Below are 55,782 nucleotides of genomic sequence, written 5' to 3'. Positions count from 1 at the left end.
GTTTCGAGCGCGCCGGCGCAGCAGTCTAGGAAGGACTTCGCCACCCGTGTCCTGGAAGTCCGACACCTCCACCCCCGCCCGCACCGAGGGCTACCCGGGTCTCGGCTACCCACCGGAGGAGGCCGCCGCGCGACCGCTGTTCGCCGAGGCGGAGCCGGGCGACTGGCGGCTGCCGGCGCCGCGCGGGCCGCAGCCCGACTCGGCTCCGCTCGGCGCCTCGGCCGCGCTGCACGCCGTGTTCGACTCCGCTCCGGGCGCCGTGGCCGTGGTCGAGGGCGCCGACTACGTGCTCGACTACGCGAACCCGGCCTTCCGGACCGGCTTCGGCCTCGTACACCCGCGCGGCCAGGGCCGCGGACTCACCGGCGTTCCGCTCGCCGAGGCGGTCCCGGTGCTCGCCCACCTCGGCCTGCTCGACGCGCTCGCCCTGGTGCACGCCACCGGGACCGTCTTCACCGCGCCCGAGGTCCGGGTGCCCGCATACGGACCCTCCGGCCGCCCGGCCGTGCTGCGGGTCACCTGCTCGCCGGTGCGCGCCGCGGAGAGCGAGCCGATCGAGGGCGTCCTGCTGCACCTGATCGACACCACCGACCAGGCCGCCGAGCTGCGCAGGCTGCAGCGCGCGGAGCGGCGGCAGCGCAACGCGGCCGTCGCCCTGCAGCGCGCTCTGCTGCCGCAACGGCTCTCCCAGCCCGACGAACTGCGCATCGCGGGCTGCTACCTGCCCGCGGCCGGCGAACTCGACCCGCTCGGCGAGACGCTGCGCCCCGGCGGCCCAGAGGCCTTCTCCGCGCCGAAGCGTCCCGCCGCCAACGAATTCCAGGTCGGCGGCGACTGGTACGACGTGATCCCGCTCGGCGCCGGGCGCACCGCGTTCGTGATGGGCGACGTGATGGGGCGCGGGGTGCACGCCGCCGCGATCATGGGACAGCTGCGGGCCGCCGTGCGGGCGTACGCCGCCGCCAACCTGCCGCCCGGCGAGCTGCTCCTGCACCTCGACCGGCACGCCGCCGAGCTCGAGGGCGTCGCCTACACCGCCGGGTCGGCCAGGGCGGGACTCTGCGACCTCGGCGCGCTGGCCTCCTGCGTGTACGCGGTCTACGACCCGGACGACAAGACCCTGTCGTACGCCTCCGCCGGACACCCGGCCCCGCTGCTGCGCCACCCTGACGGCCGCGTGACCGAGCTCGACGCCGCCGTCGGCCCGCCGCTCGGCACCGGCGAATGGACCTGGCAGGAGGCCATGATCCCGGTTCCGGCGGACGCGTATCTGGCCTTTTACACCGACGGCCTGGTCGAGCGGCGCGGCTTCGACCTGGACGGCCAGCTCGCCCAGCTGCGCGGGGTGTTCAGCCGCGCACCGCTGGCCGAGCCCGCCGGGGGCGACGACACGGCGCTGGACCGCAGCTCCAACGGGATCACCCTCGGCGGGGTGTCCGGTCGCCGCGGCGGACCGGTCGACCAGGTGCGCGACGAGCTGCTGACCGGGATGCAGCTGCCGCTCGACCACGACGACGACGTGGCCCTGCTCGTCGTGCACGTGCCGCAGTGGCACGGCGAGCGGGCCCAGCTGTTCCGCTCGGCCGCGGTCGACCTCGTCGGCGGCACCGAGATCGCCGCGCACGCCCGGGCCTTCGCCTCCGGTGTGCTGCGCAGCTGGCAGCTCGGCGAGGACCTGTGCGACATGGGCGTGCTCGCGGTCAGCGAACTCGTCGCCAACGCGGCGATCCACGGCCGCCCCCCGGTGCGGCTGCGGCTGCGGCGCACCGACCGGCGGCTGATCGTCGACGTCTGCGACGGCGACGACCACCTGCCGCGACGCCGGCTCGCCGAGGACACCGACGAGGACGGCCGCGGCATCGGCATCGTCGCCTCGCTCGCCGCCTCCTGGGGCTGTCGGCAGCTCGCCGAGGGCAAGTCGGTGTGGTGCGAGTTCACGCTGGGTTGAGGAGGCATCGTCGGCTGTGGCGATCGCCGCCTCCTGGGGCTGTCGGGAGCTCGCCGAGGGCAAGTCGGTGTGGTGCGAGTTCACGCTGGGTTGAGGCATCGTCGGCTGTGGCGATCGCCGCCTCCTGGGGCTGCCGCCAGTTGGCCGAGGGCAAGTCCGTCTGGTGCGAGTTCATGTTGGGCTGATCCGGGCCTGAAGGCGGCGAGGCTCTGTTACACGGTCACAGCGCCGCAGGTTGGCGCTCTATCGTGCTGCCGGGGGTCATCAAGACGTCCGTCCCCCGGCCACCCGAACGGTCGCACTCCTTTGTTCACCTTCCGAAACCATCATGGAACGCCCGGACCGGTCGCGATAAGCCCCTGGCCAGCGCTTCCGTGACCGATTCTTTATATCTTCTAGAGCAATGTCTTGGGGCCGTTAACCTCCGGTTCACCTGCTCAGGTCCGCTCATTCACCGCGTCTGCCTACGTTCGGGTGGTCAGCGATTTATCGGCATTGACCTCCGGCGGTGCCCCGCCGGTCCCAGGACGAAAGGGACTTCCCCCGTGAAGTTTCAGCGATACGGCGCTGTGGCCGGCGTGGCTGTGGCCGCGGCTCTTGCGCTCAGCGCGTGTGGTTCGGACAACAACTCCACGACGTCGACCTCGACGTCGAGCGCGGGCAGCACCGGCTCCTCGGCGTCCTCCTGCCCCTCGGGCACGCTGAACGCGGCCGGCTCGACCGCGCAGACGAACGCGATCTCGCAGTTCACCAAGGACTACCAGACCAAGTGCACCGGCGTGACGGTGAACTACAACAGCAACGGCTCCGGCGCGGGTGTCACCTCCTTCATCCAGAGGCAGGCCGACTTCGCCGGTTCCGACTACGCCCTCAGCAGCACCCAGGCTGCCCAGGTCACGTCCTCCGGCCGTTGCGGCACCGGTAGCGCCGTGGACATCCCGGCCGTCGGTGGCGCCATCGCCGTGATCTACAACATCCCGAACGTGACCACCTCGCTGAACCTCTCGGCGAAGAACCTGGCCGCGATCTTCGACGGCACGATCACCACGTGGAACGACGCGGCGATCACCAAGGACAACCCGGGCGTCACGCTGCCCAGCACGAAGATCCAGCCGTTCTTCCGCTCTGACACGTCGGGCACCTCGTACAACTTCTCGAACTACCTGAACAACCTGGGCGGCTTCGCCGCGCCCAACAAGCAGTGGCCGGGCAAGGCGGGCCAGGGCGTCGCCAAGTCCAGCGGCGTCGCGGCCAAGGTCAAGGCCACCGCGGGCGGCATCGGCTACGCCGAGTACTCCTACGCGACCCAGGACAGCCTGACCTTCGCGAACGTCTCGAACGCGGCCGGCTCCTTCATCAAGCTGACCCAGACCAACGCGTCGAACTTCATCGCGAAGGCCAAGGTCGCGCAGACCGGTGCGGACACCAAGCTGGCGTTCGACTACCAGTACTCGGCCGCGGACGCCTACCCGAACGTCCTGGCGACCTACGAGATCGCCTGTGGCACCGGCAACGACTCGACCGCGCTGCCGCTGATCAAGGGCTTCCTGGGCTACGTCGTGTCGAACACCGCGCAGAGCGAGCTGACCAACCTCGGCTACGTCCCGCTGCCCGCCTCGGTGCAGGCGGCCGACGCCTCCGCCATCAGCTCCCTGTCCTAGTCGCCCCTAGTCTCCGGTAGGAGGTGAGGAAGTTCCCATGAGCAGCGACACCCCACCGGCGGTCGCCGAGCCGGCGGACCAGGCCCCCAAGCCCGGGCCCGCCCGCTCGGGGCTGACCGCGAAGGCCGGTCTCGGCGACCGGATCTTCGGCGGCAGCGCCCGCGGCGCCGCCGTGTTCATCCTCGTTCTGATGGCCGCGATCGCCGGATTCCTGATCTATCAGGCGGTGAACGCGATCAGCGAGGACAAGGTCAACTTCCTCACCTCCTTCACCTGGGACCCGGACGGCAACAACACCAACGGCGTGCCGACCTTCGGCATCGCCGCGATCGCCTGGGGCACGCTGGTCACCTCGTTGATCGGCGTGCTCATCGGCGCGCCGATCGCGATCGCCGTCGCCCTGTTCATCACGCAGTACGTGCCGCGCACGCTCGGCTCGATCTTCGGCTACGTCGTCGACCTGCTCGCCGCGGTGCCCTCGGTGGTCTACGGCCTCTGGGGCCTGCTGGTGCTCGACCAGCACATGGGCGGCGTCTCGCGGCTGATCGAGGACGTGCTCGGCTGGATCCCGCTGTTCAAGACCAACGGGACCTACGGCAGTTCGATGTTCACCGCCGGAGTCGTGCTCGCGATCATGATCCTGCCGATCATCGCCGCGATCGCCCGGGAGATCTACAAGCAGACCCCGCGGGAGCAGGTCGAGGCGGCCTACGCGCTCGGCGCCACCAAGTGGGAGATGATCCGGCTGGCGGTGCTGCCCTACGGCCGCAACGGAGTCACCAGCGCGATCATCCTCGGCTTCGGCCGCGCGCTCGGCGAGACGATCGCCGTCGCGATGGTGCTCACCACCGTGCCAGGACTGGTCACCCGGATCCTGCAGCCCGGCGGCAACACCATCGCCGCGAACATCGCGACGCAGTTCGCCGACGCCTTCACCACCGGCCGGCAGGCGCTGATCGCCTCCGGCCTGGTGCTGTTCCTGATGACGCTGCTCGTCAACTACGCCGCCCGCGCCGTCATCCGGCGTTCCGCCAAGAAGGCCGGTGCCTGATGTCGCTCTCGCACCCCAGTCCCGTCCGCAAGGCCAAGAACTCCATCGCCGTGGTCGTGATGGGCCTCGCCTTCGTGGTCGCCTGCATCCCGCTGGTCTCGATCCTGTGGACCGTGGTCGCCAAGGGCGCCAAGGACTTCGACGTCTATTTCCTGTTCCACTCGATGCGCAACGTCGCCGAGCAGCAGTCCAACGGCGGCGCGTACCACGCGATTCTCGGCACGCTCGAGCAGGTCGGCATCGCCGCGGTGATCACCATCCCGCTGTCCCTGCTCGTGGCGATCTACCTGGTCGAGTACGGCCGCGGCCGGCTGGCCAAGTCCGTGACCTTCTTCGTCGACGTCATGATGGGCCTGCCCTCGATCGTCGCCGGCCTGTTCATCCTGTCCTTCTGGATCCTCGGCCTCGGCTTCAAGGCCTCCGGCTTCGCCGCCTCGCTGGCGCTGCTGATCCTGATGATGCCGATCGCCATCCGGTCCACCGAGGAGATGCTGCGCCTGGTCTCCCCGGCGCTGCGCGAGGCCTCGTACGCGCTCGGCGTGTCGAAGTGGCGGACGATTGTCAAGGTGGTGCTTCCGACCGCATTGCCCGGTATCGTCACCGGCATGATGCTCGGCGTCGCGCGCATCATGGGCGAGACGGCTCCGGTTCTGCTGCTGGTGGGTGTGTCGGAATCGATCAACCCGAACCCGTTCAACCAGCCGCAGGGCTCGCTGCCGCTGTTCGTGTTCAGCGAGTCGCAGAACAGCCTGCAGACCGCCATCGACCGGGGCTGGGCCGCCGCGCTCACGCTGATCATCCTGGTCATGCTGCTCAACCTGATAGCCCGTCTGATCGCCTGGTGGAAGGCACCGGCGGCCGCCCGGTAGCCCTCCGAAGCTGAAGAAAGAAGACTTGAGAACCATGGCCAAGCGAATCGACGTCTCCGGACTGTCGGCGTACTACGGCTCGGTGCGGGCGATCGAGGACATCAGCCTGACCGTGGAGCCGCGCACGGTGACCGCCTTCATCGGCCCGTCCGGGTGCGGCAAGTCCACCGTGCTGCGGACGCTCAATCGGATGCACGAGGTCATCCCCGGGACCCGGGTCGAGGGCAAGGTCATGCTCGACGACGTGGACCTGTACGGCGCGGGCATCGACCCGGTCGCGGTGCGCCGCACCGTCGGCATGGTCTTCCAGCGGCCGAACCCGTTCCCGACCATGTCGATCTACGAGAACGTGGCGGCGGGCCTGCGGCTCAACGGCGTGCGCGGCAAGAACGACCTGGACGGCATCGTCGAGCAGTCGCTCAAGGGCGCGAACCTGTGGAACGAGGTCCAGGACCGGCTGAACAAGCCGGGCATGGGCCTGTCCGGCGGTCAGCAGCAGCGGCTGTGCATCGCCCGGGCGATCGCCGTCTCTCCGGACGTGCTGCTGATGGACGAGCCCTGCTCCTCGCTCGACCCGATCTCCACCCTCGCCATCGAGGACCTGATCGCGCAACTGAAGAACGAGTACACGATCGTCATCGTGACGCACAACATGCAGCAGGCCGCGCGCGTGTCGGACCGCACCGCCTTCTTCAACATCGAGGGCACCGGCAAGCCGGGCAAGCTGGTCGAGATCGACGACACCCCGCGGATCTTCGCGAACCCCTCGCAGCGAGCGACGGAAGATTACATTACCGGCCGCTTCGGCTGAACGGGCAAGACGAACGCCCCCGCGGACGAGTTCCGCGGGGGCGTTGTTCGTATCAGCCGAAGATCGCGTGTGTCGGGTAGTAGAAGATCGCCGCGCAGCAGGCGGCGGCCGGCATCGTCAGCAGCCAGGCGATGACGATGTTCTGCGCCACGCCCCAGCGCACCGCCGAGCGCCGCTTCGTCGCGCCGACGCCCATGATCGAACCGGTGATGATGTGCGTGGTGGACACCGGCGCCGGATAGATGAACGCGGTGAAGTAGAGCACGAGCGATGCGACGGTCTCCGCCGCGAAGCCGCGCGGCGGGTCGAGCTCGATGACCTTGCGTCCCAGGGTCCGCATGATCCGCCAGCCGCCCGCGCAGGTGCCGGCCGAGATGGCCAGCGCAGCGGCCCACAGCACCCACCAGGGCACCGCCGACTTGCTGGTGGCGTGGCCGCCCGCGATCAGCGCGAGCATGACCACGCCCATCGACTTCTGCGCGTCCTGGATGCCGTGGCCGAGCGCCATGCCGGCGGCCGAGACCGTCTGCGCCATCCGGAAGTTCCGGGTCACCCGGCCGGGACGCGCCCGGCGGCAGGCCCAGAGGATGCCGATCATCAGCGCGAAGGCCAGCGCGAAGCCGACCAGCGGGGAGATCAGCATCGGCAGGACGACCTTCTCCCAGACCCCGGACCAGTTCACCCGCAGCCCCGAGGCCAGGCCCACGCCGACCATCCCGCCGACCAGCGCGTGCGTGCTGGACGAGGGCAGGCCGTAGTACCAAGTGGCCAGGTTCCACGTGATCGCGCCGGCCAGCAGCGCGAAGACGATCACCAGGCCGCGCGAGCCGTCCGGCGGCACGCCGATGATCCCGCTGGTCACGGCCTTGGCCACGCCGCCGCCGAGCTGCAGGCCGAGCCACGCGCCGAGCAGGTTCATCACGCCGGCCATCAGCAGCGCGATCCGGGGGGTCAGCGCCCGGGTGGAGACCGAGGTGGCGATCGCGTTCGCGGAGTCGTGGAAGCCGTTCGTATAAGCGAAGCCCAGGGCCACCAGGATGACCACGATGAGCCAGAAGTTCAGCACGGCGGCTCAGGACTCCTTGACGGCGATCGTCTCGATCGTGTTCGCCACGTGCTCGAAACCGTCCGCGGCCTGCTCCAGGGTCTCCACGACCTCCTTGAGCTTGAGCACGGTCATCGCGTCGAACTCGCCGGAGAACAGGTACGCCAGCAGCCTGCGGTAGACCTGGTCGGCCTGGTTCTCCAGACGGTTGATCTCGATCCAGTACTCCCGCAGGTCCTTCATGGTGCGCAGCCGGGGCATCGCCTCTGAGGTGAGGTCGGCCGCCCGGACCAGCACGTCGACCTGGTCGGCCACCCCGTCCGGCAGCGCGTCGATCTGGTAGAGCGAGACCAGGTCGGCCGCGGCGTCCATCGCGTCCATCACGTCGTCCAGCAGGCTCGCGAGCGCGTAGATGTCCTCGCGGTCGAAGGGCGTGATGAAGGAGGAGTTGAGCTGCTGGTAGATCTCGTGGGTGATCTCGTCCGAGACGTGCTCCGCGTCGCGCATCCGGTCGGCGATCTCGGCCCGGCCCGCCTTGTCGGCGCCGAGCAGCTCGGTCAGCAGGCCGGCCCCGACGACAAGGTTGTCCGCCGCCTTGGCGAACAGGGCGTAGAAGCTCGTCTCCTTCGGAGTCAGACGCAGGCGCACGGGGCTCTCCGGCTTGTGGTTGGGGACCAGGATGAAGACAATCAGTGGATCTTGGTCCGGGAAGTCCAGTGTTCCATGACCACAAGGATGGTAGACGCTACGTCGCGCAGGCGCGCCGAGGAGCCCATTCGGACCCGCGCGTGACCGGGGCTACCCGAGGGTCGTCCGACAGGCCCGTACGGGCCGCGGGAGGCGGCGACTGACGCCTCGTCAGCAGAATCTGGTTGAGAGATAAATCACGTAACCCGGCGTTCATCGGGGGTTCATCTGCTCGCGCGCTACCTGCGGGGCACCGCGCTCAGGCGCGGACCGTCAGCCCCAGGATGCGGTCGATGTCCGCCTGGGAGAGCGGCTCGTCGCTGCGCTCGGCCGCGATGATCAGCTCCGCGTATAGCTCGATCTCGTCCAGGGCCACCCTGTCGTGCACGGCGCGATAGCGCGGTCCCGGGGACGGCGCGCTCGGGCGTGCGGCGCGCGAAGCCCGCTGCCCCGAGGCCCCCGACGCCCCGGCTTTGGACGAAGTCACAGACGCCGTCGTGTCAGTACGCACCCAGACCACCTCCTCGCGGCTCGCGGACCGAAGTGACAGTCGGCTCCCTCGTATTCAAGGTTAGGGGCGCCTTAATGTGACCGCCATGGCCCGACTGGGCCATCCACGCGTGGTCCGGACCACCTTTTCGGCACCGCCCGGTTCGCCGCGCGGTGCCCACCCGACCGGTCAGTTCGCCGCGAGCACGTCGGCGGCGGCCGGTGCGGCCACGGTCACCTTCTTGCCCAGGTCGTACAGGTCGGTGCTGGAGACGATCGTCACCGAGCCCTTCGCCGGGGCCGGCGCCGGGAACTCGAAGTGCGCCACGAAGCGCCGCACCCGGCCGTCGGCGTCGAGGTAGACGTCGAAGGGGACCGCCTGCTTGGTGAAGGAGCCCCCGGCGGCGGCGAGCGCGGCGTTCTCCGGGGCCGGTGCGGCCTTCGCGGCGGCGAGCAGGTTGAGCGTGCCGGCGTAGTGCGCGACCGGGATGTCGTACACCTTGTCCTGGCCGACGTACTTGACCGCGCCGCCGGACGCGCCCGCGCCGGTGAGCATCGCGAAGGCCAGGATCGGACTGGTGTACCCGGCGCTGATCAGGTCGCCGTCGGCAAGCCGCTGCGAGTCCACCTGCACCCACTTGCCGGTGCTGCCGGTCGGCCGCATGTAGAGCACGGTCGGGGTGACCACCTCGTCCAGCGTGCTGTGCGTGCTCACGTCCGGCGGCACGGTGAGGGTGATCGAGCCGAGTTGCCTGGCGAAGTCGAAGGCGCCGGTGCCGGAGAACTCGTCGGTCCTGCCCTGCGCGGTCATCGACACCGAGGTCGCCACCTCGGCGCTGCCGATCTTCAGCGAGGCGGTCCCGGCCGAGCGCACCGCGGCCACCGGGTCGGCCGCCACGGACACCCCGGTCGGGGCGGCCGCGCAGGATGACGCCGCCAGCGCGCAGCCGAGTCCCGCCGCCGCGAGCCCGGCGCGTTCCAGGAACCGCATGCGCTTTCCGGTCGCCGTCTCCACCGTGACACACCTCCAGTGCGACGCCGTGCGCCGCCGTCCGTTTCGAGAAAAGTGGCTGTGAACTTGTATGGATGTCAGATTTCCGGTGAAACCGGGAGCAAGAGGGGCGCGAAGTACGGCAGACTGTCCCCGGTGGCCGCGCCCGGACTCCACAACGAGCCGAATGGGTGCGGGTTACGCGGGTAGTGGACTTGAGCGGGCCCTCGAAGGGCCCTGAGTTCGTTCGAGGAGAGGACAGGATGCGGGTATTCGTCGCGGGAGCCACCGGGGTGCTGGGCACCTCGGCCGTGCGGAATCTGGTCGCCGGGGGCCACAAGGTCACCGGTGTCGCACGGAGCCAGGCGAAGCGGGACACCCTCGCCGCCCTCGGGGCGACCCCGGTGGAGGCCGACCTGTTCGACCCCGTCGCGCTGCGCCACGCCGTCGCCGGCCACGATGTCGTCGTCAATCTGGCCACCCGCATTCCCTCGGGCACGGCCGGACTGCGCGCGAAGAACTGGCGGGAGAACGACCGAATCCGCACCGAGGCGAGCAAGAACCTCGCGGACGCCGCCGCGGCCGAGGGCGTACTGCGCCTCGTGCAGGAGGCGATCTCGTTCGTGTACGAGAACGGTGGCGCAGAGTGGATCACCGAACGTCACGCCGTACGCTCGAACGCCCTGACGCAATCCTCGGTCACCGCCACCAAGCACGCCATGGACTTCGCCGACGCCTACCGCTTCGCGGTGGTGCTGCGCTTCGGCCTGCTCTACGGCGACGAGCCCGCGACCCGCTGGCAGGTGGATCGGGTGCGCAAGGGCAAGCCGGCCGTCATGGGTGATCCCGACAGCTACATGTCCCCGATCACGGTGCAGGACGCGGCGGCCGCGGTCGTCGCCTCCCTCGCCGCGCCCTCCGGCGTCTACAACGTCTCCGGCGTGCCCCTCACCCGCGCCCAGTGGGCCGCCGAACTCGGCTCCGCCGCGGGCGTCGGCGGTCCCGCGAGGTTTCTCTCCCCGCTGACCCTGCGTCTGATCGCCAAGCGCGTCGATCCGCTCATCCGCTCGCAGCGCATCTCGTCCGACGCCTTCCACAACGCCACCGGCTGGCGCGCCCGCACCCCCGTGTCCGACGGCCTTGCCGCGGCGGCCCGCTGACGCCGCGTCGGATCAGGGAGAGGCCGTCGCCGAGGGCGTCGCGAGGCCGGTCGCCACGGGCCAGGACGGGACCGTGGAGTAGGGACGGACGGCCCCGATGTACTGCGGATTGAACCCGTCGATCGGGTCGAAGCGGATGAACGCCCCGGTGTGCGGGGCATCGATCATCGCGCCGCCGCCGACGTATATCCCGACGTGCTCGATCGTGCTGGGATCGTTGACGTTCGTGGCGAAGAAGACGAGGTCGCCCGGCTGCAACTGGTCCCTCGGCACGTGCACGCCCGAGTACCACTGGTCGGCGGCGACTCGGGGGAGCGTCACGCCGGCGCTGGCGTACGCGGCCTGGGTCAGGCCGGAGCAGTCGAACTGGCCGTTCTCGGCGGCGGTTCCGGTGCCCCCGTAGAGATACGGCGTGCCGAGGCGGTCGTAGGCGAACTTGATGGCCTGCACGGCGACGCTGCTCGCGGCGATGGTCGTCGTGGTCGGCTTCGCGAAGGCCTTCTCCAGCGCCTCGATGTTCTTGACGTAGTTCTCGGTCTGCGAGATGTGCGGGATGCCGTCGGCCTGGATCACGGCGCCGGCGCCCGCGTTGTAGCCCGCGAGCATGTTGCCCACGGCGTCGCCCGGCACCTTCGAGAGCTGACTCGCCAGCGCGCAGTCGAAGCGGGCCGCGGCGGGGATCTCGTCCGCCGGGTTGAACGGATTCTCCTTGCCGTCGCCGTCGTTCGGCGAGGCCCAGGTCGTCCAGGTGTACGGCTCGAACTGGGTGATGCCCTCGGCGCCGGTGTTCGAGACCGCGTTCGGGTTGAAGCCGGACTCCTGGTAGAACTGCGCGGCCAGCAGCGGCGCGCTGAGCGTGGGGCAGGTCGTCGCGGCCTGCTGGATCAGGCCGGCGTAGGCGCTCGGGACGGTGCCCGGCTGCAGCGACTCCTGCACCTGGACCGTCTCGGAGGAGGAGATTCCCAGTGCCACGACCGTGACGCCGGCCACGATCAGGAAGGGGACGAGCAGCGCGCCGATCCCGACCCAGATCCATTTGTTGGTCAGGCGAAGTGCGGGGGGCGGAGCCGGGCGCAGCAAGGTTCCCCCTTTCGTGCCGCTCTAGCCTCACCTGGGTGGAAAATGGTTTCCCCGCTGTGCCTTAGGACCAATCATGGTTGGGCTCGGTCTCCGACGGGAAAACTAGTCGGCGCGGGCTCGGCGCCGGGCTGCCCGCGAGCCCTATGATAAGGGCAGGATGACGCCGCGTCAGCAGCCGTCTGCACTGCGGAATCCCCGTTCCGCGCGGCGACGACGGCCGGATGCGGCGTGTTCAGCAGCATGCTCCACAATGCTTCCAGGATGCTTCAAGCAGCGCGACACAGATTGGGGGCCGCCAGATGGCCTTGGCGACGGTCCTTGCCGCAGGCAACGGAAACATCGGCAACATCATCAACGGGATCGCCCCCAACTGGGGTCCGTTCGGCTCGGTGGGTCAGCAGGCGAAGGTGCTGATCGAGGTCATCATGGCGGCGGCGATCCTGCTCTGCCTCGGCATCGCGATCTGGGGCGCCGCGAAGCAGCGCATCGGCGCCACGGCGCTGCGCGACTCGTTCAGCGCGGAGCAGGGCAAGGGCCTGATCATCGCCGGGCTCACCGGCGTGTTCATCATCGGCAGCCTCAGTACGCTCTTCACCATTGTCTACGGTATGGCGATCTGATCATTGTGGGTGCTGATTCGCCGGGGTGCGCGGCGGGTAGACCGCCGTCGGCGATATCGAAACCGGTTTCCATATCCATCGGGAGCCGGCCTCGGTACTCGCACACACAACGCATCGTTGGACCGTGCGGCGGCCTGAAGTGAGCCGGCCGCGCCGCACCGATCGGGGTTCCACCGTGGAAGCTGGGCCGACCCGCCGGCCGCCGGCCGCCGGCGACTCCGGCGGCGTGCGCACCCGGATCAAGCTGCCCGCCGACCCGTACTCCGAGAACGTGCCCCGCCGCTCGCTGCGCGGGCCGCTGATCATCGGCGGCGTGGTCGTCGCGCTGTTCGCCGTCATCGCTCTGGTCAACCAGGGCGGCAAGGGCGGCGGTTCGCCGAGCGCGGCAGCGGCCACGGCCACCACCGCCCCGGCGACGGCGAGCGCGACCCCCAGCAGTTCGGCCACCTCGCTCACCACCGCGTACGACGCGGGTCAGGCCTCGGACACCGCGGACGGCGTCCCGGTCGGCTACCCGCACACCAGTTCCGGCGCACAGGCCGCCGCGGCGAACTACGTGGTCGCGTTCAACTCGGCCGACATGGTCCGTTCCTCGGTCCGCTCCCGCCTGGTGAACGCGATCGCCGACCCGGCCATAGCGTCCTCGCTCGAGGGCCAGTTCGACGCGGCCTACGCGCAGATCGACAACACCTACGGCCTGTCGAGCTCCGGCGCGGCCCCCGCGGGCCAGACGTACGTGGAGCGGGCCGCTCCGGTCGGCGTCTCGCTGGTGAGCGACTCCGGGGACACCGCCACCGTCTCGGTGTGGGTGGTGACCCTCGCGGGGCTCGCCGGAACCAACACGCAGCACGCCGTCTCCGAGGACTGGGCGACCGTCACCGTGACGCTGAACTGGACCCACGGGGACTGGAAGTGGTTCTCCTTCCAGTCCGCCGACGGTCCGGCACCCCTGGGAGGCTTGCAGACACCGGCCGCCGGGTCGACGCTGCAAGCAGCCGTCTCGAAGTTCGGGGGTCTGCGCTATGGCCGGTAGTGGATTCTTCGCCGCCGCGGATCCGTGCGCCGCGCTCTTCGGCAGTGTGAAGCAGGCGTGTGAGAACACGGGCAAACTCGTCAACGGCACCACATCGGGCAGCACCTCGGCGAGCTCGATGCTGACCGATCCACTGGGTTCCATCGCGAAATCCTGCGCGCAGGCGGCGGCCTGGGTCATCGACCAGGTGTCCGGCGCGGTCGGCGGCAACAGCGGTGTGGACTTCACCAACTCGGGCTTCTTGAAGCAGTACGCGATCGTCTTCGCCGCATCGAGCATTCTCACCGTCGTGTTGTGGATGCTCGCGGTGATCAAGCGGGCCGTGCGCGGGGACGCGGTCGTCACGGCCGTGACCGAGGCGACGGGCTTCCTGTGGCTGGCGGTCGGCGCCTCCGCGTTCACGCCGGTGATCCTCTACGGCATGGTCACGCTGACCGACTCGGTGACCGACGCGATCGGCTCGACGACGAATTCGGGCACGAACAACTTCCTCAGCTCCTTCGCCAACACCCTCAGCCCGACCAACGGCTCCAACTCGACCATCGGCGGCGGGCCGATCCTGCTCATCTTCATCTCGCTGGTCGCGATGATCGCGGCTGCGGTGCTCTGGCTCGAGCTGCTGATCCGGGCCGCGATGCTGTACGTCGGCGCGGCGCTCGCCGGCGCGGTGTACGCGGGGCTCGTGGACAAGGACCTGTGGCCGCACGTACGCCGCTGGGCGGGCCTGATGATCGCGGTGGACATGGTGAAACCGGTGATCGTCATCGTGCTCGGACTCGCCACGGCGATCTCCTCCGGGACCACGCCGAGCTCCGCGTTCGCCTCGGTGCTCTCCGGGCTGGCCATCATGGTGCTGTCGATCTTCGCCTCGGGGCTGATCTACCGCTTCGTGCCGAACTTCGGCGACGACATGCTGCGCATCGCCCAGTCGCGCTCCGGCGACGCCCCGGCGCAGGTGCAGCAGGGCGCGATGGACGGCCCGGCGACGCGCATGCAGCAGGGCATCGCGGCGCACGGCGAGCGTGCAGGCAACCCGGTCGCGGCGCCCGCCATGGCGGCGCTCGGCGCCGGGGCCGGGCTGGCGGCGCAGGGGCTCAAGGCCTCCGCGCGACTGGCCCTGCAGCGTCCCGATCCGCAGGTCGGCACGATCGGCCCGGGCGCGGGCGGTCCCGGCGCGGGGATGCCGCCGCAGGGTCCGACGATGCCCTCGGCCAACGCGGGACGCGGCGCGTCGGACGGCCGTGGCGCGTCGGTCCCGGGCGCCGGAACCGAAGGGGCGAACGCGTGAGCCGGATTGAACGCTGCGGCTACGAGCGTCGCCGCCGCTCCGTGATCGGCGAGGGGGTCACGCGATGAGCGGTACCGAGGGCTATGAGCGTCGCCGGGCCTTCCTGATCGGCAAGGCCAAGCCGAACGCGATCGTCGGGCGCAACCGGGACAGCGGCGAACTCGCCGTGCTCGCCGTCGGCTGCCTGCTCGCGATGGTCTGCGGCTTCGCCGTGCCCACGCTGCCGCTGAAGATCCTCACCATCGTCGGCTGTCCCGTGCTCGCCGGCGCGATCGTGTTCGCGCCGTACCGCAAGCGCACCTACTACAAGTGGTTCGAGATCGAACGCACCTACCGGCGGTTGCTGCGCAGCCGCGCCGCGTTCTACGCCTCCAACGCCGACATCGCGGGCACCACGCTCGGCGGCAAGGAACTCGCGGTGCAGACGCCTCCGGGCATCGGCCAGGTGCGCTGGATCACCGCGCGCTTCGGGCCGGACGAACTCGCGGTCCTGATGCACCTGGACCGCGGCACCATCACGTGCACCATCGAGATCGAGGGCCCCGGTGTCGGCTCGCGGGACGCCGAGGACCAAGAGGCGCTCGTCGACCGATACGGCACGCTGCTGCGGCATGTGGCCAACGGCGACGGGTTCGTGACCCGGCTTCAGATGCTCGCCCGCACGCTGCCCGCGGACCCGGACGCGCACGCCAAGGACGTGGCGCGGCGCGGCGATCCGAACTCCCCGGCCTGGATCCGCGACTCGTACGCGCAACTGCTGTCGATGGTCTCCACCTCCAGCGAGCAGCACCGCACCTACGTGAGCGCCTGCATGGCCTACACGCGCGAGCTGGCCACCGAGGCGCGCGTGATGTCCGGCGGCATCGACCTGGACCACGGCATCTGCGTCATCATGGTGCGCGAGCTGACCGACATCTGCGCCCGGCTCGCCGACGCCGACATAAAGGTCCGCAGGCCGCTGGACGTGCCAGCGCTCGCCTCGCTCGTGCACTCCATGTACGACCCCGAACACCCCATCGACCACACCGACGGCATGGACGAACGCGACGCGTGGCCGGCCGAGTTCGACGCCGCCGCGCCGATGTTCCTGCGCGCCAAGACCCGGGAGTCGCTCACCGCGGACCCGTGGTGCCACGCGACCGCCTGGATCCGCGAGTGGCCGCTGACGCCGGTGGCGGTCAACTTCCTGGCTCCGCTGCTGGTGCACACCCCGGATGTGATCCGCACGGTGGCCGTGGCGATGGACCTGGAGCCGACCGAGGTGGCGATCGAGCGGATGCTGACCGAGCGGGTCAACGTGGACGCCGAGGCCTCCCGGCAGGCCAAGCTCGGCCGCGTCGACGACCCGCGCGAGCGCGCCCACTCCAGCCGCGTCGACCTGCGCGGCGAGGACCTGGCGGCGGGCGCGTCGGGGGTGAACCTGGCCGGGTACATCACGGTCTCCTCCCGCTCGCCGGAGGCGCTGGCCCGGGACAAGCGGACCATCCGCGCCTCGGCGGGCAAGAGCTTCCTCAAGCTGGACTGGTGCGACCGCGAGCACCACCGCGCCTTCGTCAACACCCTGCCGTTCGCCACCGGCGTGCGGCGGTAAGGAGCAACGCATGGCCACCAGGGGCGGCATCGGCGACCTGATCACCGAGGGTTTCGCGACGGCCCTGTTCGGCCGGCGGGAGACGACGCGGATCCCGGTGCGCACGTCAAGCAACCAGGCCGAGGCGATCTACCTGCCGACCGCCGCGCCCGGCCTCGGCGACTCCGGCGTGATCATCGGCCGCGAGGTCTACAGCGGCAAGGGCTACGTCTACGACCCCTTCCAGCTCTACGGCCAGCAGCTGCCCGCCCCGCACTGGCTGGTGCTCGGCGAGTCCGGCAACGGCAAGTCGGCGCTGGAGAAGACCTACGTGCTGCGGCAGCTGCGCTTCCGCGACCGGCAGGTCGTGGTGCTCGACGCGCAGGGCGAGGACGGCGTCGGCGAGTGGAACCTGATCGCGGAGGCCTTGGGGGTCAAGCCGATCCGGCTCGACCCGCACGCGCGCGGCGGCCAGGGCATCCGGCTCAACCCGCTGGATCCGGCGATCACCAGCACCGGCCAGCTGGCGCTGCTGCGCACCATCGTCGAGGTCGCGCTCGGCCGCTCGCTGGACGAGCGTTCCGGCTACGCGCTCAAGGCCGCGCACACCACCGTGCACGCCGACGCGCAGCTGACCGGCGAGCAGGCGATCCTGCACGACGTCGTGGAGGCCCTGCGCGAACCGCGCCCGGAGGCCGCGGAGGAGATGAACATCGGGCTCGAGGACGTGCGCGAGTGGGGCCTCGACGTCGCCCTCGTGCTCGACCGGCTCGTGGACGGCGACCTGAAGGGCATGTTCGACGGCCCGACCACCGACGGCATCGACCTCGACTCGCCGCTGATCGTCTTCGACCTGTCCACGATCGACCGCAACTCGATCGCGATGCCGATCCTGATGGCCATCGTCGGGGTCTGGCTCGAGCACACCTGGCTGCGGCCGGACCGGCGCAAGCGCATCCTGCTGGTCGAAGAGGCCTGGCACATCATCAACTCGCCCTCGGTGGCGCAGCTGTTCCAGCGGCTGCTCAAGTTCGGCCGACGGCTCGGCCTGTCCTTCGTCGCCGTGGTGCACCACCTGTCCGACGTGATAGACGGCGCGGCGGCCAAGGAGGCGGCGGCGATCCTCAAGATGGCCTCCACCCGGACGATCTACATGCAGAAGTCCGACGAGGCGCGGGCGACGGGCCGGGTGCTCGGCCTGCCGCGCTGGGCCGTGGAGATCATCCCGACGCTGTCGCCCGGCATCGCGGTCTGGGACGTGAACGGCGACGTGCAGGTGGTCAAGCACATCATCACCGAGGTCGAGAAGCCGCTGGTGTACACCGACCGCGCGATGACCGAGAGTTCGCCGCGCGAGGGCTTGGACGCCCCGCCGATCGCGCCCGCCGCGCTGCCCCCGGTGATGCCGGTGCTGGAACCGCTGATCCCGTCCGTCGCCCGCGCCCTGCCGCCGACGCGCGCCGTCGTCGCGGTGCCGCAGCCGCAGCAGCCGGTGGCCCTGCCGGTCACCTCGGCGGCGGCTAAGCAGCAGCAGGCGCAGCCACCGCAGCAAGCGCGATCGCAGCAGCCGGGCAGCGCGGGGTCCGAGATCCACGAGCCGGAGATCGAGGACGTCCCCGAGGACTCTCCGGTCCCTGGCCTGCGTCCGGTGGCCCCGCCGACGCTCTCCGCCGCCTCGAAGCCGAGCATGGACGACCCCGAGCTGACCGCCCTCGCGGCGGCCCTCTTCGGCCCGCGCGCGCAGACCCCGAGCCACCCCCGGCAGCAGGGTGACGCGGACTCAGCCCGCTGAGTCCGCCGAGGGCCGGCACGGCCAGAGGTTCCCGCACAGGCAGTAGTCCGGACCGTTCGCGATGGCGACGAGTCCGTGCACCTCGTGCCGGAAGTCGCGGGTGTGGGTCTGCGGAACGTCCTGCCGTGTAGTGCTGTTCACAGTGACTCCTCACAGCGAGCTGATGGGCTCTCACTCATTGCAACGAGCGTCCACTGTTCTAGTCACGATGCCATCAAACGATTGTCGGAAGTTACGACCGGAGCGCGGCACCGCATGGCGCCGGGTGGCACTACATGGTGCCATGCGGTGCCACTGCCGCATAGCGATGGCACCACTCGCGACCTGTCAAGACGCCATCCTGAGCCAATATGGCTTGCACTGGTGCCAAAGTGGTGCCATATTTGAGCCATGGAACTCACCCAGTACGTCGAAAACCTCCGCCGCGAGCTGACGACCGCGGCCGAGGTCGGCGGCGAGGACGCCCGCGCGCTCGCCGACCGGCTGCTCGCGCCGCTCGACGCGGCGGTGCGGCTCACCCTGCTGGAGGCCCTGTCCGCCGCGGCCGAGGAGATCACCGCCGAGCTCGCGCCCGGCTCCGTCGATGTCCGGCTGCGCGGCGGGACGGCCGGATTCGTGGTGACGCCGCCGGCGCCCGCCGCTCCGGCCGCCGCCGACGTCGCGCCAGGACCCGTCGAGGTGCGGCTGCCCTTCGCCGAGGGCGACGACTCGACGATGGTCCGGATCAACCTGCGGCTGCCCGCTAATCTCAAGGCCCTGATCGAGGACGCCGCCGCCGGCGGCGGGCTCTCCGTCAACGCCTGGATCGTCCGGGCCGCCGCGGCCGGGCTGGCCAACGAGGGTCGGCGCGGCACCCGACCGGCTTCCACGTCCAGGTCGGACCGCGTCGTCGGCGAGGGCTTCACCGGCTGGGCCCGCTGACCATGAATAACCCACCACCGAGAAACCGTTCCGAGCAAAGGATTCCCGAGATGTCCGTCTCGACCTTCAACACCCCGTCCCCCGTCACCGCGACCCTCGACCTGTACGTCGCCGACGTCCGCTTCGCCGTCACCGACCGCACCGACACGATCGTCGAGGTCCGGCCGAGCGACCCGAACAAGTCCGCCGACGTCAAGGCCGCCGAGAACACCCGCGTCGAGTACGACGAGGCCACCCGGACGCTGAGCATCGCGTCCAGGAAGCCCCGCACCCGCTTCGTGAACTTCAGCAGCAAGCGCCCCGAGTCGATCGACGTCCTCATCCAGCTGCCCAGCGACTCCGACGTCCGGGGCGAGGCCGAGATCGGCGACTTCCGGTCCGACGGCGTGCTCGGCACCGTCGATCTCAAGACCAACCTCGGCGCGGTCCTGCTCGCCGAGACCGGACCGCTGAACGTGCGCGGCGGCGTCGGCCAGATCACCGTCGAGGGGGTCAGCGGCTCCGCCCACGTGACCAGCAGCTCCAGCAACATCCGGATCGGCTCGGTGGACGGCTCCGCCGATGTCTCGACCAGCAACGGGAAGGTGCGGGTCGGCGTCATCACCGGTCCCGCGAACGTCAAGGCCGCCAACGGCGCGGTGTCCGTCGACCGCGCGCTGTCCGACATCACCGCCGCCAGCTCCAACGGCGAGGTGCAGATCGGCGAGGTCGTGCGCGGCAAGGTGTCCGCCACGTCCAAGAACGGCAGCGTCGAGGTCGGGATCCGCGAGGGCAGCGCCGCCTGGCTGGAGCTGAACACCGGCGTCGGCCGCGTCTACAACGAGCTCACCTCCACCGACGCCCCCGAGGCCGGCGAGCCGGTCGACAAGGTCGAGGTGCACGCCGACACCAAGCTCGGCGACGTCACCATCCGCCGCGCCCCCCGTCTCGACCAGGAGGTCTGACACCGTGATACCCGCCACCGGCACGACGAGCACCACCGGCCCGCGCGCCGTCGCCGCGATCTCGGCGCGCGGCCTGCGCAAGTCCTTCGGCGAGAGGACCGTGCTCGACGGCATCGACCTGACGGTCCAGCAGGGCACGATCCTCGCCCTGCTGGGCCCGAACGGGGCCGGCAAGACCACCGCGGTCCACCTGCTGACCACCTACCTCCGTCCCGATGCCGGCGAGATCCGCGTCGCCGGCCGGGATCCCGCCGAGCAGCCGCAGGCGGTGCGCCGCGCGATCGGCGTCACCGGCCAGTTCTCCGCGGTCGACGGCTATCTCACCGGCCGCGAGAACCTGATGCTGATGGCCGACCTGCACCTGCTGCCGAAGGACCTCGGCCGCCGCCGGTCCGCCGAGCTGCTCGAGCGGTTCGAGCTGACCGAGGCCGCGGACAAGGCGGCGTCGACCTACTCCGGCGGCATGAAGCGCAAGCTCGACCTGGCGATGACCCTGGTCGGCAACCCGAAGGTGATCTTCCTCGACGAGCCGACCACGGGCCTGGACCCGCGCAGCCGGCGCACGATGTGGGACATCATCCGCGGGCTGGTCGCGGAGGGGACGACCATCCTGCTCACCACCCAGTACCTGGAGGAGGCCGACCAGCTCGCGCATCGCGTCGCGGTGCTGGACGGCGGCCGGATCGTCGCCGAGGGAACGCCCGCCGAGCTCAAGGCGCGCATCCCCGGTGGGCACATCGAGCTCGCCTTCGCCGACCGCGCCGAACTGGACTCCGCCGCGCTGGTACTCGACCCGACCGGGCGCGACGACGAGGCGCTCACGCTTCAGCTCGCCGGCGACGGCAGCGTCAGCACCCTGCGGACGTTGCTGAGGCGGCTGGACGACGCGGACGTCGACGTCGAGTCGCTTTCCGTGCACACCCCCGATCTCGACGACGTCTTCCTCGCACTCACCGGCAAGAAGGGAGCCTGACCATGAGCACCATGACGATGGCCGACACCGGCCTCGACACCGCCGACACCCGTTCCCACGCGCTCGTCCACGCGCGGGTCATGCTGCGCCGCAACCTGCGGCACCTGCAGCGCTATCCCTCGCTGACCCTGATGGTCACCCTGATGCCGCTGGTCTTCCTGCTCCTGTTCGTCTACGTCTTCGGCGGGACGCTGGGCTCGGGGCTCGGCAGCGGAATGCCGGCCGGCCTGCACGGCGGCCGGTCCGCGTACGCGAACTACGTCGCCCCGGCGATCATCCTGATGGCCGTGGCCGCCGCGGCGCAGGGCACGGCGATCGCCGTCGCGCAGGACATGACCGAGGGCATCATCGCCCGCTTCCGGACCATGGCCGTCGCCCGGTCTGCGGTGCTGACCGGGCACGTCGTGGCCGCGGCCATCCAGACGTTGATCGGCGTCGTGGTCGTCACCGCGGCCGCGGTGGGCGTCGGCTTCCGGCCGCACGCGAACGCGGCCGAGTGGCTCGCGGCCTTCGGCGTGGTCCTGCTGCTGACCTTCGCCGTGACCTGGCTGTGCGTCGGCCTGGGGCTGTCGGCCAAGAGCGTGGAGACCGCGAGCAACTCGCCGATGTTCCTCATCCTCCTGCCGTTCCTCGGCAGCGGGTTCGTTCCGACCGACTCGCTGCCGGCGGGGATGCGCTGGTTCGCCGAGTACGAGCCGTTCACCCCGGTGAACGAGACGCTGCGCGGCTTGCTGACCGGAACGAGGATCGGCGACAATCTGGTCATCACGATCGCCTGGTGCGTCGGCGTCGCGGTCCTGTCATACGTCTGGTCGCGGCGACTGTACGAGCGGGAGCCGAAGGCACACTGAGTGAACTGAAGCCGTAGTAGGACCCTCGACATCCGAGGGTCCTACTACGGCTTCAGCCGGTCCACCGCCACGAGCCGCGGCGACCGATTCCCGTCAGCCGACGCGGCGTCAAAATGCAGGACCCACGCACAGCCTGTGGGCAGCGGGTCGTTCGCCCAGCGGTCGGCGACTTCGGGGTCCCAGGGCTGGCCGTTGAGCGTGGGTTCCTGCTCGGCATCGGCGAAACCGGGGCCGTAGAGCACCGCGGAGATCAGTTCGTCGAGCAGGGGGCCGTGCGTGCAGACGATCGCGCCGGTGCGGCGATCGGCGAGTTCCCTGAGCCAGGAGACGATGGCGCGCGGGGCGTGCACGTAGGAGATCTCGGTCAGCGCCGAGTCCAACTTCAGCTCCACGCCGTGCAGGTCGGCGTAGGGCCGGACGGTGCCGATGCAGCGCACGGCGGGGGAGCTGATCAGGTCCTCGGCGCCGTAGACCGCGAGCAGTTCCGCGAGTGCGATCGCCTGCTGCCGCCCGGCGGGCGCGAGAGGGCGGGCGAGGTCGTCGGAGTACCGGCCGCCGCGGCGCTCGGCCTTACCGTGCCGCTGCAGCACGATCGGGAACGTCTCGGCCGGGCCGGACAGGAGCGCGTCGAGCACCTCGACGTCCAGCGGGCTCGTCAGCCGCTCCCCGGCCTCCTCGGCGGCGAGCCACTCGAGCTCGTCCACCTCGTGATTCGCGACGAACTCGCCGGCGTCCGCGATGCGCGCGGCCCAGTACTTGACCCGCTTGGGGCGGCCGAGCACCTCGTACGCGGTGCCCGGCAGCCTGCGGCCGAGGACGACGCGGTACGCCGTCTCCTCCTCCACCTCGCGCATGGCGGTGAGCACGGCGTGCTCGCCGGGCTCGGCCTTGCCCTTGGCGAAGGACCAGTCGTCGTAGCGCGGACGGTGGATCAGCGCGATCTCAAGATCCTTGCCATCGGCGGTCGGGCGCCACAGCACCGCGCCGGACGCCTTGATCCGACCCTGGTCTTCTGAGCTCAGCGGCATCGGCATAGCAAGATCAGCGTACTTCCTCGGCGAACCAGGCTCGGTAGGACGGGGCCGTGGCGGAGGTCCACAGATCGGGGAAGGAGCGCCGGGAGCGGGCGATCTCGGCCCGCGACTCGCCGAGCAGCCGGCCGAGCACGAAGCCGGTGCTGGTCGCGATGCGCGGGGACTGGGCTGCGCGCAGAACGATGTCGCCGGCCACGGCCGCGTCCTGCTGCTGGCCGAGCTCCTCGGTGATCCGGCTCAGCTGCGAGGCGAAGGCCTCCGCCGGGATGCCGATGACCGGCACGCACACCTCGGCGGCGTACCTGGCCCGCTTCGCGCTGATCCGCAATCGGTGCCAGGCCTCGTCGGGGCCGTGCTGGTCCACCGCGGCGGCCCGCTTGGCCACCTGCGCGAACTCGGCGCGCACCAGCGGCGGCAGCACCCGCTCCGCGCTCTCGCCGAGCACTCCGTCGCCGGTCGCCACGGCCTGCGGAGCCAGCGCGATCCGGTCGGCCAGCGCGTGGAAGTCGGGGCCGGCCAGGGCGGAGAGCGTCGCGTCGTGGGCCGCCGCGTAGTCCTTGCCCAGCATCCGGTCCAGCAGCGTGTGCGCGCGCAGCACCCCGGAGTCCTCGGTGCCGTATTGTTCCAGCGCGCCGAGCAGCCGCTCCCTGACCACCTCGATGTCCCGCTCCGGGGCGATCACGTCGGTCAGCGCGGAGATCTGCTCGCTCAGCCCGTCGGCCCAGTCCGCGTCGAGCAGCGGACGGTAGGTGCGCAGCACCGAGCGGGTGCGCCGGCAGGCCACCCGCAGCTTGTGCGCGGCCTCCGGCTTGTCCTGGCGCAGCCGTGGCAGCTGCGCCAGGAAGGCGTTGCTCTGCTCCGCCAGATACATGCGCAGCACGTCACCCGCCGTCGGGTCCATGCCCCTGTCACCTGCTTCCGCCCCGTTGATCCTGGTCGCATACATCTGACTCATCCACATCGCTACGGCGCCCTGGTGGCGGCGCCGGTCGGACCGCGTCCCGGCTCGGGACGGGGGAAACTCAGCCCATTCGGGCCCGCCGCGCCGCCGAGCGCCGGTTGCGCGCGGCGATCAGCGCGGACTGCACATCCCTGGTGGGTACGCCCTCGGGCGCGCTCCGGCGGGTCCAGTCGCCCTCCGGGCCGAGCTCCCAGCACGAGGCGTCCGGCGCGAACACCGTGTCGATGAGCCCGATCAGGGTATTGCGGTGGGCCGGCTCGGATATCCGCACCAGAGCCTCGACGCGCCGGTCGAGGTTGCGGTGCATCATGTCCGCCGAGCCGATCCAGACCTGCGCGGGCTCGGCCGCCGTGCGCACGGCACTGCGGCTCGGCAGGTCCTCGCCGAAGATGTAGATCCGCGAGTGCTCGAGGAAGCGGCCGAGCACGCTTCGGACCCTGATGTTCTCGGACAGCCCCGGCACCCCGGGCCGCAGCGCGCACATCCCGCGCACCACGAGGTCCACCGGCACGCCGGCCTGCGAGGCGGAGTAGAGCGCGTCGATGACCGCCTCGTCCACCAGCGAGTTCATCTTCATCCGGATGCGCGCGGTGCGGGCCAGCGCCCGGCGGCCGCTGAGCATCTTCGCCTTCTCTCCTTCGATCTTCTCGATGATCGAGTCGCGCAGACCGTTGGGCGCGGTCAGCAGGCGTCGGTAGCTGGTGGTGCGCGAGTAGCCGGAGAGCCGGTTGAACAGGTGCGTCAGGTCCTCGCCGACCTGCGCGTCGCAGGTGAGCAGGCCGAGGTCCTCGTACTGCCGGGCGGTCTTCGGGTTGTAGTTGCCCGTCCCGATGTGCGCGTACCGGCGGAGCCTGCCGCCCTCCTGCCGCACCACGAGGGAAAGCTTGCAGTGCGTCTTGAGGCCCATCAGCCCGTAGACCACATGGCAGCCCGCCTGCTCCAGCGTGCGCGCCCAGACTATGTTGGCGTGCTCGTCGAACCTGGCCTTGATCTCGACCAGGACGAGCACCTCCTTGCCCGCCTCGGCCGCGTCCACCAGCGCGTCCACGATCGGAGAGTCGCCGCTGGTGCGGTAGAGCGTCTGCTTGATCGCGCGCACGTCCGGGTCCGCCGCGGCCTGCTCGAGGAAGGCCTGCACCGAGGTGGTGAACGAGTCGTACGGGTGGTGCAGCAGGATGTCGTGCTGGCGCATCGCGGCGAACACGTCCACCCCGGCACTGGACTCGAACTCGACCAGATCCGGGTGCATCGCGGTGGCGAACGGGGTGTACTTCAGCTCCGGACGGTCCTCGCCGGCGATGGCGAACAGGCCGGTCAGGTCGAGCGGCGCGGGCAGCCGCATGATCTCGGCCTCGCCGATTCCCAGCTCCCGCACCAGCAATTCGAGCACGCCGGGGTCGATGGTGTCCTCGACCTCGAGCCGCACCGGCGGCCCGAAGCGGCGGCGCTGCAGCTCCTTCTCGAGGGTCTCCAACAGGCTCAGCGACTCGTCCTCCGCCTCGACCTCCACGTCCTCGTTGCGGGTGACGCGGAAGGTGTGGCAGCCCAGCACCTCCATGCCGTTGAACAGGTGCGGCAGGTGCGCCGCGATCAACTGCTCCAGCGGCACGTAGCGCTGCTCGCTGACCTCGATGAAGCGCGGCAGCAGCGGAGGCACCTTCACCCTGGCGAAGTGCTCGTGCTGGGTGACCGGGTTGCGCAGCTGCACCGCGAGGTTCAGCGAGAGACCGGAGATATAGGGGAACGGGTGCGCCGGGTCCACCGCCAGCGGCGTGAGCACCGGGAAGATCCGCTCCCGGAAGAGCACGTAGAGCTCGTCCTGCTCGGGCTTGCTCAGATCGTTCCAGAGCACGATCTCGATGCCCTGCGCGGTCAGCTCCGGACGCAGCTGCTCCTGGAAGTACAGCGCGTGCCGGTTCATCAGCTCGCGCGTGGTCGCCCAGATCCGCTGCAGCTGCTCGCGATGGCTGATGCCGGAGGGGGTGGCGCCGGCGGCTCCGGTGGCGATCCGCCGCTTGATGCCGGCGACCCGCACCATGAAGAACTCGTCCAGGTTGTTAGCGAAGATCGCGCTGAACTTGGCCCGTTCGAGCAGCGGCACGTCCTTGTCCTCGGCCAGGTCGAGCACCCGGCTGTTGAACTGCAGCCACGACGCCTCCCGGTCCAAGAAGCGCGACGCGCCTGTCGCGGTCGGGTCACCAGGCTGTTCCATGATCCAACTCTCGCATAGCGCGATGAACGGAGAGTGTCCTCCGCTCAGATTTTCGGTGTACCCCCATCGATTCCCGATATCAAGCCGTCATACGCTCGCTATCTCGCCTCCACCTACCCGCGCACCCGGTACTCCAGATCGACGGACCGGGTGTGGAATCCCGCCCGCTCGTAGAGCCGCACCGCCCCCGTGTTGTCCCCGTCCACGTAGAGGATCACGGTGCGGAAGCCGCGCTTGGTCAGATAGTCGAGGCCCTGGTGCAGCAGCACCCTGCCGAGCCCGGTGCCCTGCGCGCTCGGCGAGACGCCGAGCACGTACACCTCGCCGACCTCCTCCTCGGCGTACGAGCCGGCCGGATGGGTCTTCGTCCAGTGGAATCCGACCAGTTCGCGATCGGCGTCCGCGCCGCGCTCGGCCAGGAAGAACCCGGCCGGGTCGAACCACGACTCGGCCTCCCGCTCGGCCAGGTCCGCCAGAGTCCACTGGCCCTGCTCCGGATGGCTCGCGAAGGCCTCGCCGTTCAGCTTGACCCAGGCCTCGTCGTCCTCGCCGGGCCGGAAGGCGCGGATCGAGATCCCGGCGGGCGGCTTCGGCGAGAGCGCGGTCGGCGTCCAGCCGGTCACCTCCATCAGCCGCAGTTCGCGGGATTCGACGAGCCCGAGCTTGGCGGCCACGCGCCGGGCCCCGGGATGCGCGCCGTGCGCCCAGAACCGGGTCGCCCCGGCCTTCAGCGCGTCCCGCGCCAGCAGCGTGCCGAGCCCGGCGCCGCGTGCCTCGGGGGCGATCACCAGCTCGCAGCTGCGGCCCGCGTCGGGGTCCGCGGGGTCGGCGTTGCCTATATAGGCGTAGCCGAGCACGGCGCCCGCGGCTCCGTGCTCGATCAGGTGGACGGTGCCCGCCCTGCCGTGCGCGACGGAGAGTCGCGCCTCCTCGGACAGCGGCACGTGGCCGTCCGCCGAGGCCGCCGCCGCTACCAGGGCGGTGACCCGTTCGCGATCGGGTCCGGTCAGCTGTCCCAGGGTCTGCTCACGCATGTCTACACAGTAGATGTGCGGAGGTCCGCGGGGCGGATCTTGCGGGGCTAGACGGTGACGTTCTCGCGCTGCTCGGTGCGCTTGTCCGGGTTGACGAAGCGGTAGCCGACGTTGCGCACGGTGCCGATCAGCTGCTCGTTGTCGGTGCCGAGCTTCGCGCGCAGCCGCCGTACGTGCACGTCCACGGTCCGGGTGCCGCCGAAGTAGTCGTAGCCCCAGACCTCCTGCAGCAGCTGCGCCCGGGTGAAGACCCGGCCGGGGTGCTGGGCCAGGTACTTCAGCAGCTCGAACTCCTTGAAGGTCAGGTCGAGCACGCGGTTGCGCAGCCGCGCGGTGTACGTCGCCTCGTCGATGACCAGGTCGCCGTTGCGGATCTCCAGCGGCAGGTCCTCGTTGCCCGCGGCGGCGGCGAGCCGGCCCAGCGAGAGCCGGATGCGCGCCTCGAGCTCGGCCGGGCCCGCGGTGTCGAGCAGCACGTCGTCCACGCCCCATTCGGCGGTGACGGCGGCGAGCCCGCCCTCGGTGGTGACCAGCAGCATCGGGCAGTCCAGGCCGGTGGTGCGCAGCAGCCGGCACAGCGAGCGGGTGGCCGGCAGCTCGCGCCGGCCGTCGACCAGCAGCACGTCCGCGGGCGGGGTGTCCATCAGGGCGGACGCCTCGGCGGGCGCGACCCGGACGGTGTGCAGTAGCAGCCCGAGAGAGGGCAGCACTTCGGTGGAGGGCGCGAGCGCGTTGGTCAGCAGCAGTAGCGTGGCCATCCGGAGAGGCTCCTTCCGCCGGGCGGTCGTGCGGGTTTCGTAACCTGCACGTAAAAAGCAGCAAAGGATCCGGTGGCTTCGTCGCCCGGATCCTTTAACAGGGAGGATAGCCGACATGACCACCAGGTGTCTGTAACGAAGAACACACGATCTGATCTGGAGCGTGTCCACGCCCCGGACGCCGTGGCGGATACTTGCTCAAGAACGTGTGGCTTGAAACTAGCGATGGGTCGGGTGCTGGCCGTGACAGCGACACTGCGTTTCTGGGCCGCCGCGCGAGAGGCGGCCGGCGCGGCGGAGGAGACCGTGGGCGCCGGCACCCTCGCCGAAGCCCTGGACGAGGCGGTGCGCCGGCGGGGCGGCGAGGGCGGCGGCGGCGCTGAGCTGCGGCGCGTGCTGAGCAGGTCGTCCGTGCTGCTGGACGGGGTGCAGGTGGGCCGGGCCGACCCCGCGTCGGTCGAGCTGTCGGACGGAGCGGTGATCGAGATCCTGCCGCCCTTCGCGGGGGGCTGAGCCGCGATGAGCTACGAGTCCTACGAGCCGTACGAAGAGTATGAGCAGCAGCCGCCGTCGCAGCAGCCGTACGAAAATTACGATCAGCAGCAGTATCAGGAGTATCAGCAGTACGAGCAGCCGCAGCAGCCTTACGGGCAACAGCAGCCCTATGAGCAGCAGGCGTATCAGCAGCCGTACGAGGGCCAGTATCAGGACCAGCAGTGGGCGCAGTCCGGGCTCGGCTGGGAGCAGCAGGCCTGGAATGAGGCGCAGGCCGCCGGCGGCTACCAGTACACGCAGGTCAACGAGCTGTCCGGCACGGATTTCCAGCAGTACCGGGCCGATCTGCCGCGCGATATGCCGGTGCCGGACTATCCGCCGGAGTACCAGCGGTCCCCGGAGTACACCGAGTACGCGGATTACGCCGAGGAGCCGGCCGGATTTCCGCATCAGCGCGCTGAGGACCCGGTGCCCGAGCCCGAGGCGGCGTACGAGCGTGAACCCGAGCCCGCTCCGTCCCCGCCCCCGGCTCCGCGGCGGACCGCCCCGGCGCCGACGGCCGCCGCGGGCCGCGGCTCCTTCGGCGCGGCCGGGCTCGGCGCGCTGGCGGCCGTCGCCGCGATCGCCTCGACCGGCGCGCTGCTGGTGGTGGTCGCCCTGATCCAGGCGGGAATCGCGATCGGCTGGCAGCAGGCCATGGGCGCGCGCGAGCGCGGACGCCCGGACCGGCGCGCGATGGTGCTCACCTCGCTGATCGGCTGGGCCGCGACGGCCGCGGCCTTCAAGCTGACGCCGGACAGCGCGTCACTCGGCATCCCGGCGGCCCTCGGCGTCGGATTCCTGCTGCTCGCGGCCGACCAGATGACGCGTCGCGGCCACCCGTTCGGCGACGGCGAGCGGGTGGCCGGGCTCGGCATCGCGGTCGCGGGCGGACTGTTCGCCGTGCTGCCCGCCGGATTCGTCGTCGCGGAACGCATCGATTCCGCGCTGACCGGAGCGTGCGCGTCGGCCGCCGCGCTGGGCGTGCTCTGCTGCGCGCTGCTCGGCCGCAACCCGGTGCGCGGGATCGTGGCGGCACTCGTGTTCGGTGCCGGCGTCGGGGCGTACGCGGCGAAGGCGCTGCAGGCCGACGGGGGCCTGCGGGCCGGCGCGCTGGGCGGCGCGGTGGCGGCGCTGGCCGCGGCCACCGCGGTCGGCGCGCTGGACCGGATCGTCACGGAAGCCGAGGCGCGCGGTTCGACCCGCATCGTGTCGCAGGCGTTGCCGGTCGCGCTCTCCGCGGTGGGCGCGCTGATCGCCTCCGCGGTTTTCCGTTGATACGACGGCAATCCCGTCGGCTCCGAGGCTCGCCGCCGGAGCACGAAGCGGAATACGCTGAACCGTGTGACTGAGCCGACCGTGCCCATGCCGCATGACAGTTGGGAACAGCCGACGATGCCGGTGCAGACCGACAGGCCGCCGCGCCGCCGGCGCCGCGGCACCAAATGGCTGATCGCGCTGGTGATCCTGCTCGGCCTGCTCGTCGGGGCGGACCGGATCGCCCTGCTGGTGGCAGAGGACCAGCTCGCCGGCCGAATCCAGTCGTCCCAGCATCTGAGCCAGAAGCCCGGCGTGAGCATCTCCGGCTTCCCCTTCCTGACCCAGGTGATCTCGCGGGACTTCCCGCACGCCACCGTCGACATCCACGGTCTGACCGCGAACACGCTGACCATCACCGACCTGCACGCCGACCTGCACGGGGTGCACGTGAACGGCGCCTTCAACGGCGCGACCGTGGACTCGCTCACCGCCACCGCGCAGATCTCCTACAGCGACATCGCCAAGGCGTTGTCCTCGCAGCTGAACGTGGCGGGCGTGCAGGTGGGCGCCATCCAGGTCACCAAGGCCGGGAACGACCAGATCAAGGCCACCTATGACCTGCTCGGCGCGACCGTCAGCGCGATCGTCGACGTGAGCCTGGCGGACGCCAACACGCTGGAGTTCAAGTCGGTCAGCTTCGACACGCCGCTGTCCGGCCTGGTCACGCCCTCGAACTTCGACGTGAAGTACAACCTCGGCTCGCTCCCCTTCGGGATGAACCTGACCCAGCTGACGTTCACCGCCTCCGAGGTGGACATCTCCGCCACCGGCAGCCACGTGAATCTGAGCCAGAGCACGACATCCGGCGGCTGACTTGCGGAGATGCGTACGCCGCGCGGCCATGTTTCAGATGTGAGACCATCGTCTCACTCAGCGAGATGTTCGTGACAGCCCGCCCGATCCGTCCCTAGTATCGAGGTCATGAGACCTCAGGCAGAGCTCACCAAGCGGCGCGCAGTCGACCTGTGCCGCGTCGCCACCTGCCTGTGTCGCCCGGCCTGACCCAGGCCGCGCCGCGCCTGCCCGTTCATGGCCGGCGCATCCCCTTCGAGCCTGGTCCGGCCCGCATTCCAGCACGCTTGAAACATGGCGTATCCGGAAATTTCCAACCTTTCTTTATCAGGAGACTCATATGAGCCGCAACGACGTCCTGGTCGACGCCGATTGGGTCGAGGAGCACCTCGACGACCCGAAGGTGGCCGTCGTGGAAGTGGACGAGGACACCAGCGCGTACGAGAAGAACCACATCCGCAACGCGATCCGCATCGACTGGAAGCGCGACCTGCAGGACCCGGTCCGCCGCGACTTCGTCAACAAGTAGCAGTTCGAGGCCCTGCTGTCCGAGCGCGGCATCGGCAACGACACCACGGTCGTGCTCTACGGGGGCAACAACAACTGGTTCGCCTCCTACGCCTACTGGTACTTCAAGCTTTACGGCCACCAGGACGTGAAGCTGCTCGACGGCGGCCGCAAGAAGTGGGAGCTCGACTCCCGCGACCTGGTCGAGGAGGTGCCCTCCCGCCCGGCCGCCAACTACGTGGCGCAGGAGCAGGACACCGCCATCCGCGCCTTCCGCGACGAGGTCGTGGACGCGATCAACGTCAAGAACCTGGTCGACGTGCGCAGCCCCGACGAGTTCTCCGGCAAGCTGCTCGCCCCCGCGCACCTGCCGCAGGAGCAGTCGCAGCGCCCCGGCCACGTGCCGAGCGCCAGGAACATCCCCTGGTCGAAGGCCGCGAACGACGACGGCACCTTCCGGTCCGACGCGGAGCTCACCGAGCTCTACCAGGAGGAGGGCGTGGACCTGGCCAAGGACACCATCGCCTACTGCCGCATCGGCGAGCGCTCGGCGCACACCTGGTTCGTGCTGCACGAGCTGCTCGGCCAGGAGAACGTGAAGAACTACGACGGCTCGTGGACCGAGTACGGCTCCCTCGTCGGCGTTCCGATCGCGCTCGGCGCCTGAGGTAGCAAGAAGGCGCAGCGAGTTTTCGCGTGTGCGGCGCCAATCACCGGAACAGCAGAAAGCGAGTACTGATATGTGCGGCGCCACCACCGGCGGCCTGTCCCGAGAGGGGATCGACGTGTCCAAGGAAACCGTGATCGAGGGGACCATCAGCAAGGACGGCGTGCCCGTCACCGGCTATGTCCGCCTGCTCAACGCGGACGGCGAGTTCACCGCGGAGGTTCCGACCTCCGCGACGGGCGCGTTCCGCTTCTTCGCGGCCCCCGGCAGCTGGACGCTGCGCGCCCTGGTGCCCGGCGGCAGCGCCGACCGCGCCGTGGTCGCCACCCAGGGCCAGGTGCACGAGGTCGCGATCGCGGTCTGATAGCTCGCTGTAGCGGCTTCGAGGGCTCCGACACGCGTCGGAGCCCTCGTCGCGTCTCAGTAGACGAGCGCCTGCGTCCCGTCCTCCAGGATCTCCGCCGCGAAGACCTGCGCCCCCGCGATCCGTACACCGGGCCGCAGCATCTCCTCGGTGATCTCCCGGCGTGCCGCGCACTGCGTGCACAGCGTGACGGTGCCGTTCGCCAGGATCGCCGCCAGCAGATCGGCCAGCGGCGCGGAGTGCGGCAGGCTGAACTCCTCGGCGCGGCCCGGCAGCGCGAACCACGAGGACTCGCCCGTCAGCCAGAGCGATACCCGCGCTCCGGAGGACGCGGCGACCGCCGCCACCGTGAAGGCCTGGGCGGTGCGCTCCGCCGCCTCGGCGCCGGACGTGAGCTTGATAACGAGGTTTCTGACCGTCATGGGTATCGAGCGTAATTTAGACTGGTCGCGCAACCTGCCCAGCCCTTGACGCTCAGGAGCGCAACGTCATGGAGAACCTGTTCACCGCCTTGCTCGTGGTGATGTTCATCGCCGTCGTCTGGTTCGCCGGCTACGTGGTGCTCAAGCTGTTCAAGGGCCAGAGCTGATGCCGATCGAGATCCCCGCCGATCTCGATCCCGCACTGCTGCCGCTGTCCTTCCTGATCGGCGAGTGGGCCGGCGTCGGCCTCGGCCAGTACCCGACGATCGAGGACTTCCGCTTCGGCCAGGAGGTCGTCGTCGGCTACACGCCGGGCAAGCCCTACCTGGACTACGAGTCGCGCTCCTGGCTGATCGACGAGGCCGGCGAGAAGGTGCGGCCGCTGGCCCGCGAGCACGGCTACTGGCGCCCGCAGCCGGACAAGCAGGTCGAACTCCTTCTCGCGCACCCGACCGGCATCGTCGAGATCTGGCTCGGCGAGGTGGACAACGGCAAGATCGAGCTGCGCACCGACGCCGTGGCCCGCACCGCCTCCTCGAAGGAGTACTCCGCCGGCCACCGGCTCTACGGTCTGGTGAAGGGCGACCTGTACTGGACCTTCGACATGGCCGCCATGGGCGAGGGCATCCAGAACCACCTCGCGGCCCAGCTCAAGCGTGTGAAATAACGATAAATGTGGGAGCGCGCACGGCGTAGAGTTGTCGTGTGTCGTCCAGCAGCGGTGCACCCATCGATCTGACCGAGGAGCTGCGGGCCAAGGGCTACCGGCTCACTCCCGCCCGCCAGCTCGTGCTCGGTGCCGTGCTCGCGCTCGAACACGCCACGCCGGACGCCATCTGCGCCGAGGTGCAGCGCACCGCGAGCTCGGTCAACCTCTCCACGGTCTACCGCACGCTCGAGCTGCTCGAGGAGCTCGATCTCGTCTCGCACACCCACCTCGGCCACGGCGCGCCGATCTACCACGCCGCGCACGAGCGGGACCACCTGCACCTCGTCTGCGGCGCCTGCGGCAAGATCACCGAGGCCGCCGCGAGCTGCGCCGACGCACTGGTCGAGGGGCTGCGCGAAAAGTTCGGCTTCGAGACGGACGTCGCCCACTTCGCCCTCTTCGGCCGCTGCGCCGACTGCGCGGCCTCCGGAGCGACCGTCAACACGGCCCGGCACGGATCCGGGAACAACTCGGCCAATGCCGCGAGTTGATCCGAGTATGCGATCGCCTCTGCTCGACCTGCCCGGAGCCGTACCGGCCGAAGCCCCCGACGCGGGCGTGGCCGCGCACTACGGCAATCCGCACGTGGAACAGCGTGAGCTGGTGGCCGGCCGCGGCTTCGTCGACCTCTCCCACCGCGGCGTACTCCGGATCGGCGGCAAGGACCGGCTCTCGCTGCTGCACACCCTGACGACCCAGCACCTGAGCGAGCTGGCGCCGAACGTCTCGGCGGAAACCCTCCTGCTCGACCCCAACGGCCGCATCGAATACGCCCTCTACCTCGTGGACGACGGCGAGTTCACCTGGGCGCACGTCGAGCCGGGCGCCGCCGAGCCGTTCGCCGCGTTCCTCACCAAGATGCGCTTCATGCTCGAAGTCGAACCCGCCGACGTGACCGACGCCTACGCGATCGTCTACGAGGCCGCGCCGAGCGACGTCACGGACGTGCTCGCCCGCAACCTCCCCGACGGCTCCCGCGAGATCTTCCTCCCCCGCGAACGCCTCGCCGAGTACGCCCGCGCACACCGGCACCCGGCCGGCAGCTGGGCCGCCGAGGCGCTGCGGATCGCCGCCCACAGTCCCCGCGTCGGTCTCGAGACCGACCAGCGCACCATCCCGCACGAGCTCGGCTTGATCGAGCAGGCCGTGCATCTCAACAAGGGCTGCTACCGCGGCCAGGAGACCGTGGCCCGGGTGGAGAACCTCGGCCACCCGCCGCGCCGCCTGGTGATGCTGCACCTCGACGGCACCGAGGAGCACCTGCCGCCGCACGGATCCCCGGTGCTGCAGGACGGCCGGGAGGTGGGCGCCGTGACCAGCTCGGCCCGGCACTACGAGCTCGGCCCGATCGCGCTCGCCCTGGTCAAGCGCAACGTGCCGGTGGACGCGGTGCTCGAGGCGGACGGCGTTCCGGCCAGCCAGGAGATCGTCGTCGCGCCGGACACCGGCGGCAGCGCGCGCGAGCGGCTGCGCCGTCCGGTCTGAATTCGATACCGAATTGACCGCCTTTGCGGTGAGGGGCGTGCAATTTTCCTCGCACGCTCAGCTAATCGGGTGACAGTCGTCTGTCACGCATCCGTACGCGCGGGCACCGTGGCACTATGCAGCCATGACGGACGTGACGCGGCGCGCCGAGCGGCGCCTCGACCGAGTGCTCGCCGCCGACGTGGATCTCAGCGGACTGAGCACCGCGCAGCTGCGCGAGCGGCGCGGCGAGGCGATCGCCGAGGAGGCCGACCTGTCGTACCTGCGGCGGCTGCTGCACGGCCGGATCGACATAATCACGGCGGAGCTCAAGGGCCGGGCCGGGGGCGACGCGAGCCCGCTGATCGGCCGCCTCATCGAGATCCTCGCCGACCAGCCCGCCCCCCGGCAGGCCTCGGCCCGGCACCTGCCGATCGAGAGCCTCTCCATCGGCGAGTACCGCCTCGAGACGGAGGCCGCCCTCGCCGAGATAGACGTCCCCGACCTGGACTCCTGCCCGACCACCCGGCTCACCGAGGTGGCCGACCGCCTCACCCGGCACGAGCAGGAGATCTCCGCCCTGCGCCGCGCCGTACAGCACGTGGTCGACGCCTACGCCGCCGAACTGGCCCGCCGCTACCGCGAGGGCGAGGCGTGCGTGGACGAGCTACTCGCCTGACCGTTGCCGCTGCCGCGTAGCGGGCCGGCACCCCGCGCGGATACGGCCATTCGGGGGAAGCCGGTCGCGACACGCGGCCGGGTGCTTGCTAGCTCCGCTTGCTTTTGCAAGCACCTCGACCTACTCTGAACGTGTGACAGACCTCCACCTCGGCCCCGTGCGGCTGGCCCAGCTCGGCGCGTACATCCGCGAGCAGCGGCAGAACGCGCAGTACTCGCTGCGCCAGCTGGCCTCGGTGTCCGGGGTGTCCAACCCCTACCTCAGCCAGATCGAGCGCGGGCTGCGCAAGCCCAGCGCCGATGTGCTGCAACAGCTCGCCAAGGCCCTGCAGATCTCCGCGGAGACGCTGTACGTGCGGGCCGGGCTGCTCGACGGGGAGCAGGGCGCAGCCGATGCGCCGAGCGAAGCCAGCGAAGAGCCCGCGGGTCGGGCGGAGCGGACTGAAGTTCTGGCCGCCATCGCCGCCGACCCGCAGTTGACCCCACGTCAGAAAAGCGCCCTGCGGGAGATCTACCTCTCCCTGCGCGGGCAGGAAGGCAGTGACTGAGATGTCCGGCATCACCGACGAGATCCGCAAGACCCTCAGCGACCCGAAGCCGTTCTACGCGCTGGCCGGCGCGGGCGACCTCGCCGCCGAGAAGCTCAAGGACGCGCCCGAGCGGCTGCGCGAGACCCCGACCCTGATCGCCGAGGCCAGTGCCACGCTGACCACGATCGCCAACAAGATCGCCGCCGAGGCGCCGGAGCGGATCGCCAAGGCCACCGCGACCGTGCAGGGCGTGGCGACCAAGGGCCTGCGCCCGGACACCCAGGCGCTGCGCGGCGCCGCCCAGACCGTGGCGCTGCAGCAGGTCGGCCGGCTGCTCGAGGCCGCGGGCAAGGCGGTGGAGACGTACGACGAGCTCGCCGAGCGCGGCAAGGTCGCCGTCGGCCGCTACACCGGCGGTGCCGACGGAGTCCCCGGCGAGACCGCGGACGCCGAGCAGGGCCCGGTGACGGTCGTCGTCGAGCAGGTCCTGGAGGACGACGAGATCACCGAGGCTCCGGCGGAGACCGCCGAGGAGGCCGCCCAGGTCTTCGCGGAGGCCGCCGAGGCGGAAGAGGCCACGGAGGCCGCCGAGTCCGCGGCGAAGACGCAGTCCGCGCGCAAGGCCGCGCCGTCCAAGCCGGCCGCGAAGAAGGCGACCCCGCGCAAGCGCAGCAGCACCGCGCCGACCGCGCCGAAGACCCCGCGCCCGCCCAAGGCGTAGGACCCCGAGCGCGGGAAAACGTAAGAAAACCCCGTGGCATCCCGCGTTCGAGGTAGCGTGGGATGCCTGCGGGGTATCCGCTCCTCGCGAGTATCCGCCGCGACCGAATCGAAGGGACGGGCTCATGCTGGGCAGCGGCTTGATCACTAACACTTTCTTCAGCGTGCTGAACCTGCTCCTGCTCGCGCTGTTCTGCTTCAAGGTCTTCGTCTTCGTGGACGCGGCGATCCGCCCGGCCCGCGCGTACGTGGCCGCCGGGAAGCTGACCAAGGTCGCCTGGCTGCTGATCCTCGGCATCGCGGCCTTCTACGACTTCAAGTGGGGTTCGTTCTTCTCGTTCCTCACGATCATCGGCGCGGCCGCGGCCATCATCTACGCCGTCGACGTGCGTCCCGCGCTGCGTCAGATTTCCGGGCGCGGCACGAAGCGTGGCCTGCGCGATCGCCAGCACGACGGCCCGTACGGACCCTGGTAGATTCGATCTGCCTGCTGACCTGTGCGGACATTGATCGTCCAGGTTTAAAGCAAACTCTCAAAGTAGCTTCACGACCGGCTAAGTCTCGGGCTGCATAGTCTGAATCACCCCCCAAGGTCGGGGCGGACCGGTTTACCGGAAAGCCCCGCTACTCCGAGGGTGCCCGACCCTCGGAGGGTGCTTCTCAGCACCAACCCCTGCGGCCTCGGCTGAGCTACCCCCCGCGAGCTCCCCGAGGCCGCAGCGGTGCTGTGTTTTCAGCTTTCGCAGGCCCGCTGGCGCGATTGGCCGCGGCGGGTGGGGGTGGAGTTCCGAGGCTGTACGTCGGTCGGCATTCGTAGGTGGGGGCTCAAGTTTCGAGATGCCGCTGCCGACTAGCCCCGGGGCGCTAGTGCGTCCCAATCCACTGTCAGTTCGCCTAGTCGCCAACGGGATTCGCGGTCTAGGACCGGCCAGTCGGTGGTGAGCATGCGGGCCGCGGCGATCCAGCGTTGGCGGGCTCCGAAGGCGCCGTGGGGGGCGCAGGCCGCCCAGGCGCGGTCCCAGTCGAGCAGCAACGCGTGCACGTTCTCGCCCGGCACGTTGCGGTGGATCAGCGCCTTCGGCAGCCGCTGCGCGAAGATCGCAGGGCTCTCCAATGCCGCGAGCCTGGCGGCGAAGCTGAGCGTGCGCGGGCCCCGCGTGTCCAGCGTGGCCCAGACCGCGATGCGGCCGTTCTCCGAGCAGGTGCCCTCCAGCAGCAGCCCCTCGGGCGCCAAGCCCGCGCACAGCCGGGTCCAGACCTCGGCGACCGCACCCTCGTCGTACTGTCGCAGCACGTTGAACGCGCGGAGCAAGACCGGCGGCTTCGGGACCGGCAGCTCGAAGCCGCCGAGCCGGAACTCCAGCTTCGGGGCCCGCTGATACGGCCCGGCCGCGGCGACGCGCTCGGGGTCGATCTCCAGTCCGAGCACGCGCAGATCCGGCCGGACCGTCCACAGCCGCTCGGCCCACTCGACCGTCGTCACCGGGTACGCGCCGTAGCCCAGGTCCACGGCCAGGGCGTCGGCGGGCGCCGCCCACAGCAGCCGGTGCTGCGTGCCGAGCAGCCAGCGGTCGACCCGGCGCAGCCGGTTCGGCGCGGTCGTGCCGCGGGTGACCGTGCCGACCGGCCGGGTCCTGGCCATGATCCTTACTTCCGCGGCTCGCGGTGCACCTTGTACGACGCGGCCTGCGCGATCGGACGCACGACCAGCAGGTCCACGTCCACGTGCGGCGGCCGGGTCACGGCGAAGGCCACGCAGTCCGCGATGTCCTCGGCGACCAGCGGCTCGGCGACGCCCTCGTACACGGCGTCGGCCCGCGACGCGTCGCCCAGCCGGTTCAGCGAGAACTCCTCGGTCCGCACCATGCCGGGCGCGATCTCGGTCACCCGCACCGGCCGGCCGTTCAGCTCGAGGCGCAGCGTGTCGCTCAGCGCGTGCTGGGCGTGCTTGGCGGCCGTGTAGCCGGAGCCGCCCTCGTACACGCCGTGGCCCGCGACGGAAGTGATGTTGACCACGTGGCCGCGGCCGAACTTCAGCATCGCGGGCAGCAGCGCCTGGACCATCCGCACCGAGCCGAGGACGTTCACCTCGTACATCCAGCGCCAGTCCTCGATCTCGGTCTCCGTCGCCGGGGCCAGGCCGCGCGCGCCGCCCGCGTTGTTCACCAGGACCGCGCACTCGGGCACCTCGGCGGCGAGCGCGGCCACCGAGGCGTCGTCGGTAACGTCGAGTTCAAAGGGCCGTACCCCGGCCTCGGACGCGAGCTGCTCGAGCCGGTCGAGCCGGCGGGCCGCCGCGATCACGTCGAAGCCCTCCGCCGCCAGTCGGCGCGCCGTGGCCGCCCCGATGCCGCTGCTCGCTCCGGTTACCACCGCTACAGGTTGGGTCATGCCGCCATTCTCCCAAACCGGTGGGCTCCTTCGGGCGCGAGCCCCCCGCGCGCTCCCGTGCGCGGGACCGGGTGCAACGTGCGCTAGGGAATACTGGATCGGGCGGCGGAGGTTCAACGGTTGCCCGAAGTGTGAAGTCAGAGGAGTGAGTGATCGTGAATCCGCGGCGGATAGCCATGCTCTCCGTGCACACGTCCCCACTCGAGCTGCCGGGGACGGGCGACGCCGGCGGGATGAACGTCTACATCGTCGAGCTGTCCAAGCAGCTCGCGGCGCTGGGCACCGAGGTCGAGATCTTCACCCGGGCCACCGGCGGCGACCTTCCGCCGCAGGTCGAGCTGGCGCCGGGGGTGCTGGTGCAGCACGTGACGGCCGGACCGTACGAAGGCCTTTCCAAGGAGGATCTGCCGGGCCAGCTATGCGCCTTCACCTCGGGCGTGCTGCGCACCGAGGCGTTCCACGACCCCGGCTACTACGACCTGATCCACTCGCACTACTGGCTGTCCGGCCAGGTCGGCTGGCTGGCGAAGGAGCGCTGGGGCGTGCCGCTGGTGCACTCCATGCACACGCTCGCCAAGGTGAAGAACAACGCGCTGGCCGACGGCGACACCCCGGAACCGGCCGCGCGGCTGATCGGCGAGGACCAGGTCGTGCGTGCCGCCGATCGGCTGATCGCGAACACCGCGCAGGAGGCCGAACAACTCGTCCGGCTCTACGACGCATCGGCCGATCGGGTGACGGTCGTACACCCAGGCGTCAGCCTGGACCGCTTCGCACCCGGCAATCGGGCCGCGGCCCGGGCGACGCTGGGCCTTCCGGCCGAGGCGCCGCTGCTGCTGTTCGCCGGGCGGATCCAGCCGCTCAAGGCTCCGGACGTGCTGCTGCACACGGCGGCCGAACTGCTGCGCCGCGACCCGGTGCGGTACGCGGACCTGGTGGTGGCGATCGTCGGCGGCCCGAGCGGCAGCGGCAAGGCCACCCCGCACCACCTCACCCGGCTGGCCAAGCGCCTCGGCATCGCCGGGCACGTGCGCTTCGTGCCGCCGGTGGACCAGGACCGGCTCGCGGACTACTTCCGGGCGGCGGACGTGGTCGTGGTGCCCTCGTACAACGAGTCCTTCGGCCTGGTCGCGATCGAGGCGCAGGCCTGCGGCACCCCGGTGGTCGCCGCCGCGGTGGGCGGCCTCGGCACGGCCGTGCGGCACGGCGAGTCCGGCCTGCTGGTCGCCGGCCACGACCCGGCCGACTACGCGGAGGCCTGCGCGCGGTTGCTGGACAATCCCGCCGCACGGGCCCGTATGGGTGAAGCGGCGCGGCGGCACGCGGCCCAGTTCGGCTGGGGAGAGACCGCTCGGCGCGCCCTCGACGTCTACGGCGAGGCGCAGGCGCTCACGCGTGCCGACGCCGACGCGGTGCGCGCCGCGTAAGCTCGAAACCGTGAGCGAGCTTGCGAGCGAACCATCGAATACAGTGCGAATGCGCCCGTCGAGCGCCAGCGAGGTGGTCGCATGACCGAGAACGCGCAGGCTCTTCGAGCGACCGCCGCCGCGGAGATCGAGAAGGCGCTGGCCGAGGCCGAAGCCGACTTCGAGCGCCCCGCCGACGGCCACTACGTCGTCGCGCTGCCCGGCACCCGCAAGCTCTCCACCGCATGCTCGCTGCTGCTCGGCGACCACACGCTGTCGGTCAACGCGTTCGTCGTGCGCTCCGCCGACGAGAACCACGAGGGCGTCTTCCGCTGGCTGCTCGAACGCAACGCCAAGCTGGCCGGGATCGCCTTCGCCATCGACCACCTCGGCGACGTCTATCTCGTCGGCCGACTGCCACTCGCCGCCGTCACCGCCGTCGAGGTCGACCGGCTGCTCGGCACCGTGCTCGAGGCCGCGGACAGCAGCTTCAACACCCTGCTCGAACTCGGCTTCGCCAGCTCCATCCGGCGCGAATGGGAGTGGCGGCTCAAGCGCGGCGAACCGACGTTCAACCTCGCCGCCTTCGAGCGTCTACGACCCGAGACACCCGGCGACTCCGATAACGCGCTCGGCTAGTCTCTGGGTCATGGCTGACAACTATCGCCTCGTGCTGCTGCGCCACGGCGAGAGCGCGTGGAACGCGAAGAACCTGTTCACCGGCTGGGTGGACGTGGACCTCACCGCCCAGGGCGAGGAGGAGGCGATCCGCGGCGGGAAACTGCTGGCGGAGCGCGGCCTGCTGCCCGACGTGCTGCACACCTCGGTGCTGCGCCGGGCCATCCGCACGTCTCAGCTCGCGCTGAACGAGATCGACCGGCACTGGATCCCGACGCACCGCTCGTGGCGGCTGAACGAGCGCCACTACGGTGCGCTGCAGGGCAAGGACAAGGCGCAGACGCTGGCGGAGTTCGGCGAGGAGCAGTTCATGCTCTGGCGTCGTTCGTACGACGTGCCGCCGCCCCCGCTGGCCGAGGACGACGAGTACTCGCAGTTCCACGACCCGCGCTACGCCGTGCTGCCCATCGAGCTGCGGCCGCGCACCGAATGCCTGGCCGACGTCGTCGACCGGATGCTGCCCTACTGGTACGACGCGCTGGTGCCGGACCTGCGGGCCGACCGCACCGTACTGGTCGCCGCACACGGCAACTCGCTGCGCGCGCTGGTCAAGCACCTGGACGGGATCTCCGACGAGGCCATCGCGGGCCTCAACATCCCGACCGGCATCCCGCTCTACTACGAGCTGGACGCCGACCTGCGCCCGCTCGTCGCGGGCGGCGAGTACCTCGACCCGGCCGCCGCGGCCGAGGCCATCGAGGCGGTCAAGAATCAGGGCAAGAAGTAGAACCGAACAGCTTGGCGAAAATGCCCCGCCGGGCGGTCCCGGCGGGGCATTTCGTACTCCGGAGAGCTGAGAACGCCAGAGAGCGTTGAGCGAGAATCAGTTCTCGCCGGTCACCAGGAATACCAGGCGGCGGGCGACGGAGACGGCGTGGTCGGCGTAGCGCTCGTAGTAGCGTCCGATCAGTGTCACGTCGATGGCGGTCTCCACCGGGTAGCCGATGTCCTCCTGCAGCAGCGCGGAGAACAGCTGGCGGTGCAGCTGGTCCACCGCGTCGTCCTCCTCGTCCAGGTTGCGCGCGGCCTCGACGTCCAGGCCCTCGATGATCTGGCCGGTCTTGGTGGCCAGCTCCACGCCGAGGCGGCCCATCTCCCGGATGGACTCGTGCAGCTCGGCCGGGACGGCCGACTCCGGGTAGCGCAGCCGGGCCACCTTGGCGATGTGCCTGGCCAGGTCGCCCATCCGCTCCAGGTCGGCGCTCATCCGCAGCGAGGTGACGATCGTGCGCAGGTCGCCGGCCACCGGCTGCTGCCGGGCAAGCAGGTCGAGGGCGCGGCCGTCGAGCGACTCGCGCAGCGCGTCCACCTGCTCGTCGCCCGAGATGACCTTCTCGGCGGTCTGCAGGTCGGCGTTCAAAAGGGCATCGGTGGCCTGGTCCAGCGCGGACGCGACCAAACCTGTCATCTCGATCAGGGTCGCGCCGATCGAATCGAGCTCTTCGTGGTACAGGTCGCGCATCGTGCACTCCCGCTCGTCGTGGTTTGGACTCTCGGATACGGTACGGGGTCGACCAATCGGCGGCCACGGCGGATGGTGAATCAAACGCGACCCATACGTGAATTCTCGGCAACGTTAGAAGTTGCTCGTACACCAAGCCTTCGAAACGCCGGGTTCGCCCGCTTACTCTGATCGTGTGCCAATATTCGTCGCGTCCGCCTTGCACGTCGCGGCCGTATCCGCCTCCGCGCTCATCGCGCTGGGAGTGGGCGCCGCGGGCGGGCTGGCATTCCGCTGGAGCGAGCGGGACCGCGCCAAGGCGGAGCCGCCGCCTGAGCCGCTGGTCCCCTCCGGGGTCGCGGCGGTGCTCCAGGTGCTGCGCTCCTCCGCCGTGCTGCTCGACCCGAGCGACGCGGTGGTCAAGGCCTCGCCCGCGGCGCACGCCATGGGCCTGGTCCGCGGCCAGCGGCTGGTTCCCGAGGAGCTGACCGGGATCGCCCGGCAGGTCCGCAGGGACGGGGAGATCCGCCAGGTCGAGCTGGAGCTGCCGCGCGGCCCGCTCGGGCAGGACACGCTCGCCGTCTCCGTCCGGGTCGCGCCGCTCGGCGCCCAGCTGGTGCTGGTGCTGGTCGAGGACCGGACCGAGGCCCGCCGGGTGGACGCGGTGCGCCGCGACTTCGTCGCCAACGTCAGCCACGAGCTCAAGACCCCGGTCGGCGCGCTCTCGCTGCTGGCCGAGGCCGTGCTCAGCGCCAGCGACGACCCGGACGCGGTGCGCCGCTTCGCCAGCCGGATGCAGAAGGAGGCGCACCGGCTGACCAACCTGGTCCAGGACCTGATCGACCTGTCCCGGGTGCAGGGCGACGACCCGCTGGCCAAGGCCGTCCCGGTGGAGCTCGTCGAGGTCGTCGCGGCCGCCCGGGAACGGGTGGTCGAGGTGGCCGAGGCGCGCTCGATCGAGATCGTCGCGGCGGGCGCGGACGGAGTGCGCGTGCTCGGCGACCTCGGCCAGCTCACCACGGCCGTGGGCAACCTGGTCGAGAACGCCGTGAACTACTCGCCCGATCGGACCAAGGTGGTCGTCTCGGTCCGGGTCGAGGGCGAGCTCGCCGAGGTCTCGATCACCGATCAGGGCGTCGGCATCCCGGACCAGGACCTGAACCGGATCTTCGAGCGCTTCTACCGGGTGGACCCGGCGCGCTCGCGGATCACCGGGGGCACCGGGCTCGGGCTCGCGATCGTCAAGCACATCGCCGCCACCCATGGCGGGGATGTGTCGGTGTGGAGCGTCGAGGGTGCCGGCTCCACCTTCACCCTGCGGTTGCCGGTGGCCGTGCAGGCCCCGTCGACCGAGCTACATCCAACCCCCACACAACAGACAATCACGACAGGGAGTCGAACGACGTGACGAGGGTGCTGGTAGTTGAAGATGAGGAGTCGTTCAGCGACCCGCTCTCCTACATGCTGCGCAATGAGGGCTTCGAGGTCGCCGTGGCCGCCACCGGACCGGAGGCCCTGGACGAGTTCGACCGGCACGGCGCCGACCTGGTGCTGCTCGACCTGATGCTGCCCGGGCTGCCCGGTACCGAGGTCTGCCGCCAGCTGCGCACCCGGTCCAGCGTTCCGGTGATCATGCTGACCGCCAAGGACTCGGAGATAGACAAGGTCGTCGGCCTCGAACTGGGCGCGGACGACTACGTCACCAAGCCCTTCTCCTCGCGCGAGCTGGTCGCCCGGATCCGCGCGGTGCTGCGCCGGCACGGCGGGCAGACCGAGGAGCTCGAGGACGCGGCGCTCGAGGCCGGCCCGGTCCGGATGGACGTGGAGCGGCACACGGTGAGCGTCGCCGGCAACGGCGTGCAGCTTCCGCTCAAGGAGTTCGAGCTGCTGGAGATGCTGCTGCGCAACGCGGGCCGGGTGCTGACCCGGATGCAGCTGATCGACCGGGTGTGGGGCGCCGACTACGTCGGCGACACCAAGACCCTGGACGTGCACGTGAAGCGGCTGCGCGCCAAGATCGAGCCGGACCCGGCGCTGCCGCGCTACCTGGTCACCGTTCGCGGCCTCGGTTACAAGTTCGAGCCCTGATCGGCCCGGCAGTAGAACTGAACGGCCCCCGCGGCGCCACTCGGATGGCGTAGCAGGGGCCGTCGTCGTTCGTCGTTCGTCGGACGTGGTGCCCGCGACCGCTTTCCGGTCCGGTGCCCGAGGGTTACCTGGTCGAGCTGGCCGACGCGCTCGCGGTGGCGGTCGCCGTCGCGGTGCCGGTCGCCTTCGCAGTGCCCGTAGCCGTGCCGGTCGCGGTGCCAGAGGCGGTCCCGGTCGCCTTCGCGGTGCCCGTGGCCGTTCCCGACGGGGTGGCCGTGCCGGTGCCCGTCGCGGTGGCGGTCGGGGTTCCGTTGGCGCCGTTCGGGTTGTAGCTCGCCCACAGGCCGCTGTTCGGCTGCACGATCGCGGTCACCGTGGCGGTCTGGCCGTTCGAGAAGGTGTAGACGACCTGGGTGTTCGAACCCACCGTCAGGTCCGCGTTGGCCAGCTCGAGCTCGGGCTGGCCGGGCTGGCCGAACTGCACGGAACGCAGGCCGGGGATGGTCACCGAGCCCGAACTCGCCTGCACGCCGGGGGCCAGCTGCGCGGTGTCGGTCGGCGGCACGATCGTGGCCGTGGCGCCCGCGATCGCCACCGAGGTCAGCTCGACGGAGTTGGCCGCCGTCGGGTCGGTGTTCGCGACCTGGCCGATCACCTCGGCGCTGCCGGTGCTCGCGTCCGCGACGACCCACACGTTGCTGATCCACGTGGTGCCGACCTTGGCCTGACCGCTGTCCGGCTGGATCTGGAAGACCTCGGCGCCGTTGCCGTTCGCGCAGGCCGAGAGCAGGGGCAGCGCGACCAGCACCGCGGCGCCGGCTAGCACGGCGCGGCCTCGGCGGGAACCCAGCGGGATGCGGCGGCCGGTCCGCCCGGTGGACGTCGTGGGGTTGCTGCTCACGGTGGGTCAGGCTCCTCGCGGTGGCTGTGGTCGCTACTCAGGATTCATTTAGCCACAGCGTACTGACCGCGATTGACGGCGACTCACCGGGATACCGGTTTAGTCCCCGCGGAAGGCGCGAGGGCAGCGTCAGCCGCCCTCCGTCGCCCGCTTGATGCCTGTTCCTGCTCTTCGACTCGACCGCTCCGGCTACGGCTTCGACTACCGCACGGCACCGAGCGCGCCGACCAGCGAGGCCGCCAACAGCGCCCCGGCGAGCAGCGCGGCGATCACGCCGCGCGGGGAGCCGAGTCTGCGCAGTGCGCGCCCGATGCGGGAACGCCGTCGCGCCCAGCGCCGCTCGCGCTGATAGCGCCGGCGGTCCGAGACCAGCTCGCGCGGGTCGGCCGGGGCCCGCAGTTGCGGCTCGGTGATCGCGGTGCCGTCCGGCCAATGCGCCACGATCGCCGCTTCGGGATCCTCGTGTGCCGCATCCCACGAGGAGGAGAACTCGCTGCTCGAATCCACTGATCCATCACCCCACCTGCGAGAGGGCTGCCAGTCCACGCTGCGCTGGTACGAGTCATTGTGCGCCCGCAAGTCGCGCTTGCCCAGAGTTGTTGCCGCTCCCGTTGCGGTGAAACCCGCCGGGGCACCCGCCATTCTCACCCGAATCCCGGTCTGACGGGTGGTTGAAAGCAAGATTCTTGGGCAGTCTGTGGCCCCCGCCACGCCGCGCTGACCAGGGGCGAGTACGGCCGTGGATCGCTTGTCAAGTGGGCATCACCTATCTGACCTGGGCAAACGCCCTTCAGAATCGGGCCGAACCGTGTTATCCTGGTTACCCACGGAAGGGGTACGCATCACATGACGTTCAAGGTTGGCGAAACCGTCGTCTATCCCCACCACGGGGCCGCTCTCATCGAGGCGATCGAAACCAGGATCGTCAAGGGAGAGGAAAGGCCCTATCTCCGGCTGAAGGTCGCCCAGGGCGATCTCACCCTCATGGTTCCCACGGACAAGGTCGAGTATGTCGGCGTCCGGGACGTCGTGGACCAGAACGGGCTCGACCGGGTGTTCGAGGTGCTGCGCGCCGAGTACACCGAGGAGCCGACCAACTGGTCCAGGCGCTACAAGGCCAACCTGGAGAAGCTCGCGTCCGGCGACGTGATCAAGGTAGCCGAAGTGGTGCGCGACCTGTGGCGCCGCGACCGCGAGCGCGGGCTGTCCGCCGGCGAGAAGCGGATGCTCGGCAAGGCCCGGCAGATCCTGGTGAGCGAGCTGGCACTGGCCGAGTGCACCAACGAGGACAAGGCCGAGTCCATCCTGGACGAGGTGCTGGCCTCCCAGGTCGGCCCCGCCACCAAGGCCTGAGACCCCTTCTGTTCGCGCATTGACGATCCTGCCACGAAGGTGACCGAGTCCACTCCCGCGCGCACCGCCGCGCTCGTTCCGGCGGCCGGGCGCGGCGAGCGGCTCGGCCCCGGCGCTCCCAAGGCGCTGCGCGCGATCGGCGGCGAGCCGATCCTGCTGCACGCGGTGCGCGGACTGCTCGCGTCCGGCGAGGTCGACCTCGTCGTCGTCGCGGCACCGCCCACCGAGGAGGGCGTGGCCGAGGTCGCGCGGATCCTCACCGGGCTCGACCCGGTCACGGTCGTCCCCGGCGGCGCCACTCGCCAGCAGTCCGTGGCACTGGCCCTGGCCGCCGTGCCCGAGCAGGGCTACGACGTCATCCTGGTGCACGACGCGGCCCGCGCGCTCACCCCGCCCGCCACCATCGCGGCCGTCGTCGCGGCGGTGCGTTCCGGACTGCCGGCCGTCATCCCGGTGCTCCCGGTGGCCGACACCATCAAGTCAGCGGTGCCGAGCGAGGACCCCGCCGGGTTCCCGACCGTGGGCGACACGGTCGACCGCAGCGGCCTGCGCGCCGTGCAGACCCCGCAGGGCTTCCGCCGCGACCTGCTGACCCGGGCGCACGCCGCCGCCGGCCACGACGCGACGGACGACGCGGGTCTGGTCGAGAGCCTCGGCGAACCGGTGGGCATGATCCCGGGCCACGTGGAGGCGTTCAAGGTCACCACCCCCTTCGACCTCGTGCTCGCCGAGGCCGTGCTGGAGCGTCGTGAGGAGCAGTCGCGGATGAACCCCGTCCTCCCCTTGGTCGGCATCGGCGTCGACGTGCACGCGTTCGCCACCGAGCAGGATCTGGACCTCGAGCCGCGCCCGCTGCGCCTGGCCGGCCTCGACTGGCCCGGCCAGAGCGGACTGCTGGGCCACTCCGACGCCGACGTGGTCTGCCACGCCGCCTGCAACGCGCTGTTCTCCGCGGCCGGACTCGGCGATCTGGGTTCGAACTTCGGCACCTCGGAGCCCGAGTGGAAGGGCGCCGCGGGCACCGTCCTGCTCGCCGAGGCGGCCCGTCGCGTCCGCGCGGCGGGATTCGTCATCGGCAATGTGGCGGTCCAGGTCATCGGGGTCCGCCCGAAGATCGGCCCGCGCCGCGCCGAGGCGGAGGCCGTCCTCGCCGCCGCGGTCGGCGCTCCCGTCCGGCTGAGCGCGGCCACCACCGACGGCCTCGGCTTCACCGGCCGCGCCGAAGGCCTCACCGGCATCGCCACCGCCGTCGTCTTCCCCGCGGGCTGACCGGCAGGGAGGCACCGCCCCGCGCCTAGCGCATCAGCTCCCTGCCGCGGGTGCGCTGGATCTGGGCCACGATGCTGAGGGCCGCCGCGCGCCCCGGAATGCCGCTGACGGCGCCGCCGCGGAGCGCTCCGGAGCCGCAGAGGACGACGTTCGGGATCTGCGTCTCGACGCCCCAGGTGCCGGCGACGCCGCCGGTGGTGGCCCAGGGCCAGGACAGGTCGCCGTGGAAGATGTGGCCGCCGGGCATCGCCAGCTTGGCTTCGATGTCGAGCGGGCTGAGCGCCTCGATGCACGGATTGCCCTCGGCATCGATCGTCAGGCACTCCTCGATCGGCTCCTCGAGGTATCTGTTGAGGCCGGCCAGCGCCAGTTTCACCGCGCGGTCCTTCGCGCCCTCCTCCTTGAACAGGCGCGCCGGCGTGTGCAGGCCGAACAGCGTGATCGTGTGGATGCCGCCGCGGGCGGCCTTGGGGCTGAGGATCGTACGGTCCGTCAGCGTGTGGCAGTACGCCTCGAAGGGCAGCGGATCGGGCAGCCGGCCTGACTCCGACTCCTGATACGCGGCGGCCAGCCGGGTCGCGGACTCGTCGACGTGGAGGGTGCCCGCGAACGCCGTCTCCGCGGGGATTCCGCTGCGCAGCCTCGGCAGCCGGTCGACGACGAGGTTCACCTTCAGCTGGTTGCCCTCGGGCGGCGGCGGGCCGTCGTCGCGGCCGAGCAGGTGCGTGAGGATCGGGGGCGCGACGTTCGCCGCCACGTACTTCGCGTCGATGCGGTGCTCGCCGTCGGCGGTCCGGTACAGCACGCTGGCGCGGCGGCCGTCCGACTCGACCAGCGTGACCGTCGCGCCGGTTCTGATCACCGCGCCCGCCTTGACCGCGGCGCGCTCCAGCGAGTCGGTCACCGCGCCCATGCCGCCGATCGGCACCCGCCATTCGCCCGACGCGCTGGCCATCACGTGGTACAGGAAGCAGCGGTTCTGAATGAGCGTCGGATCGTAGGCCCAGGTCTGCGTGCCGATCAGCGCGTCGGTGAGCACGATGCCGCGCACGTCGTCGTCCTCGAAGGTGCGGTCGACGATCGTGCCGAGCGGCTCCTCCATGAACTCGTGCCAGAACGTCGAGCCGCAGGCCTCGCGCACCGCCTTCATCACGACGCCCTTGCCGGGCATCGGCTCCAGCATCGTCGGCGCGATGACCCTGGCCGCCTTGCCGATCTGCTCGTAGAAGCGCTGCCAGGCCCGCCAGTCGCGGTCCGAGCCGGTGACCCGGCGGAAGGAGTCCACGGTCGCCGGACCCGGCCGGCGCTCCACGAGCAGCCCGTCGGCCCGGCCGCCGCGCAGCACCGGGGTGTACGAGGCGACCGGCCGCGAGCGCAGTTCGAGGTCGAGTTCGAGGTCGCGCACCACCGCGTACGGCATGAGCGCCACCAGGTACGAGAATGCGGAGAGCCGCGCCTCGATGCCGGGGAACATCTGCTCGCTCACCGCGGCCCCGCCGACGTGGTCGAGCCGCTCGAGCAGCGTCACCCGGAGCCCGAATCTGGCCAGATACGCGGCGGTGACCAGCCCGTTGTGCCCGGCGCCGAGGACGACCACATCGGTCGCGTCCGGCACTTGCTGCTGGTACCGCTCGTCCGCGGCATCCGCCATGTGCACTCCCGTCCGAGGTCTTATGACAAGTTATATGCCCCATTCCCCTGCGGGTAGCCGTTGATCGTGCCCGGCGTGGCTTCCCCGGTCGCTGCCGCCTGTTCACCGAAACGACACCCGCGGCTTGCCCGGATTCCAGCTCTGTCATTCAGCATCTCTAACAGTCGTTACATCTCGCCTATGACTAAAAGCTGGAGATCTTGATGAACTCGTGGAACCGACGGCCGGCTTTCGGGGCCGCCCTGGCCGGTGCCCTCGCTCTGGGCACCCTGGCCGGCTGTTCAAGCTCCTCGAACAGCTCGGACTCGGCGTCAGGCAACAGCGGTGACGTCTCCTTGGTCGTGTACTCCGCGCAGGGCTACGACTCGGCGGTGACCAAGGCCTTCACCAAGGCCACCGGCATCCCGGTCTCGCTCGACGACGACAGTACGGGCCCGCTGCTGGCCAAGGTCGGCGCCGAGCGCAACAACCCGCAGTGGGGCCTGCTCTGGGTGGACGGCGACACCGCCTTCGCCACCCTGGACAAGCAGGGCCAGCTGCTCGACTACAACCCGGGCGTCCCGCTGACCACCGCGGGGCGGAAGCTCGTCCCCACGGACCACTCCTACTCCCCGGTCAGCACCACGGCGGTCCCGGCGCTGGTCTACAACGCCGCCAAGGTCACCGCGGTGCCGTCGACCTGGCAGGACCTGCTCGGCGCGCAGTACAAGAACAAGGTCGGGATGAACGACCCGTCCCAGTCCGGACCCACCTTCCCGCTGATCGCGGGTCTGATGAACGAGCTCGGCGGCGAGTCCGGCGGCGTGTCCGCGGGCGAGAAGTACCTCACCGAGCTCAAGGCGAACGGCCTGCAGGTGCACCCGACCAACGGCGACACGCTGCACGCGCTGGAGACCGGTCAGATCGACTACGGCCTGATCCAGTCCTCGGCCGCCGCGGGCGAGATCGCCACCGCGAAGAAGAGCGCGAACTTCGACCCGAAGGTCGTCTACCTCGGCACCACCACGCTGCTGCCCGCCAACATCGGCATCGACAAGGGCGCCTCGGCCAAGGTGCAGCAGGAGGCGGAGAAGTTCATCCAGTACGTGCTGTCCCCCGCCGGCCAGAAGGTGATGCAGACCGGCGACCCGACGGGCGACTCGCTGTTCTGGCCGATCGTGCCGGGCATCGACCCGGTCGCCGCGATCGGCGCCATGCCGACCACCTACCAGCGGATCGACCCGTACTACTGGGGTCCGCTGGAGAACGAGGTCAACACGTTCTTCGACTCGAACATCAAGTAGGCGCGAACCCGGATGGCTGTGACCACGCTTGTCGCACCGACCTCCGCGCGGGCTCGCGCGGCGGTCGGCTGGGCGCGCAAGGCGCCGTTCGCACTGTTCTGGCTGCTGGTGGCGGCGATCCTGCTGCTGCCGATCCTGCTGTTCCTGCTGGTCGCCTTCAGCCCGAGGCTGTTCGACCAGGGGCCGCGGTGGTTCAGCCTGAGCGGCTTTCAGGGCGCGTTCCAGGGGCCGATGCTGCGGGGCATCCTGGACACGCTGCTGGTCGGCGTGGTCACCGCGCTGGCCTCGGCGGCGGTCGGCTTCGCGGTGGCCTGGGTGGTCCACCGCACCCGCGTGCCCGGGCGACGGCTGTGGTCGGGCAGCATGTTCGCGCTGCTGCTTGTGCCCTCGTACCTGATCGCGCTGGGCTGGGAGCGGCTGCTCGAGCCCTCCGGCGTGCTCGATCTGCTGCACGTGCCGGACAGCTTCGCGCGCAGCCTGCTGTTCGGCCCCGTCGGCGTGATCGGCGTGCTCACGGTCAAGGGGATTCCCTTCGCCTACCTGGCGATCTCGGCCGGGCTGCGCGGCCTCGGCGAGGAGTTCGAGGCGGCGGTCCGGGTGCACGGCGGCGGCCGGCCGGCCGCGACCAGGACCGTGCTGGCGCTGCTGGCCCCGGCGATCTGGTCCTCGCTGGCCATCGTCTTCGCCGAGTCGATCAGCGACTTCGGCGTCGCGTCGACCCTGGCCAACGACGCGCACTTCCCGATCGCCACCTTCGAGCTCTACGACGCCGTGTACAACTTCCCGGTGCAGTTCCCGATCGCCGCGGCGGTCGGCTGGATCCTGCTGGCGATGGCCGTGCTCGCGCTGGTGGCCCAGAACGCCGCGCTGCGCGGCCGCAGCTACCGGGTTCTTGGCGGACGCACCAGGCCCGCGCGTCGCCGCGAGCTGTCCCTGCGCGCCACGATCGGCGTATTCGTAGGACTGCTGGTGCTGTTCCTCCTCAGTTTGGGCGTACCGACGTTCGGTGCGATCTCGGCCTCGCTGATGACGGGTCTGGGCACCCTGGAAGGCGGGGCGTCCTTCAGCTTCGCCAACTACGGCAGGGCCCTGACGTCGCCCTCGCTCTATCAGCCGCTGCTCTACTCGGCGCTGCTGGCCACGATCACCGCGACGGTCACCGTGCTGCTCGGCCTGGTCGTCGCGCGGCTGCTCACCACGCGCCGCGGCCGCGTCTCGGCGCGGACGCTGGACCTGCTGCTGATCACGGCCGTCGCGTTGCCCGGCATCGTCTTCGCGGCGGGCTACATCTTCACGTACAACCTGCCGTTGATCAACAACCTCGGCATCCACCTCTACGAGACCACGACGCTGCTCGTGCTCGGCTACATCGCCACGGCGCTGCCGCCCGCCTCGCGCGTGCTGTTCGGCAGCGTCGGCCAGGTGCAGGAGTCGCTGCGCGAGGCGGCCCGCGTGCACGGCTCGAACGCGCCGGCCTCCTGGCTGCGCGTCATGCTGCCGCTGCTCGCCCGGCCGCTGCTGGCCGCCTGGTCGCTCACCTTCGGCGCCACGCTGCTGGAACTACCGGTCTCCCAACTGCTGTATCCGCCGAACGACCCGACCGTTTCGGTGGGCATCGAGAACGCGCTCTCGAAGTACGACTACGCCGGCGGCACGGCGATGGAAGTGGTCGCCGTGCTCGCCGCGCTGACCGTGATCGGCCTGGTGTGGGGCATCTTCCAGCTGGCCGCCCCGGCCGGTTGGCGACGACTGGGAAGGACGTCATGAACAGTCTCGATGATCGGGGCGGCCACCGCGTATCGCTGGTCGGCGCGGGAAAGCGGTACGGCGCCGTGCGCGCGCTGGCCGGGGTGGACCTGGAGGTCGAGGCGGGCCGGTTCCTGGTGCTGCTCGGCCCCTCCGGCTCCGGCAAGACCACGCTGGTGCGCGCGCTCGCCGGGATCGAACGCCTGGACGAGGGCGAACTGCGCATCGGCGACCGGCTGGTCAGCGGTCCGCGCACGCACGTGCCGCCGGAGCAGCGCGACCTGGCGATGGTCTTCCAGGACTACGCCCTCTGGCCGCACCTGACCGCGTTCGGGAACGTCGGATACGCGCTGCGGCGACGGAAACTGGCGGCGGATCAGGCGAAGGCCCGGTCGCTGGAGGCGCTGGAACGCGTCGGCCTGGTCGGTCTGGCCGAGCGCTATCCGCACGAGCTGTCGGGCGGCCAGCAGCAGCGCGTCGCGTTGGCCCGCGCGATCGTGGCCCAGCCGGGACTGCTGCTGTTCGACGAGCCGCTCTCGAACCTGGACACGGACCTGCGCGAGCGGCTGCGCGTCGAGATCGCCACGCTGACCCGGCAGTGCGGCGCGACGGCGGTATATATCACGCACGACCAGGCCGAGGCTTTCGCACTCGCGGACGTGATCGGCGTGTTGGACCAAGGACAGCTGGTTCAGCTCGCGGACCCCGAGACGCTGTACCTCAAGCCGGCCACCCCGTTCGTCGCCCGCTTCACCGGCCTGAGCGGCGAGCTCAGCGGAATCGTCGTCGGCCCCGATCAGGAGGACTTCTTCGTGATCGAGGTCGGGCAGTGGCGGGTACGGGCCCGATCGGCGTCCACGCTGAAGGCCGGCGACGCCGTGCGCGTGCTGATCCGCCCTGCGGCCACCGCGCTCGTGGACTCCGAGGCCGATTCCGCCGTCGAGACATCCGTCGGGTCATCCGTCGGCACCGTATCCGGCACCGTCATCGACGTCGCCTACCGCGGCCGCGGCTACGACCACGTGATCGCCTGCGGGGACCGTCACCTGGCATCCGTCTTCTCGGCCCGGCCGTGGGCCCGGGGCACGCAGGTAAAACTTTCGCTCGATCCCACAGGTTGCCTCGCCTTCCCGCTTAACGACTCCGCCGAGATCAGTTACGATGGAGAAGTAACGGCTGTTATGGCGGGGTCAGAGCCCGCCGCGACCAACCGAGGAGTCACCGAATGAACGGCACGTCAGGCGCGCTGTTCGCCGCCGTGTTTCTGGCTTGCGCGGTGGAGGCCGTCGAGGCGGTGACCATCGTGCTCGCCGCCGGAACCGCCCGGGACTGGAAGTCCGCGGGCTACGGCGTGGGCGCCGGCCTGGTCACGCTCGCCGTGATCACCGCCGCGCTCGGCCCCGCCGTCACCGCGATCCCGCTCGGCGCGCTGCGCCTGGTGGTGGGCGGCGTACTGCTGATCTTCGGACTGCAGTGGCTGCGCAAGGCGGTGCTGCGGGCCAGCGGCCACAAGGGCCTGCACGACGAGGACGCGATCTTCGCCCGCGAGCTGGCGGCGGCGAAGGCGGCCGAATCGACCAGCAGGTTCTCCGTACCCGACTGGTACTCGTTCACCCTGTCCTTCAAGGGCGTGGTGCTCGAGGGGCTCGAGGTCGTCTTCATCGTGCTGACCTTCGGCGCCAACGCGCACGACGTGCCGATCGCCGCCCTCGCCGCGCTCGTGGCCGTGGTCCTCGTGGTGCTGCTCGGCCTCGCGATCAGGGCGCCGCTGGCGAAGGTCCCGGAGAACACGATGAAGTTCGTGGTCGGCGTGATGCTCACCAGCTTCGGCATCTTCTGGGGCGCGGAGGGCGCCGACGCCCACTGGCCGGGCAGCGATGCCGCGCTGCTGGTCATCGTCCCCTGCGTCGCCGTCTACGCGCTGGCGCTGGTCGCGGTGATGCGCCGCGGCGCCACGAAGCCGGCCGCGTCCTCGCCCGAGCTCGTCAGTGAAGGAGCCTGAGATGGACACCGTGGCCAAGCGCCTGAAGGACTTCGGCGCCTTCTGGTACGACTTCGTGGTCGGCGACGACTGGCGGGTGGCGGTCGTCGTGCTGCTCGCGCTGCTGGCGACCTTCGGCCTGTCGAAGACCTCCGTCGCGGCCTGGTGGCTGATGCCCGCGGCCGTCGCCGTGATCCTTCCGGTCAGCCTCTGGCGGGCCAGGAAGCGTTGACCCGACTGGTGGGGTGAATCGACGGGGGCGCTGACCTGAAGTCAGCGCCCCCGTCGTCCGCTCCATCGCCGTCGGCTCCCCGGCCGGCTCAGTGCCCCTCCGCCTCCTCGGCGTACACCCGGGCCGCGTAGTCCTCGAGAGCCTGCTCACAGGACGCGAGCGCCTCCAGCGTGGCGGCCCTCTTCGGCGCCCCGAAAACGTCCCGCTCGGTGATCTTCGCCAGCCAGTTGCGCAGCTTGACGAGATCCTCCTCGTTCTCCTCGAGCTCGGCGTACGAGTAGTGCCCGGCGTCGTACTCCTTCTGCAGCTGCCCGTGGAAGTCCTGGCACTTGTCGACGATCTCGTCGTACTCGTCGTCCCGCGCGGCCTGGAACACGGCCAGGATGTCCTGCTGCCCGGCGAGCGCCTGACTGGCCAGCAGCTGCGCCGTGCCCCCCATGTCCAGGATCTCCCGCCGCAGCTTGCGCAGCGCCCGCTCCGACGCCGAGCCCGCAGGCAGCGCCGCCACCGAGTTCTGCAGGTAGACCGCCCCGAGCCCCTTCAGCCGCCGCCACACCGTCGCCCGCAGCCGCGTCGGCTCGGAGGGGATGCGGTAGATCAGCACCAGCCACGAAGTCCCGTCGGGATTCGCGAAGGCGATGGGCGCGGCCGCGGCCTGCCCGGGCGTTTCGTCGGTCACACACACCAGTCTGCCGCATCCGGGGACGATGAGGGGGCCGCGGGTTTCAGCCCCGCGGCCCCCTTCACCCACCGTTTACTGGTAGTACCCGAACACGTCGAGGATGAGCTCGCTCGAGCCCGCGCTCTCGTTGTAGATCTTCACCCCGGTGCCCTCGGTGGACATCGTCGTCGCGTTGGCGACCGTGGAGCCC

Annotated in this window: 58 protein-coding genes and 1 pseudogene; 40 read left to right on the top strand and 19 right to left on the bottom strand. The window is 70.5% G+C overall.

Going from position 1 to position 55,782, the window contains the following annotated elements; translation table 11 throughout:
* Positions 1-46 precede the first annotated feature (46 nt).
* The 5 genes from VG296_RS01090 (at position 47) to pstB (ending at position 6,340) form a co-directional block, all read left to right on the top strand.
* Entirely contained in the window at positions 47-1,948 is a 1,902-nt protein-coding gene (locus tag VG296_RS01090; RefSeq protein WP_325562041.1) for an ATP-binding SpoIIE family protein phosphatase, read from the top strand.
* Between the two features lie 545 nt (positions 1,949-2,493).
* Complete coding sequence (gene pstS / locus VG296_RS01085) at positions 2,494-3,609, top strand: phosphate ABC transporter substrate-binding protein PstS (protein ID WP_325562039.1); 1,116 nt, start codon at positions 2,494-2,496, stop codon at positions 3,607-3,609.
* A gap of 37 nt (positions 3,610-3,646) precedes the next feature.
* Positions 3,647-4,660, top strand: a complete 1,014-nt coding sequence (gene pstC / locus VG296_RS01080) for a phosphate ABC transporter permease subunit PstC (protein WP_325562037.1) — start codon at positions 3,647-3,649, stop codon at positions 4,658-4,660.
* Positions 4,660-5,529, top strand: a complete 870-nt coding sequence (pstA, locus tag VG296_RS01075) for a phosphate ABC transporter permease PstA (protein WP_325562035.1) — start codon at positions 4,660-4,662, stop codon at positions 5,527-5,529. The genes pstC and pstA overlap by 1 nt, the downstream gene beginning before the upstream one ends.
* Before the next feature lie 34 nt (positions 5,530-5,563).
* Positions 5,564-6,340, top strand: a complete 777-nt coding sequence (gene pstB / locus VG296_RS01070) for a phosphate ABC transporter ATP-binding protein PstB (protein WP_325562033.1) — start codon at positions 5,564-5,566, stop codon at positions 6,338-6,340.
* Positions 6,341-6,392: 52 nt separating this feature from the next.
* Here pstB and VG296_RS01065 read toward each other — a convergent pair whose 3' ends face one another.
* From VG296_RS01065 to VG296_RS01050, 4 genes are all read right to left on the bottom strand, one after another.
* Complete coding sequence (locus VG296_RS01065; protein WP_325562031.1) at positions 6,393-7,406, bottom strand: inorganic phosphate transporter; 1,014 nt, start codon at positions 7,404-7,406, stop codon at positions 6,393-6,395.
* A 6-nt stretch (positions 7,407-7,412) separates the two neighbouring features.
* Positions 7,413-8,033, bottom strand: coding sequence for a DUF47 domain-containing protein (locus VG296_RS01060; protein ID WP_325562029.1), 621 nt, complete (start codon positions 8,031-8,033; stop codon positions 7,413-7,415).
* Between the two features lie 298 nt (positions 8,034-8,331).
* Positions 8,332-8,559, bottom strand: a complete 228-nt coding sequence (locus VG296_RS01055; protein WP_325562027.1) for a hypothetical protein — start codon at positions 8,557-8,559, stop codon at positions 8,332-8,334.
* A 192-nt stretch (positions 8,560-8,751) separates the two neighbouring features.
* Entirely contained in the window at positions 8,752-9,576 is an 825-nt protein-coding gene (locus VG296_RS01050; RefSeq protein WP_325562025.1) for a hypothetical protein, read from the bottom strand.
* A gap of 239 nt (positions 9,577-9,815) precedes the next feature.
* On the opposite strand from VG296_RS01050, the gene VG296_RS01045 reads away from it, so the two are divergent.
* Positions 9,816-10,712 (top strand): NAD(P)-dependent oxidoreductase, encoded by an 897-nt coding sequence (locus VG296_RS01045; protein ID WP_325562023.1) that lies wholly within the window; start codon positions 9,816-9,818, stop codon positions 10,710-10,712.
* A gap of 12 nt (positions 10,713-10,724) precedes the next feature.
* Here VG296_RS01045 and VG296_RS01040 read toward each other — a convergent pair whose 3' ends face one another.
* Complete coding sequence (locus tag VG296_RS01040; protein ID WP_325562021.1) at positions 10,725-11,792, bottom strand: bifunctional lytic transglycosylase/C40 family peptidase; 1,068 nt, start codon at positions 11,790-11,792, stop codon at positions 10,725-10,727.
* A 299-nt stretch (positions 11,793-12,091) separates the two neighbouring features.
* Here VG296_RS01040 and VG296_RS01035 point away from each other — a divergent pair, with 299 nt between their 5' ends.
* The 5 genes from VG296_RS01035 to VG296_RS01015 all read left to right on the top strand — a co-directional run bounded on the left by VG296_RS01035 (position 12,092) and on the right by VG296_RS01015 (position 18,095).
* Positions 12,092-12,412 (top strand): hypothetical protein, encoded by a 321-nt coding sequence (locus tag VG296_RS01035; RefSeq protein WP_325562019.1) that lies wholly within the window; start codon positions 12,092-12,094, stop codon positions 12,410-12,412.
* Between the two features lie 175 nt (positions 12,413-12,587).
* On the top strand, positions 12,588-13,445 hold the full coding sequence (locus VG296_RS01030; RefSeq protein WP_325562017.1) for a hypothetical protein: 858 nt from the start codon (positions 12,588-12,590) through the stop codon (positions 13,443-13,445).
* A complete protein-coding gene (locus VG296_RS01025; protein WP_325562015.1) occupies positions 13,435-14,733 on the top strand; it encodes a hypothetical protein in 1,299 nt (432 codons plus the stop codon). Before VG296_RS01030 ends, VG296_RS01025 begins: the two co-directional genes overlap by 11 nt.
* Before the next feature lie 64 nt (positions 14,734-14,797).
* Complete coding sequence (locus tag VG296_RS01020) at positions 14,798-16,324, top strand: SCO6880 family protein (protein ID WP_325562013.1); 1,527 nt, start codon at positions 14,798-14,800, stop codon at positions 16,322-16,324.
* A 10-nt stretch (positions 16,325-16,334) separates the two neighbouring features.
* Positions 16,335-18,095 carry an ATP-binding protein gene (locus VG296_RS01015; RefSeq protein ID WP_325562011.1) on the top strand — a complete coding sequence of 587 codons (1,761 nt, stop codon included), beginning with the start codon at positions 16,335-16,337 and terminating at the stop codon, positions 18,093-18,095.
* Here VG296_RS01015 and VG296_RS01010 read toward each other — a convergent pair.
* Positions 18,084-18,236 (bottom strand): hypothetical protein, encoded by a 153-nt coding sequence (locus tag VG296_RS01010; RefSeq protein WP_325562008.1) that lies wholly within the window; start codon positions 18,234-18,236, stop codon positions 18,084-18,086. The two genes, VG296_RS01015 and VG296_RS01010, sit on opposite strands and share 12 nt — an antisense overlap.
* Positions 18,237-18,485: 249 nt before the next feature.
* Here VG296_RS01010 and VG296_RS01005 point away from each other — a divergent pair, with 249 nt between their 5' ends.
* The 4 genes from VG296_RS01005 to VG296_RS00990 are packed head-to-tail and all read left to right on the top strand — an operon-like array spanning position 18,486 to position 21,784.
* Complete coding sequence (locus VG296_RS01005) at positions 18,486-19,016, top strand: hypothetical protein (protein ID WP_325562006.1); 531 nt, start codon at positions 18,486-18,488, stop codon at positions 19,014-19,016.
* A gap of 50 nt (positions 19,017-19,066) precedes the next feature.
* Complete coding sequence (locus VG296_RS01000) at positions 19,067-19,960, top strand: DUF4097 family beta strand repeat-containing protein (RefSeq protein WP_325562004.1); 894 nt, start codon at positions 19,067-19,069, stop codon at positions 19,958-19,960.
* A gap of 4 nt (positions 19,961-19,964) precedes the next feature.
* Entirely contained in the window at positions 19,965-20,933 is a 969-nt protein-coding gene (locus tag VG296_RS00995) for an ATP-binding cassette domain-containing protein (RefSeq protein WP_325562002.1), read from the top strand.
* 2 nt (positions 20,934-20,935) lie between these two features.
* Positions 20,936-21,784, top strand: a complete 849-nt coding sequence (locus tag VG296_RS00990; RefSeq protein ID WP_325562000.1) for an ABC transporter permease — start codon at positions 20,936-20,938, stop codon at positions 21,782-21,784.
* A 44-nt stretch (positions 21,785-21,828) separates the two neighbouring features.
* Here VG296_RS00990 and VG296_RS00985 read toward each other — a convergent pair whose 3' ends face one another.
* The 5 genes from VG296_RS00985 to VG296_RS00965 form a co-directional block, all read right to left on the bottom strand.
* On the bottom strand, positions 21,829-22,818 hold the full coding sequence (locus VG296_RS00985) for an NUDIX hydrolase (protein ID WP_325561998.1): 990 nt from the start codon (positions 22,816-22,818) through the stop codon (positions 21,829-21,831).
* A gap of 7 nt (positions 22,819-22,825) precedes the next feature.
* The gene (locus tag VG296_RS00980) at positions 22,826-23,719 is read right to left on the bottom strand and encodes a CHAD domain-containing protein (protein WP_325561996.1); all 894 of its coding nucleotides are present in this window, start codon (positions 23,717-23,719) and stop codon (positions 22,826-22,828) included.
* A 121-nt stretch (positions 23,720-23,840) separates the two neighbouring features.
* Positions 23,841-25,991, bottom strand: coding sequence for an RNA degradosome polyphosphate kinase (locus VG296_RS00975; RefSeq protein WP_325561994.1), 2,151 nt, complete (start codon positions 25,989-25,991; stop codon positions 23,841-23,843).
* A gap of 113 nt (positions 25,992-26,104) precedes the next feature.
* Positions 26,105-27,025 (bottom strand): mycothiol synthase, encoded by a 921-nt coding sequence (mshD, locus tag VG296_RS00970; RefSeq protein ID WP_325561993.1) that lies wholly within the window; start codon positions 27,023-27,025, stop codon positions 26,105-26,107.
* A gap of 47 nt (positions 27,026-27,072) precedes the next feature.
* Entirely contained in the window at positions 27,073-27,783 is a 711-nt protein-coding gene (locus VG296_RS00965; RefSeq protein WP_325561992.1) for a response regulator transcription factor, read from the bottom strand.
* A 225-nt stretch (positions 27,784-28,008) separates the two neighbouring features.
* Between VG296_RS00965 and VG296_RS00960 the strand changes: the two genes are divergently transcribed.
* The 6 genes and pseudogenes from VG296_RS00960 (at position 28,009) to VG296_RS00935 (ending at position 31,967) form a co-directional block, all read left to right on the top strand.
* Positions 28,009-28,296 carry a MoaD/ThiS family protein gene (locus VG296_RS00960; RefSeq protein WP_349259417.1) on the top strand — a complete coding sequence of 96 codons (288 nt, stop codon included), beginning with the start codon at positions 28,009-28,011 and terminating at the stop codon, positions 28,294-28,296.
* A gap of 6 nt (positions 28,297-28,302) precedes the next feature.
* The gene (locus tag VG296_RS00955) at positions 28,303-29,595 is read left to right on the top strand and encodes a hypothetical protein (RefSeq protein WP_325561988.1); all 1,293 of its coding nucleotides are present in this window, start codon (positions 28,303-28,305) and stop codon (positions 29,593-29,595) included.
* 66 nt (positions 29,596-29,661) lie between these two features.
* Positions 29,662-30,450 (top strand): DUF2993 domain-containing protein, encoded by a 789-nt coding sequence (locus tag VG296_RS00950; RefSeq protein WP_325561987.1) that lies wholly within the window; start codon positions 29,662-29,664, stop codon positions 30,448-30,450.
* Between the two features lie 108 nt (positions 30,451-30,558).
* On the top strand, positions 30,559-30,639 hold the full coding sequence (locus VG296_RS33140; protein ID WP_414641039.1) for an Ms5788A family Cys-rich leader peptide: 81 nt from the start codon (positions 30,559-30,561) through the stop codon (positions 30,637-30,639).
* Between the two features lie 130 nt (positions 30,640-30,769).
* Positions 30,770-31,603 (top strand): annotated as a pseudogene (locus tag VG296_RS32645) (sulfurtransferase).
* A gap of 73 nt (positions 31,604-31,676) precedes the next feature.
* Entirely contained in the window at positions 31,677-31,967 is a 291-nt protein-coding gene (locus VG296_RS00935; RefSeq protein WP_325561985.1) for a DUF1416 domain-containing protein, read from the top strand.
* A gap of 56 nt (positions 31,968-32,023) precedes the next feature.
* Here VG296_RS00935 and VG296_RS00930 read toward each other — a convergent pair whose 3' ends face one another.
* Complete coding sequence (locus tag VG296_RS00930) at positions 32,024-32,389, bottom strand: DsrE family protein (protein WP_325561983.1); 366 nt, start codon at positions 32,387-32,389, stop codon at positions 32,024-32,026.
* A 166-nt stretch (positions 32,390-32,555) separates the two neighbouring features.
* Between VG296_RS00930 and VG296_RS00925 the strand changes: the two genes are divergently transcribed.
* From VG296_RS00925 to VG296_RS00895, 7 genes are all read left to right on the top strand, one after another.
* Complete coding sequence (locus VG296_RS00925; RefSeq protein ID WP_325561981.1) at positions 32,556-33,056, top strand: FABP family protein; 501 nt, start codon at positions 32,556-32,558, stop codon at positions 33,054-33,056.
* A 38-nt stretch (positions 33,057-33,094) separates the two neighbouring features.
* Positions 33,095-33,589: a Fur family transcriptional regulator gene (locus VG296_RS00920; protein ID WP_325561979.1), complete on the top strand. Its 495-nt coding sequence runs from the start codon at positions 33,095-33,097 to the stop codon at positions 33,587-33,589.
* A gap of 7 nt (positions 33,590-33,596) precedes the next feature.
* Entirely contained in the window at positions 33,597-34,583 is a 987-nt protein-coding gene (locus VG296_RS00915) for a YgfZ/GcvT domain-containing protein (protein ID WP_325561977.1), read from the top strand.
* 124 nt (positions 34,584-34,707) lie between these two features.
* The gene (locus VG296_RS00910; protein ID WP_325561975.1) at positions 34,708-35,241 is read left to right on the top strand and encodes an aerial mycelium formation protein; all 534 of its coding nucleotides are present in this window, start codon (positions 34,708-34,710) and stop codon (positions 35,239-35,241) included.
* Between the two features lie 133 nt (positions 35,242-35,374).
* Positions 35,375-35,788 carry a helix-turn-helix domain-containing protein gene (locus VG296_RS00905; protein WP_325561973.1) on the top strand — a complete coding sequence of 138 codons (414 nt, stop codon included), beginning with the start codon at positions 35,375-35,377 and terminating at the stop codon, positions 35,786-35,788.
* The gene (locus tag VG296_RS00900; RefSeq protein ID WP_325561971.1) at positions 35,781-36,491 is read left to right on the top strand and encodes a hypothetical protein; all 711 of its coding nucleotides are present in this window, start codon (positions 35,781-35,783) and stop codon (positions 36,489-36,491) included. Before VG296_RS00905 ends, VG296_RS00900 begins: the two co-directional genes overlap by 8 nt.
* A gap of 139 nt (positions 36,492-36,630) precedes the next feature.
* Positions 36,631-36,966: a DUF2516 family protein gene (locus VG296_RS00895; protein WP_325561969.1), complete on the top strand. Its 336-nt coding sequence runs from the start codon at positions 36,631-36,633 to the stop codon at positions 36,964-36,966.
* 374 nt (positions 36,967-37,340) lie between these two features.
* Here VG296_RS00895 and VG296_RS00890 read toward each other — a convergent pair whose 3' ends face one another.
* Positions 37,341-38,132 (bottom strand): class I SAM-dependent methyltransferase, encoded by a 792-nt coding sequence (locus VG296_RS00890; protein ID WP_325561967.1) that lies wholly within the window; start codon positions 38,130-38,132, stop codon positions 37,341-37,343.
* 5 nt (positions 38,133-38,137) lie between these two features.
* A complete protein-coding gene (locus tag VG296_RS00885) occupies positions 38,138-38,881 on the bottom strand; it encodes an SDR family NAD(P)-dependent oxidoreductase (RefSeq protein WP_325561965.1) in 744 nt (247 codons plus the stop codon).
* A gap of 176 nt (positions 38,882-39,057) precedes the next feature.
* Here VG296_RS00885 and mshA point away from each other — a divergent pair, with 176 nt between their 5' ends.
* The 3 genes from mshA (at position 39,058) to VG296_RS00870 (ending at position 41,692) form a co-directional block, all read left to right on the top strand.
* Positions 39,058-40,308 (top strand): D-inositol-3-phosphate glycosyltransferase, encoded by a 1,251-nt coding sequence (mshA, locus tag VG296_RS00880; RefSeq protein ID WP_349259416.1) that lies wholly within the window; start codon positions 39,058-39,060, stop codon positions 40,306-40,308.
* A gap of 81 nt (positions 40,309-40,389) precedes the next feature.
* Positions 40,390-40,926 carry a YbjN domain-containing protein gene (locus VG296_RS00875; RefSeq protein ID WP_325561960.1) on the top strand — a complete coding sequence of 179 codons (537 nt, stop codon included), beginning with the start codon at positions 40,390-40,392 and terminating at the stop codon, positions 40,924-40,926.
* 10 nt (positions 40,927-40,936) lie between these two features.
* Complete coding sequence (locus tag VG296_RS00870; protein ID WP_325561958.1) at positions 40,937-41,692, top strand: phosphoglyceromutase; 756 nt, start codon at positions 40,937-40,939, stop codon at positions 41,690-41,692.
* Between the two features lie 96 nt (positions 41,693-41,788).
* On the opposite strand, the gene phoU is transcribed toward VG296_RS00870, so the two are convergent.
* A complete protein-coding gene (phoU, locus tag VG296_RS00865; RefSeq protein ID WP_325561956.1) occupies positions 41,789-42,427 on the bottom strand; it encodes a phosphate signaling complex protein PhoU in 639 nt (212 codons plus the stop codon).
* A gap of 175 nt (positions 42,428-42,602) precedes the next feature.
* Between phoU and VG296_RS00860 the strand changes: the two genes are divergently transcribed.
* Both VG296_RS00860 and VG296_RS00855 read left to right on the top strand, forming a co-directional pair.
* Positions 42,603-43,814: a sensor histidine kinase gene (locus tag VG296_RS00860; RefSeq protein ID WP_325561954.1), complete on the top strand. Its 1,212-nt coding sequence runs from the start codon at positions 42,603-42,605 to the stop codon at positions 43,812-43,814.
* Complete coding sequence (locus VG296_RS00855) at positions 43,811-44,494, top strand: response regulator transcription factor (RefSeq protein WP_325561952.1); 684 nt, start codon at positions 43,811-43,813, stop codon at positions 44,492-44,494. The genes VG296_RS00860 and VG296_RS00855 overlap by 4 nt, the downstream gene beginning before the upstream one ends.
* A 124-nt stretch (positions 44,495-44,618) precedes the next feature.
* On the opposite strand, the gene VG296_RS00850 is transcribed toward VG296_RS00855, so the two are convergent.
* Positions 44,619-45,395, bottom strand: coding sequence for a hypothetical protein (locus tag VG296_RS00850; protein ID WP_325561951.1), 777 nt, complete (start codon positions 45,393-45,395; stop codon positions 44,619-44,621).
* A 201-nt stretch (positions 45,396-45,596) separates the two neighbouring features.
* Positions 45,597-45,902: a hypothetical protein gene (locus tag VG296_RS00845; RefSeq protein ID WP_325561948.1), complete on the bottom strand. Its 306-nt coding sequence runs from the start codon at positions 45,900-45,902 to the stop codon at positions 45,597-45,599.
* Positions 45,903-46,241: 339 nt separating this feature from the next.
* On the opposite strand from VG296_RS00845, the gene VG296_RS00840 reads away from it, so the two are divergent.
* A complete protein-coding gene (locus VG296_RS00840) occupies positions 46,242-46,748 on the top strand; it encodes a CarD family transcriptional regulator (protein ID WP_325561946.1) in 507 nt (168 codons plus the stop codon).
* Between the two features lie 39 nt (positions 46,749-46,787).
* Positions 46,788-48,017 (top strand): 2-C-methyl-D-erythritol 4-phosphate cytidylyltransferase, encoded by a 1,230-nt coding sequence (gene ispD, locus VG296_RS00835; protein ID WP_325561942.1) that lies wholly within the window; start codon positions 46,788-46,790, stop codon positions 48,015-48,017.
* A gap of 25 nt (positions 48,018-48,042) precedes the next feature.
* Here the strand turns inward: ispD and VG296_RS00830 are convergent, their stop codons facing one another.
* A complete protein-coding gene (locus VG296_RS00830; RefSeq protein WP_325561940.1) occupies positions 48,043-49,668 on the bottom strand; it encodes an NAD(P)/FAD-dependent oxidoreductase in 1,626 nt (541 codons plus the stop codon).
* A 203-nt stretch (positions 49,669-49,871) separates the two neighbouring features.
* On the opposite strand from VG296_RS00830, the gene VG296_RS00825 reads away from it, so the two are divergent.
* Genes VG296_RS00825 through VG296_RS00805 form a run of 5 tightly spaced genes read left to right on the top strand, consistent with a single transcriptional unit; the run spans position 49,872 to position 54,910 of the window.
* Complete coding sequence (locus VG296_RS00825) at positions 49,872-50,951, top strand: ABC transporter substrate-binding protein (RefSeq protein WP_325561938.1); 1,080 nt, start codon at positions 49,872-49,874, stop codon at positions 50,949-50,951.
* Between the two features lie 12 nt (positions 50,952-50,963).
* A complete protein-coding gene (locus tag VG296_RS00820; protein WP_325561936.1) occupies positions 50,964-52,718 on the top strand; it encodes an ABC transporter permease in 1,755 nt (584 codons plus the stop codon).
* A complete protein-coding gene (locus VG296_RS00815; protein WP_325561934.1) occupies positions 52,715-53,926 on the top strand; it encodes an ABC transporter ATP-binding protein in 1,212 nt (403 codons plus the stop codon). Before VG296_RS00820 ends, VG296_RS00815 begins: the two co-directional genes overlap by 4 nt.
* Positions 53,923-54,699, top strand: coding sequence for a hypothetical protein (locus VG296_RS00810; protein ID WP_325561932.1), 777 nt, complete (start codon positions 53,923-53,925; stop codon positions 54,697-54,699). Before VG296_RS00815 ends, VG296_RS00810 begins: the two co-directional genes overlap by 4 nt.
* A 1-nt stretch (position 54,700) precedes the next feature.
* Complete coding sequence (locus VG296_RS00805; RefSeq protein ID WP_325561930.1) at positions 54,701-54,910, top strand: hypothetical protein; 210 nt, start codon at positions 54,701-54,703, stop codon at positions 54,908-54,910.
* 88 nt (positions 54,911-54,998) lie between these two features.
* On the opposite strand, the gene VG296_RS00800 is transcribed toward VG296_RS00805, so the two are convergent.
* Entirely contained in the window at positions 54,999-55,589 is a 591-nt protein-coding gene (locus VG296_RS00800) for a Chromate resistance protein ChrB (protein WP_325561928.1), read from the bottom strand.
* Between the last annotated feature and the right edge of the window lie 193 nt (positions 55,590-55,782).

This window comes from Actinospica sp., assembly GCF_035552695.1.
GTDB lineage: Bacteria > Actinomycetota > Actinomycetes > Streptomycetales > Catenulisporaceae > Actinospica.
This window is presented reverse-complemented; position numbering and strand designations above follow the sequence as displayed.

Bases quoted from the DNA above. Each gene is read 5' to 3' on its own strand.
- pstC (WP_325562037.1), top strand. From the start codon at position 3,647: ATGAGCAGCGACACCCCACCGGCGGTCGCCGAGCCGGCGGACCAGGCC.
- pstA (WP_325562035.1), top strand. From the start codon at position 4,660: ATGTCGCTCTCGCACCCCAGTCCCGTCCGCAAGGCCAAGAACTCCATC.
- pstB (WP_325562033.1), top strand. From the start codon at position 5,564: ATGGCCAAGCGAATCGACGTCTCCGGACTGTCGGCGTACTACGGCTCG.
- VG296_RS01045 (WP_325562023.1), top strand. From the start codon at position 9,816: ATGCGGGTATTCGTCGCGGGAGCCACCGGGGTGCTGGGCACCTCGGCC.
- VG296_RS01035 (WP_325562019.1), top strand. From the start codon at position 12,092: ATGGCCTTGGCGACGGTCCTTGCCGCAGGCAACGGAAACATCGGCAAC.
- VG296_RS01025 (WP_325562015.1), top strand. From the start codon at position 13,435: ATGGCCGGTAGTGGATTCTTCGCCGCCGCGGATCCGTGCGCCGCGCTC.
- VG296_RS01020 (WP_325562013.1), top strand. From the start codon at position 14,798: ATGAGCGGTACCGAGGGCTATGAGCGTCGCCGGGCCTTCCTGATCGGC.
- VG296_RS01015 (WP_325562011.1), top strand. From the start codon at position 16,335: ATGGCCACCAGGGGCGGCATCGGCGACCTGATCACCGAGGGTTTCGCG.
- VG296_RS01005 (WP_325562006.1), top strand. From the start codon at position 18,486: ATGGAACTCACCCAGTACGTCGAAAACCTCCGCCGCGAGCTGACGACC.
- VG296_RS01000 (WP_325562004.1), top strand. From the start codon at position 19,067: ATGTCCGTCTCGACCTTCAACACCCCGTCCCCCGTCACCGCGACCCTC.
- VG296_RS00990 (WP_325562000.1), top strand. From the start codon at position 20,936: ATGAGCACCATGACGATGGCCGACACCGGCCTCGACACCGCCGACACC.
- VG296_RS00985 (WP_325561998.1), bottom strand. From the start codon at position 22,818: ATGCCGATGCCGCTGAGCTCAGAAGACCAGGGTCGGATCAAGGCGTCC.
- VG296_RS00980 (WP_325561996.1), bottom strand. From the start codon at position 23,719: ATGGACCCGACGGCGGGTGACGTGCTGCGCATGTATCTGGCGGAGCAG.
- VG296_RS00975 (WP_325561994.1), bottom strand. From the start codon at position 25,991: ATGGAACAGCCTGGTGACCCGACCGCGACAGGCGCGTCGCGCTTCTTG.
- mshD (WP_325561993.1), bottom strand. From the start codon at position 27,025: ATGCGTGAGCAGACCCTGGGACAGCTGACCGGACCCGATCGCGAACGG.
- VG296_RS00965 (WP_325561992.1), bottom strand. From the start codon at position 27,783: ATGGCCACGCTACTGCTGCTGACCAACGCGCTCGCGCCCTCCACCGAA.
- VG296_RS00960 (WP_349259417.1), top strand. From the start codon at position 28,009: ATGGGTCGGGTGCTGGCCGTGACAGCGACACTGCGTTTCTGGGCCGCC.
- VG296_RS00955 (WP_325561988.1), top strand. From the start codon at position 28,303: ATGAGCTACGAGTCCTACGAGCCGTACGAAGAGTATGAGCAGCAGCCG.
- VG296_RS33140 (WP_414641039.1), top strand. From the start codon at position 30,559: ATGAGACCTCAGGCAGAGCTCACCAAGCGGCGCGCAGTCGACCTGTGC.
- VG296_RS00935 (WP_325561985.1), top strand. From the start codon at position 31,677: ATGTGCGGCGCCACCACCGGCGGCCTGTCCCGAGAGGGGATCGACGTG.
- VG296_RS00930 (WP_325561983.1), bottom strand. From the start codon at position 32,389: ATGACGGTCAGAAACCTCGTTATCAAGCTCACGTCCGGCGCCGAGGCG.
- VG296_RS00925 (WP_325561981.1), top strand. From the start codon at position 32,556: ATGCCGATCGAGATCCCCGCCGATCTCGATCCCGCACTGCTGCCGCTG.
- VG296_RS00915 (WP_325561977.1), top strand. From the start codon at position 33,597: ATGCGATCGCCTCTGCTCGACCTGCCCGGAGCCGTACCGGCCGAAGCC.
- VG296_RS00910 (WP_325561975.1), top strand. From the start codon at position 34,708: ATGACGGACGTGACGCGGCGCGCCGAGCGGCGCCTCGACCGAGTGCTC.
- VG296_RS00890 (WP_325561967.1), bottom strand. From the start codon at position 38,132: ATGGCCAGGACCCGGCCGGTCGGCACGGTCACCCGCGGCACGACCGCG.
- VG296_RS00885 (WP_325561965.1), bottom strand. From the start codon at position 38,881: ATGACCCAACCTGTAGCGGTGGTAACCGGAGCGAGCAGCGGCATCGGG.
- mshA (WP_349259416.1), top strand. From the start codon at position 39,058: ATGCTCTCCGTGCACACGTCCCCACTCGAGCTGCCGGGGACGGGCGAC.
- VG296_RS00875 (WP_325561960.1), top strand. From the start codon at position 40,390: ATGACCGAGAACGCGCAGGCTCTTCGAGCGACCGCCGCCGCGGAGATC.
- VG296_RS00870 (WP_325561958.1), top strand. From the start codon at position 40,937: ATGGCTGACAACTATCGCCTCGTGCTGCTGCGCCACGGCGAGAGCGCG.
- phoU (WP_325561956.1), bottom strand. From the start codon at position 42,427: ATGCGCGACCTGTACCACGAAGAGCTCGATTCGATCGGCGCGACCCTG.
- VG296_RS00840 (WP_325561946.1), top strand. From the start codon at position 46,242: ATGACGTTCAAGGTTGGCGAAACCGTCGTCTATCCCCACCACGGGGCC.
- VG296_RS00830 (WP_325561940.1), bottom strand. From the start codon at position 49,668: ATGGCGGATGCCGCGGACGAGCGGTACCAGCAGCAAGTGCCGGACGCG.
- VG296_RS00825 (WP_325561938.1), top strand. From the start codon at position 49,872: ATGAACTCGTGGAACCGACGGCCGGCTTTCGGGGCCGCCCTGGCCGGT.
- VG296_RS00820 (WP_325561936.1), top strand. From the start codon at position 50,964: ATGGCTGTGACCACGCTTGTCGCACCGACCTCCGCGCGGGCTCGCGCG.
- VG296_RS00815 (WP_325561934.1), top strand. From the start codon at position 52,715: ATGAACAGTCTCGATGATCGGGGCGGCCACCGCGTATCGCTGGTCGGC.
- VG296_RS00810 (WP_325561932.1), top strand. From the start codon at position 53,923: ATGAACGGCACGTCAGGCGCGCTGTTCGCCGCCGTGTTTCTGGCTTGC.
- VG296_RS00805 (WP_325561930.1), top strand. From the start codon at position 54,701: ATGGACACCGTGGCCAAGCGCCTGAAGGACTTCGGCGCCTTCTGGTAC.